The organism is Yinghuangia soli, from assembly GCF_021502675.1.
Taxonomy (GTDB): Bacteria; Actinomycetota; Actinomycetes; order Streptomycetales; family Streptomycetaceae; genus Yinghuangia; species Yinghuangia soli.
Genome location: NZ_JAKFHA010000006.1, coordinates 94722 through 152392 on the forward strand (window position 1 = coordinate 94722; position 57671 = coordinate 152392).

Annotated in this window: 41 protein-coding genes, 2 tRNA genes and 3 pseudogenes (1 of these 46 only partly in view); 17 read left to right on the top strand and 29 right to left on the bottom strand. The window is 72.4% G+C overall.

The features are described from left to right. Positions 1-73: 73 nt before the first annotated feature. The 3 genes from eno to LZ495_RS13515 all read right to left on the bottom strand — a co-directional run bounded on the left by eno (position 74) and on the right by LZ495_RS13515 (position 4888). A complete protein-coding gene (gene eno / locus LZ495_RS13505) occupies positions 74-1360 on the bottom strand; it encodes a phosphopyruvate hydratase (protein WP_235052400.1) in 1287 nt (428 codons plus the stop codon). 177 nt (positions 1361-1537) lie between these two features. After that, positions 1538-3187, bottom strand: a complete 1650-nt coding sequence (locus LZ495_RS13510; protein ID WP_235052401.1) for an amidohydrolase — start codon at positions 3185-3187, stop codon at positions 1538-1540. Between the two features lie 174 nt (positions 3188-3361). After that, positions 3362-4888: an APC family permease gene (locus tag LZ495_RS13515; RefSeq protein ID WP_235052402.1), complete on the bottom strand. Its 1527-nt coding sequence runs from the start codon at positions 4886-4888 to the stop codon at positions 3362-3364. Between the two features lie 346 nt (positions 4889-5234). Here LZ495_RS13515 and LZ495_RS13520 point away from each other — a divergent pair, with 346 nt between their 5' ends. Beyond that, complete coding sequence (locus tag LZ495_RS13520) at positions 5235-5978, top strand: TetR/AcrR family transcriptional regulator (protein WP_235052403.1); 744 nt, start codon at positions 5235-5237, stop codon at positions 5976-5978. Between the two features lie 9 nt (positions 5979-5987). On the opposite strand, the gene LZ495_RS13525 is transcribed toward LZ495_RS13520, so the two are convergent. The 4 genes from LZ495_RS13525 to LZ495_RS13545 all read right to left on the bottom strand — a co-directional run bounded on the left by LZ495_RS13525 (position 5988) and on the right by LZ495_RS13545 (position 13106). After that, on the bottom strand, positions 5988-6431 hold the full coding sequence (locus LZ495_RS13525; RefSeq protein WP_235052404.1) for a pyridoxamine 5'-phosphate oxidase family protein: 444 nt from the start codon (positions 6429-6431) through the stop codon (positions 5988-5990). Between the two features lie 261 nt (positions 6432-6692). Continuing rightward, a complete protein-coding gene (locus LZ495_RS13535) occupies positions 6693-8627 on the bottom strand; it encodes a hypothetical protein (protein WP_235052405.1) in 1935 nt (644 codons plus the stop codon). 73 nt (positions 8628-8700) lie between these two features. Then, on the bottom strand, positions 8701-10728 hold the full coding sequence (locus tag LZ495_RS13540) for a hypothetical protein (RefSeq protein ID WP_235052406.1): 2028 nt from the start codon (positions 10726-10728) through the stop codon (positions 8701-8703). A 164-nt stretch (positions 10729-10892) separates the two neighbouring features. Next, the gene (locus LZ495_RS13545; protein WP_235052407.1) at positions 10893-13106 is read right to left on the bottom strand and encodes a glycosyltransferase; all 2214 of its coding nucleotides are present in this window, start codon (positions 13104-13106) and stop codon (positions 10893-10895) included. 666 nt (positions 13107-13772) lie between these two features. On the opposite strand from LZ495_RS13545, the pseudogene LZ495_RS45270 reads away from it, so the two are divergent. After that, positions 13773-14093: pseudogene (locus LZ495_RS45270) on the top strand (glycosyltransferase family 2 protein); the annotation flags it as partial. 361 nt (positions 14094-14454) lie between these two features. On the opposite strand, the gene LZ495_RS13555 reads toward LZ495_RS45270, so the two are convergent. Next, positions 14455-15645, bottom strand: coding sequence for a glycosyltransferase family 4 protein (locus tag LZ495_RS13555; protein ID WP_235052408.1), 1191 nt, complete (start codon positions 15643-15645; stop codon positions 14455-14457). Positions 15646-15803: 158 nt separating this feature from the next. On the opposite strand from LZ495_RS13555, the gene LZ495_RS13560 reads away from it, so the two are divergent. Next, positions 15804-16739, top strand: coding sequence for an FkbM family methyltransferase (locus tag LZ495_RS13560; protein WP_235052409.1), 936 nt, complete (start codon positions 15804-15806; stop codon positions 16737-16739). On the opposite strand, the gene LZ495_RS13565 is transcribed toward LZ495_RS13560, so the two are convergent. The 10 genes from LZ495_RS13565 to rsmI form a co-directional block, all read right to left on the bottom strand. Continuing rightward, positions 16636-17556: a class I SAM-dependent methyltransferase gene (locus LZ495_RS13565; protein WP_235052410.1), complete on the bottom strand. Its 921-nt coding sequence runs from the start codon at positions 17554-17556 to the stop codon at positions 16636-16638. The two genes, LZ495_RS13560 and LZ495_RS13565, sit on opposite strands and share 104 nt — an antisense overlap. A 147-nt stretch (positions 17557-17703) precedes the next feature. Next, a complete protein-coding gene (locus LZ495_RS13570; protein WP_235052411.1) occupies positions 17704-19221 on the bottom strand; it encodes a polysaccharide biosynthesis protein in 1518 nt (505 codons plus the stop codon). A 301-nt stretch (positions 19222-19522) separates the two neighbouring features. Beyond that, positions 19523-21259: an ABC-F family ATP-binding cassette domain-containing protein gene (locus tag LZ495_RS13575; RefSeq protein ID WP_235052616.1), complete on the bottom strand. Its 1737-nt coding sequence runs from the start codon at positions 21257-21259 to the stop codon at positions 19523-19525. A gap of 92 nt (positions 21260-21351) precedes the next feature. Continuing rightward, complete coding sequence (locus LZ495_RS13580) at positions 21352-22272, bottom strand: 4-(cytidine 5'-diphospho)-2-C-methyl-D-erythritol kinase (RefSeq protein WP_235052412.1); 921 nt, start codon at positions 22270-22272, stop codon at positions 21352-21354. 177 nt (positions 22273-22449) lie between these two features. Continuing rightward, on the bottom strand, positions 22450-23316 hold the full coding sequence (rsmA, locus tag LZ495_RS13585) for a 16S rRNA (adenine(1518)-N(6)/adenine(1519)-N(6))-dimethyltransferase RsmA (protein ID WP_235052413.1): 867 nt from the start codon (positions 23314-23316) through the stop codon (positions 22450-22452). Beyond that, a complete protein-coding gene (locus tag LZ495_RS13590; RefSeq protein ID WP_235052414.1) occupies positions 23313-24458 on the bottom strand; it encodes a resuscitation-promoting factor in 1146 nt (381 codons plus the stop codon). The genes rsmA and LZ495_RS13590 overlap by 4 nt, the downstream gene beginning before the upstream one ends. Positions 24459-24656: 198 nt before the next feature. After that, positions 24657-25553 (bottom strand): TatD family hydrolase, encoded by an 897-nt coding sequence (locus LZ495_RS13595; RefSeq protein ID WP_235052415.1) that lies wholly within the window; start codon positions 25551-25553, stop codon positions 24657-24659. Between the two features lie 3 nt (positions 25554-25556). Then, on the bottom strand, positions 25557-27194 hold the full coding sequence (gene metG, locus LZ495_RS13600) for a methionine--tRNA ligase (RefSeq protein ID WP_235052416.1): 1638 nt from the start codon (positions 27192-27194) through the stop codon (positions 25557-25559). A gap of 79 nt (positions 27195-27273) precedes the next feature. Beyond that, the gene (locus LZ495_RS13605; protein WP_235052417.1) at positions 27274-27582 is read right to left on the bottom strand and encodes a hypothetical protein; all 309 of its coding nucleotides are present in this window, start codon (positions 27580-27582) and stop codon (positions 27274-27276) included. A gap of 260 nt (positions 27583-27842) precedes the next feature. Next, entirely contained in the window at positions 27843-28700 is an 858-nt protein-coding gene (gene rsmI / locus LZ495_RS13610) for a 16S rRNA (cytidine(1402)-2'-O)-methyltransferase (protein WP_235052418.1), read from the bottom strand. A gap of 58 nt (positions 28701-28758) precedes the next feature. On the opposite strand from rsmI, the gene LZ495_RS13615 reads away from it, so the two are divergent. Further along, complete coding sequence (locus LZ495_RS13615; RefSeq protein ID WP_235052419.1) at positions 28759-30507, top strand: dolichyl-phosphate-mannose--protein mannosyltransferase; 1749 nt, start codon at positions 28759-28761, stop codon at positions 30505-30507. Continuing rightward, positions 30489-31157 carry a TetR/AcrR family transcriptional regulator gene (locus tag LZ495_RS13620; protein WP_235052420.1) on the top strand — a complete coding sequence of 223 codons (669 nt, stop codon included), beginning with the start codon at positions 30489-30491 and terminating at the stop codon, positions 31155-31157. The genes LZ495_RS13615 and LZ495_RS13620 overlap by 19 nt, the downstream gene beginning before the upstream one ends. Before the next feature lie 169 nt (positions 31158-31326). Here LZ495_RS13620 and LZ495_RS13625 read toward each other — a convergent pair whose 3' ends face one another. Beyond that, positions 31327-32193, bottom strand: a complete 867-nt coding sequence (locus tag LZ495_RS13625; protein ID WP_235052421.1) for an SGNH/GDSL hydrolase family protein — start codon at positions 32191-32193, stop codon at positions 31327-31329. A gap of 242 nt (positions 32194-32435) precedes the next feature. Between LZ495_RS13625 and LZ495_RS13630 the strand changes: the two genes are divergently transcribed. Next, positions 32436-34283: a SpoIIE family protein phosphatase gene (locus LZ495_RS13630; protein WP_235052422.1), complete on the top strand. Its 1848-nt coding sequence runs from the start codon at positions 32436-32438 to the stop codon at positions 34281-34283. 104 nt (positions 34284-34387) lie between these two features. Here LZ495_RS13630 and LZ495_RS13635 read toward each other — a convergent pair. The 7 genes and pseudogenes from LZ495_RS13635 to galU form a co-directional block, all read right to left on the bottom strand. Continuing rightward, positions 34388-34461, bottom strand: a tRNA-Ala gene (locus LZ495_RS13635). 332 nt (positions 34462-34793) lie between these two features. Next, positions 34794-36218: a divisome protein SepX/GlpR gene (sepX, locus tag LZ495_RS13640; RefSeq protein ID WP_235052423.1), complete on the bottom strand. Its 1425-nt coding sequence runs from the start codon at positions 36216-36218 to the stop codon at positions 34794-34796. Between the two features lie 185 nt (positions 36219-36403). Further along, positions 36404-37006 carry a GNAT family N-acetyltransferase gene (locus LZ495_RS13645; RefSeq protein ID WP_235052424.1) on the bottom strand — a complete coding sequence of 201 codons (603 nt, stop codon included), beginning with the start codon at positions 37004-37006 and terminating at the stop codon, positions 36404-36406. Between the two features lie 194 nt (positions 37007-37200). Further along, a pseudogene (locus tag LZ495_RS13650) lies at positions 37201-37701 on the bottom strand (MogA/MoaB family molybdenum cofactor biosynthesis protein); the annotation flags it as partial. 119 nt (positions 37702-37820) lie between these two features. Then, positions 37821-38291 (bottom strand): annotated as a pseudogene (moaC, locus tag LZ495_RS13655) (cyclic pyranopterin monophosphate synthase MoaC); the annotation flags it as partial. A 73-nt stretch (positions 38292-38364) separates the two neighbouring features. Beyond that, positions 38365-39582: a molybdotransferase-like divisome protein Glp gene (gene glp, locus LZ495_RS13660; protein WP_235052425.1), complete on the bottom strand. Its 1218-nt coding sequence runs from the start codon at positions 39580-39582 to the stop codon at positions 38365-38367. After that, positions 39579-40505 carry a UTP--glucose-1-phosphate uridylyltransferase GalU gene (gene galU, locus LZ495_RS13665; RefSeq protein ID WP_235052426.1) on the bottom strand — a complete coding sequence of 309 codons (927 nt, stop codon included), beginning with the start codon at positions 40503-40505 and terminating at the stop codon, positions 39579-39581. Before galU ends, glp begins: the two co-directional genes overlap by 4 nt. Before the next feature lie 107 nt (positions 40506-40612). Here galU and LZ495_RS13670 point away from each other — a divergent pair, with 107 nt between their 5' ends. Then, positions 40613-41245 carry a 5-formyltetrahydrofolate cyclo-ligase gene (locus LZ495_RS13670; RefSeq protein ID WP_372498565.1) on the top strand — a complete coding sequence of 211 codons (633 nt, stop codon included), beginning with the start codon at positions 40613-40615 and terminating at the stop codon, positions 41243-41245. Between the two features lie 253 nt (positions 41246-41498). Here LZ495_RS13670 and LZ495_RS13675 read toward each other — a convergent pair whose 3' ends face one another. Beyond that, positions 41499-44567 (bottom strand): penicillin acylase family protein, encoded by a 3069-nt coding sequence (locus LZ495_RS13675; protein ID WP_235052427.1) that lies wholly within the window; start codon positions 44565-44567, stop codon positions 41499-41501. 228 nt (positions 44568-44795) lie between these two features. Here LZ495_RS13675 and LZ495_RS13680 point away from each other — a divergent pair, with 228 nt between their 5' ends. From LZ495_RS13680 to mscL, 6 genes are all read left to right on the top strand, one after another. After that, complete coding sequence (locus LZ495_RS13680) at positions 44796-46343, top strand: potassium/proton antiporter (protein ID WP_235052428.1); 1548 nt, start codon at positions 44796-44798, stop codon at positions 46341-46343. Between the two features lie 385 nt (positions 46344-46728). Next, positions 46729-47967: an MFS transporter gene (locus tag LZ495_RS13685; RefSeq protein ID WP_235052429.1), complete on the top strand. Its 1239-nt coding sequence runs from the start codon at positions 46729-46731 to the stop codon at positions 47965-47967. Positions 47968-48004: 37 nt separating this feature from the next. Next, the gene (locus LZ495_RS13690) at positions 48005-48334 is read left to right on the top strand and encodes an FmdB family zinc ribbon protein (protein ID WP_235052430.1); all 330 of its coding nucleotides are present in this window, start codon (positions 48005-48007) and stop codon (positions 48332-48334) included. A gap of 61 nt (positions 48335-48395) precedes the next feature. Further along, positions 48396-49205, top strand: a complete 810-nt coding sequence (locus tag LZ495_RS13695) for an S-methyl-5'-thioadenosine phosphorylase (protein WP_372498570.1) — start codon at positions 48396-48398, stop codon at positions 49203-49205. Positions 49206-50004: 799 nt separating this feature from the next. After that, entirely contained in the window at positions 50005-50742 is a 738-nt protein-coding gene (locus LZ495_RS13700) for an SAF domain-containing protein (protein WP_235052626.1), read from the top strand. Positions 50743-50895: 153 nt separating this feature from the next. Then, positions 50896-51381, top strand: a complete 486-nt coding sequence (mscL, locus tag LZ495_RS13705; protein WP_235052431.1) for a large conductance mechanosensitive channel protein MscL — start codon at positions 50896-50898, stop codon at positions 51379-51381. Positions 51382-51536: 155 nt separating this feature from the next. Here the strand turns inward: mscL and LZ495_RS13710 are convergent, their stop codons facing one another. After that, positions 51537-51758, bottom strand: coding sequence for a hypothetical protein (locus LZ495_RS13710; protein WP_235052627.1), 222 nt, complete (start codon positions 51756-51758; stop codon positions 51537-51539). A 163-nt stretch (positions 51759-51921) separates the two neighbouring features. Then, positions 51922-52896, bottom strand: coding sequence for a sigma-70 family RNA polymerase sigma factor (locus tag LZ495_RS13715; RefSeq protein WP_235052432.1), 975 nt, complete (start codon positions 52894-52896; stop codon positions 51922-51924). 210 nt (positions 52897-53106) lie between these two features. Here LZ495_RS13715 and LZ495_RS13720 point away from each other — a divergent pair. From LZ495_RS13720 to LZ495_RS13735, 4 genes are all read left to right on the top strand, one after another. Next, positions 53107-53179: transfer RNA gene (locus LZ495_RS13720), tRNA-Arg, on the top strand. Between the two features lie 306 nt (positions 53180-53485). Then, on the top strand, positions 53486-56104 hold the full coding sequence (locus LZ495_RS13725; protein ID WP_235052433.1) for a hypothetical protein: 2619 nt from the start codon (positions 53486-53488) through the stop codon (positions 56102-56104). A gap of 237 nt (positions 56105-56341) precedes the next feature. Further along, positions 56342-56653: a hypothetical protein gene (locus LZ495_RS13730; RefSeq protein ID WP_235052434.1), complete on the top strand. Its 312-nt coding sequence runs from the start codon at positions 56342-56344 to the stop codon at positions 56651-56653. Positions 56654-57062: 409 nt separating this feature from the next. Next, positions 57063-57671, top strand: the 5' portion of a protein-coding gene (locus LZ495_RS13735; RefSeq protein ID WP_372498571.1) for a phosphatase PAP2 family protein. 726 nt of this gene lie beyond the right edge of the window; the window shows 609 of its 1335 coding nt (coding positions 1-609); its start codon is at positions 57063-57065; its stop codon lies beyond the right edge, outside the window.

Consider the following 57671-nt stretch of genomic DNA (forward strand, 5'->3'; position numbering starts at 1 on the left):
CCGTCCCCGCCCCGGGCCGCGGGGGGGCGGGCGGGGGGGTGCCCCCCGCGGGGCCGGCCCGGCGGTCCGTCGGTCAGGCGCCGGGCTTGAAGCGCGGGAACGCGCCGCGGCCGGCGTAGACCGCCGCGTCGTCGAGGATCTCCTCGATACGCAGCAGCTGGTTGTACTTGGCCACGCGCTCCGAACGGGCCGGGGCACCGGTCTTGATCTGGCCGCAGTCGGTCGCGACGGCCAGGTCGGCGATCGTGGTGTCCTCGGTCTCGCCCGAACGGTGACTCATCATGCACCGGTAACCGTTGCGGTGCGCGAGCGACACGGCGTCGAGGGTCTCGGTGAGCGTGCCGATCTGGTTCACCTTCACCAGCAGCGCGTTGGCGGTGCCGGTGTCGATGCCGCGCTGCAGGCGCTCCGGGTTGGTGACGAACAGGTCGTCGCCGACCAGCTGGACCTTGTCGCCGAGGGCGTCGGTCAGCTGCTTCCAGCCGTCCCAGTCCTCTTCGTCCAGCGGGTCCTCGATGGAGACCAGCGGGTACGCGGCGACCAGCTCGGCGTAGTAGGCGGCCATCTCGGCGGACGTCTTCGCGACGCCCTCGAACGTGTAGGCGCCGTCCTTGTAGAGCTCGGTGGCGGCGACGTCGAGCGCCAGCGCGATGTCCGTGCCGGGCTCGTAGCCCGCCGCGCGGATCGCCTCGATGATGAGGTCGAGCGCGTCGCGGTTGCTGGGCAGGTCGGGGGCGAAGCCGCCCTCGTCGCCGATGCTGGTGGCCAGGCCGCGGGCCTTCAGGACGGCCTTGAGCTGGTGGTAGACCTCGGTGCCCCAGCGGACCGCCTCGGCGAACGACTCGGCGCCGATCGGGGCGATCATGAACTCCTGGATGTCGACGTTGGTGTCCGCGTGGGCGCCACCGTTCAGGATGTTCATCATCGGGACGGGCAGGACGTGCGCGTTCGGGCCGCCCAGGTAGCGGAACAGCGGCAGCTCGGCGGCCTCGGCCGCGGCGTGCGCGACGGCGAGCGATGTGCCCAGCATGGCGTTGGCGCCCAGGTTGGACTTGTCCGCGGTGGCGTCCAGGTCGATCATCGTCTGGTCGATGATGCGCTGCTCGTCGGCTTCGATGCCGACGATCTCGGTCTGGATCTGCTCGATGACCGCGAGCACGGCCTTCTGGACGCCCTTGCCGCCGTAGCGCGAGGCGTCGCCGTCGCGCAGCTCGATGGCCTCGAAGGCACCGGTGGAGGCCCCGGACGGGACCGCGGCGCGGCCCTGACTGCCGTCGTCGAGGACGACCTCGACCTCGACCGTGGGGTTGCCGCGGGAGTCGAGGATCTCGCGAGCGTGGACGACGTCGATGGACGGCAAAGCATCTCCTTGGTGTTTCCGGGCACGAGGGTCTGCCCGGCCGAGCCTAGTGCCTGCCCGGCCGGGGGCGGGCCGGGGCATGGCTCCGGCGGGCGGCGTCCCTCCTCCGGGCCGCCGCCCGCCGGTATCTGCGGGCCTGTCGGATCAGGCGTGTCCGACGGGTGCCTGGCGGACGTGTCAGGCGTTGCCGGCGGCGTACACGCGCTCGCCCTCGACGAAGGTGATCGCGGTGCCGGTCTCGTAAATGGCGTCGGACGGGCCGTCGAACGGGTTCCGGTCCAGGACCGTGAGGTCGGCCAGCTTGCCGACCTCGATGGAGCCGGTCTCGTCGAGGTGGTTCACGTACGCCGAACCTGCGGTGTACGCGGCGATCGCGGTGGCCAGGTCGAGGCGCTGCTCGGGCAGGAACACCGGGTAGTCCGAGCCCTCGCGGCCCGGCACGCGGCGGTTGACCGCGACGTGGATGCCGGCCATCGGGTCCGGGGTGGACACCGACCAGTCGCTGCCCGCGGCGAGGACCGCGCCGGCCTGCTGGAAGGACCGGAACGGGTACTGCCAGGAGGCGCGCTCCGCGCCGAGGAACGGGATGTTGAGCTCGTCCATCTGCTTCTCGTGCGCGGCCCACAGCGGCTGCATGTTGACCGCCACGTCCAGTTCGCGGAAGCGCGGGACGTCGACCGGGTTGACGATCTGCACGTGCGCGACGTGGTGGCGCAGGTCGTTGCGGCCGTTCGCGGCGCGGGCGGCGGCCACGGAGTCCAGGACCTCGGCGACCGCGCGGTCGCCGATGGCGTGGAAGTGCACCTGGAAGCCGTTCGCGTCGAGCAGCGTGATGTACTCGCGCAGCTTCTCGGGGTCGACCATCGACAGGCCCTTGTTGCCGGTCTGGCAGCCGCAGGCGTCCAGGTACGACTCGGCGATCCCGGCGGTGAAGTTCTCCGTGATGCCGTCCTGCATGAGCTTGACGGTGCCCGCGTTGAAGCGGCCCACGTTGCCGCGCGCGCGGCGGTCGAGGAGGAAGTCGAGCTGCTCGGCGCCCTGTTCGCGGTCCCACCAGAGCGCGCCGCGGACCCGGGCGGTCAGCAGGCCGCTTGCGGCCGCCTCGGTGTAGATGTCGAACTGGTCGTCCCAGCCGCCGAAGCCGCCCACGATGGCGTCCTGCCATGCGGTGATGCCGAGCGAGTGCAGGTACGCCTGGCCGTCCGCGAGGCCCTTGAGGTAGTCGTCCCGGGTCGGGGTCGGCGCGTGCTCGCCGACCAGGCCCATCGCGCCCTCGTGCAGCACGCCGCTGGGGGTGCCGTCCGGCTCGCGCTCGATGCGGCCGTCGGCCGGGTCCGGGGAGTTCTTGTCGAGGCCGGCGAGCTCCAGGGCGCGGGTGTTGACCCAGGCGCTGTGGCCGTCGCGGACCGGGAGGTAGACCGGGCGGTCCGGCACCACGGCGTCCAGCATCTGGCGGGTGGCCAGGCCGTTCGGGAACGCGTCGAACGACCAGCCGCCGCCCAGGATCCACTCGGTGTCCGGGTTCGCGGCGGCGTAGGCGGCGACGGTGGCGACCGACTCCTCCTGCGTCTCGGCCTCGGACAGGTCGCAGCGGCTCATGGTGAGGCCGGCGAACACCGGGTGCACGTGCGCGTCCTGGAAGCCGGGGACGAGCAGGCGGCCCTTGAGGTCGATGGTCTCGGTGCCGGGGCCCACGAGCTCGCGTACCTCGTCGTGGCCGACGGCGACGATGCGGCCGCCGCGGACCGCGACCGCGGAGGCCCAGCGGCGGGCCGGGTCCACGGTGAAGACGGGACCGTTGAAGAGGACGAGGTCGGCGTGCGTCATGGGTGTCGACGGCCTTTCTGCGGGTGCGGGTCGGTGGGCGACGGGCGCGGGCGGTGCGGGTGGAACGGTGCTGCGCGAGCAGCTTTGTCGCGGTGCTGCGGTGCTGCGGTGCTGCGGTGCTGCGGTGGAACGGCCGAAGGCCGGCCCGGTCGTGGAGACCGGGCCGGCTGCGGCTCAGACGGTGTGGTCGGGGTCGACCGACCGCGGAAGGGTGAAGTAGTCGGGCTTGCGCACGAAGTGGTTCCAGGCCGCGATCGGGATGCCCAGGATGATGATCGCCATCGGCACCACGACCAGGAAGCGGCCGTTGGTGGCGTCGAACGCGAGGTGGTCGCTGGCGGCCCAGTTCAGCTTGATCATGTAGCCGCCGAGTGCGATGAGCGCAATGCCGGACAGGCCGGGCAGGATCGCCATGGTCAGCATGTTGCGGACCGAGTCGCGCAGTTCGCGGCGGAAGAGCAGCACGCAGGCCAGGCCGACGACGCCGTACGAGAAGGACACCAGGATGCCGACCGCGTTCACGGTGGCCATGATGACGTCGCTCAGCTTGCCGAGCGCGACACCGACGACCGCGAGGACCAGGCTGATGCCGACCGTGACGTAGGTGCTGAACGCCGGGGTGCGGAACTTCGGGTGCAGCTTGGCCCAGCGCTCCGAGAGCACACCGTTGCGGCCCATCGCCATGGTGAGGCGGGCACCGCCGATGACGCTGGACTGGAGGCACGCGAGCGTGGAGAGCAGCATCGCGAGGTAGGCCACCAGCGCGCCCTGGCCGCCGAACATCTTGTCCGTCAGGTAAGGCAGGGCGTTCGCGCCGTACTCGGCGAACTCCTCGGGCGTCAGCGCGCGCTGGAACGCGGCACCGGCGAACACGAACATGGCGGCGGCGAGCGCGATGGAGATCAGGCCGGCCTTGCCCGCCACCTTGCGGTCGACGTTCTCCTCGGAGACGGCGAAGGCGGTCTCCCAGCCCCAGAAGGTGTACGCGGCCATCAGGACACCGCCGGCCATCACCGACGTGCTGTCGAAGCCGAACGGGTTGAACCAGGCGATGTCGAACGACGACTCGGCGCCGCCCTTGCCCAGGCCGAAGAAGGCCGCGATGCACACCGCAGTGACCACGATGACCGCGAAGCCGAACAGGATGCCCTGGACGCGGGCCGCGACCTGCACGCCGCGCACCGCCGTCCACGCGATCGCCGCGGTCCACACGATGCCGATGCCCGTGGCCCAGTCCATGGAGTTCAACGGGTCGACGTCCACGCCGAGTTCGGCGGCCACGCCGAGGGTGAACTGGCCGGCCAGCTGGGTGCCGTACGCGAGGAAAAGGATCGCGGTCGCGACGCCGATCCAGCCGAGCAGGAAGCCGAGCCACGGACCGAGCGCCCGGCGGACCCACATGTAGGTGGTGCCCGCGTTCGGGTCGCGCTCGGAGAGCCGGGCGTACCCGACCGCGATGCCCAGGATCGGCAGGCAGGCGATGAGGTAGGTGGCCGGGATCCCGGTGCCGACGATCGCGCCGATCATGCCCAGGCCCAGACCGATGCTGACGGTGGGGCTCATGTTGGCGAGCGCGAGCACGACGCCCTGGCGGACGCCGAGGGTCTTGGCAAGGCCGTCGGGCGACGCCGACGAGGCCGGCGACGAGGACGGGGGCGGCGGGGGCGGCGGCGGCTGCGTGACAGCGGTGTCAGCGGACATGGGGGTACTCCAGGGCAGGGCAGTGGTACTGGCGGAGCTGGGTAACGCCTCCTCGGGGGACGTCCGCGGACTTCGTCGGCCGCGGGTTACATCCCGGGGTGGTCTAGGCAGCGATAAGGAAACAACGGTGTCAACGAACAAGTCAATGGCGTTGACAAAAGTGTTTCCTGCGCCACCTGCGGTCCCATTCCCGCACTCGAGAAGGCAAGATGGGTCCCCGGCCGGCGGTACGCGCGGCCGCATTCGGGCGGGCGCCGAGCGAGAGCCGGGCGCGGCCGACTCTGCTTTATCGGATGACAAATATGTCTATTTCGGACATTTGCCAGCAGTCGAGAGGGAGTACGCGGTGGCCGGCACCGGGACAGGCACGGGGGTACGCGGGGCCCGCAGGCGGAACACCGCCGGCGGGCGGAGCGGCCTGACCCCCGAGCGCATCGTCGAAGGCTGCATCGCCCTGCTCGACGAGCACGGCCCGGACGCCCTGACGTTCCGCCGCATCGGCGGCCACCTGGGCGTGGACCCGACGGCGCTCTACCGGCACTTCCGGGACAAGGACGAGCTGGTGCTGGCGGTCGCGGACCGGCTGCACGGCCGCGTGCTGGACGACTTCGAGCCGTCCGACCACTGGCGCGCCACGCTGCAGGACATGCTCACCCGCAACCGCCTCGTGTACCTCGCGCACCCCGAGGCGGCGGTGCTCTCGGTCGCCCGCACCACGCGCCGCGCGGCGGAGATGGCCGGGGTCGAGATCATCCTCGGCGCCCTCGCCGAGGCGGGCTTCCCGCCGGACGAGGCGGTCAAGTACTACCGGGTGCTGGTGGACTTCGTGCTGTCGTGGTGCGGGTTGGAGGCGGCGTACCTCACGTTGTCCCAGGAGGCCCGGTCGGGCGACGAGAACGCCTGGAGCCGCGAGTACGCAGGGGCCCCGGCCGACCGGTACCCGCACATCGCGGCGGCGGCGCCGTTCCTGCCGACGGTGACGGAGGAGGGGAACTTCGCGCTGGCGCTGGAGCTGCTGCTCGACTCCGTCGAACTGCGGGCGCAGCGCTACGCGGCGACGATCGGCGAGCAGCGGGCCACAGCGGAGTAAGCGGCTCTGTCAGGCGAAGAAGCCCGGGCCGCCGGGGCCGCCGTCCAGTCCGAAAATGCGCCACCGCGTCGGCGTCACGACGCCGAGGCTGGTGCCTTCGCGGGACAGGGCGCGGTGCTGCGAGGTGAGGCCCTCGTCGCCGAGGATGTGCCGCATCGCGAACTCCCAGCGCTCCTGGGCCCAGGCGTCCTCGCGCAGTTCCACCTCGCCCCAGACGATGACGTGGGCGATGTCCCCGTCCTCGGCGATCGACAGGCAGACCTTGGGGTTCTTCTCGAGGTTGGCCTTCTTGGTGCGGCCGGTCAGGCTCAGGTAGAGGTGGTCGTCGTCGTACGCCAGCATCACCGGTGTGACGTGCGGCTCGCCGTTGGGCGTCACGGTGCCGGCGTGCACCCAGTGCTCGGGGTCCCCCAGCATCGAGTCGAGCGCGGCCTTGAGCTCCGGGTCGATCATCCGTTCCGCCTCTCGTGTGCCGTCCCGCAGTGACGCGGGTACGGTCCGACGGGTCTACGACGCGGCCACGTTACCCCGGCGCGTGACGCAGGACACAGGGCACCCCTGGTCGTGGGACCGCGGGTGATTGAATCCGGGGGTCGAGCCCTGGGGTGGTCGGGGCCGGGGGTGGTCGGGGCCCGGGGGGGTGACCTGCTTCGAGGGACGGCCGGTGCGGGGTGCCCGGGTCCGGGTGGCCTCGCCGAGTACGGGCCCGGGCCGTCATGGCGTTCGTTGCAGCCTGCGTCGCGGTTCGGGCCAGTCGTAGCCGAGTTCGCGGGCGCGTTCGGGCCGGCCACCCGAGACCACCGCGTACTGCTTGATGTCCTCGGCGGCCAGGCGGCGGAGGACCGCGGCGGCCTGGGCCTCGGGCGGGGTGCCGTCGTCTGCGAAGCACCACCGGAAGTAGAGCGCGTCGTCCCCGCTTTCCGGCTTGGCGCCGCGCCCGCCGGGCACGTGGCGAACCGTCAGGTCGACGGCGTCCGGGACGTCGTACACCGTGCGGCACCACGCAAGCCGGGCGTCCCAGCGGCCGAGCAATTCGGGGTGCGCGGTGAGGTGTTCGGTGAGCAGCTTGGCGACGTTGCGGGACGGCCAGGCCCACGAGCGGTCGGCTTCGGCACGGGCGACTTCGGCGTCGTAAGCGGCGGCGTCGAAGCGGAGGGGCGGATGCGGCGCCGGGACGGGCCCGTGGGTGATGCGGGCGTCGTCGGGGTTGCGCAACCGTTCCCAGACGACGGTGTCGCCGTCGCGGCGGATGGTGACGTACAAAGCCCCGCAGCAGCCTTCGGTACAGGAGGCCTCCGCAAGCTGCACTTCGCGCGGGTCGGCGGTCGCACGGAGTGCGCCGGTATCGAGGAGCGTCTCGGGGCTGTGCACGCGGCCGTCACCGAAGGCCTCCGCGACGAAAGGGCAGCCGTCGACCAAGATGCGGGTCTCGACCTCCTCGCGGGCTGCGGGGTCGGCCGCGACGACCTCGATCCGGAACGCGGCGGGGCCGGTCGCTGCGAGAGCGAAGGGCTGCCGTCCTGTACGCCTGATCCAGTCGGCACGGCGACGCTGCCCATGGTCGTCCCGGGCGGCGTTCGCGGGGGTGGACGCCCAGGCGGGTTCGGCCAAGAGCCGTTCCAGGGCGGCAAGCAGGGCCGCACGACGGCCGGGCGGCCAGGGCAGGAGCACCGCGGTTCCGCTACCGAGTTCGAGCGCGACCGAGAGCAGCATGGCGTGGTGGTCGAGAGTGGGAGCCAGGTGGCGGGCGCGCGCGACGACCAGTTCATAGAGCGCGGGGGCCTCGGCATACGCGGACAATCCGTCCTTCGGTGAGGAGCCGTGAGCCATGCGGACGAGCAGGCGTCCGGCTTGCGCCGTGGCCGCGGTGTCGGTGGCCGGAAGCCGGCCGAGGAGCCGGGGCAGGCGGCATGCCTCGGCGAACCAGCGCGCGGAGCTGTTCTGGAGAGCTCCGGGCAAGTCGTCTCCGAACGCGACCAGTTCCGCGAATGCCGCCGTCTCGTCCCGGTGCCAAAGGGCGGACACCAAGGAACGGAAGTCCGCGGCCCGCACATACGTCGTCAGTTGGAGAATCGCGGCCTCCCGGCGGTCGAGCCGTTCCAAGGCCCGGACGGCCGGCCGCCTGAACTCGCGGACCGAACCGAGTGCGGCCAAGGAAGGCACGTCCTCGCGTTCGCCGAACCGCTGGAGGAGCGCGATGCCGCTGTGGACGACGGAAACGGTCGTACCGATGCGGACCGCCTCACGAGCGAGGACGAGCGCAGCCGCCTCGTCGGCCCCTGCCACGAACAGGTCGGCGACAACGGAGCGAAGGACGTGGCCAGGTGCGGATCCGGCCTTCTCGATGCGGCTTTGCAGTTCCGTCACATCGCGCGGCAACGGATCGAAGACCGGCCGGAGCAACGCCCGCATTTCCTCGAACGACCGCTGCGGGGGCGGCGCCTCGGACGTCACTCCGGACGTCGGTGCGATCGTCGGCTCGGCAAGCTGGCCGGAGTCCTGCTCCAGGGACGGCCTCGGGAGAGCGAACCCACGCGCGGGCGGAATCCCGCCAGGGCATTCGTGCACCATGCGAAGCGCAAGGTCGAGGAGCGGGACGGGGACGGTCCCACGGTCGTCGAGCGCCTTGCGCTCGTCAGGGCCGGTCACCGGCTGGGGTGGATCTCGATTCCATGGGTCATGCGGCGATCCTGCCAGCGGGGAGGCCTCGGCCGCCAACGACTTATGTGCGGGCTACCCGGGGGCGCGTCCTCGTCAGTTTGGGGCGATGGGCCAGGATCCCGGCTGCGGTCATGGCGAGGGCTGTGAGGGCTGATGTCCAGAGGGCTGCGTCGGCTTTGGTTTGGGGGGTGTAGGTGGGGGTGAGGGTGGCCGTCCCGAGGGTGGGGGCCTGCAGAACCCAGGTGTTGGACCAGCCGTTCGGTGAGCGGGTGTGGGTGGCGGTCCAGGAGGTGGGGACGCCTTGGAGGTGCCAGCCAGGGGCGTAGGCCTCGGGGAGGGTGAGGGTGATGGCGGTGCCGGGAGGTGGGGTGACCATCAGGGGGCGGTCGGGGGTGAGGGTGGGCGATTCAGGCGTGGGGGGCAGGGCATAGAGGGTGGCTACGGGGGTGGCCAGCCGGCGGTGCAGCTCGGGGACGGTGGCGAGGCCGGCGGCCAGGGATTCGGGAGACGCCGTGAGCCAGCGTGGGGTTTGCGGGGTCGGGATCAGGTCGTGGCGGAGGATGACTTGGGTGATGCCGAGGTCGCGTAGTTGTGCTGCGGCGGCTTGGCCTTGGTGGGTCAGGAGTGACTTCTCCACGTTGGCGAGGGCGTCGCGAAGTGCGGGCGGGGCGTCGAAGTAGCCGCCGGGCATGCGTTGGTAGACCGGCCGGGTGATGAGCTGGCGCGGGATCGTGTCAGCGCCCGCGAATCCCCAGGTCGTGGTGGCCATGTAGAAGTTCTGGAGAGGGAGTTGGAGCACCTTGCCGGGGGCGGCGGAGTTGGCTTCGGCGGCGATGGTTCGCCAGGCATCTGGGATGGCTACGCGGGCGGTGGAGTCCGGGGCGCTGCCGGGGCGTTGGGCGGCGGAGACTTCGCCGGTCCATAGGGGGTGCGGGTAGGCGAGTGCCGCCGTGGCCGCGGTGGCGAGGGCGATGCGGGCGGGGGCCTTTGAGGTTGCTGCTCGTTGGATCGCTGCGGCGGCAAGGGTGGCGTAGCAGAGGGTCAGGACGACGCCGAGCTTCGCCATCGGCTCGCGGAGGAGCCACATCCCCGGGACGTGGTCGTACAGCCAGAGGTTGGCGGCGACGAGGGGTGGGTGGACGCCCTTGCAGAGGAAGGCGAGGAGCAGCGCCACTACGGCGATTGCCCGCATGGTGCGGCGGGTGGTGCGGGTGCCAGGTGGGTGTAGGGCTCCTAGTGCGGCGAGGGCAGGTAGTGCCCAGCGGAGGAGCGACCACGGGCGGGTGTCGAGGGCGGCGCCGTACGGGGTGTAGTCGACGTACGGGAATCCCTGGCCGGACAAGTCCCAGGCCCAGAAGGCGTTGAGGGACAAGACGTTGGGGACGGACGCGCGTACGTGGGTCCACGACCAGCTTCGTACGTCGGTGTCGGCGCTGAACTCCGCTCCCCCGCCGCCGTGCGCGGAGAGGTACTGGGGTACCAGCCACCAGGCGTGGAGCAGGAGGAGGAGCGGGGCGGCGAGAAGTGCGGTGCGGAGGGCGGGGCCGCGGAGGGTGACGGCGAGGAACGCGAGTGCGGCGGCGATGGTGATGAGGAGGGGCGGGTTCATCGCCAGGTAGGCGGCGGGGAGCGTCGCGAAGGCGAAGGTGAGGGGCGAAATGCGGTCGCCGCGGAGGAGGCGGAGGAGCAGCGCGGCGAGGACGGCCAGTTCGCCGGTGGCGAGCAAGGGCAGCGGGTTGGGGAGCATCGTGAGGGTGTAGACGTTCGCCACGGCGAAGAGGCCCGCGGCGGCTCCGGCTGCGGGGTGGCGGAACCAGACACGGACGAGGGCGGTCGCACCGAGCGCGGCGAGGGCGCAGATTGCCGCGTACCAGAGTGCTTGGGCCGCCCAGGGGCCGAGGCCGAGCGCAGCGCAGGTACGGAGGAGCAGGACGTCCCAGGCTTGGACGACCTGGGCTCCTGGGGCGCCGGCGCCGCTGATCTGGTGGTTCCAGAGGTTCCCTAACTCGGCGGCGAGGGCTTCGCGTTCGAAGGGGGCGACGTCTCCGTACGCGTAGGTGCGGCCGGGGCGTACCCAGGTGGCGACCATGAGGAGGGTCGCGAGGAGCGGGAGGCCGTACGCGAGGGTGCGGGTGCGGGCGAGGTGGGGGTCTCGGGGCCTGCGGGGGCTTGGCTTGGTGGGGGTGTGTGCCGGGCGGCGTGGGCTCGGAAGGTGCGGGCTTCGGAGGCGCGCGGGCTTGGGGGCAGTGCGCATTAGCGGGCACCCGCGTGCAGGGCCAGGTCCGGTGCCAGGTGCGTGAAGGCGCGGGGAATGTGGGCCGGGGCGGGGGCGGCCTGCGTACGGCGGGGCTTGGGGATGCCGAAGAGGCGTACGCGGAAGGCCAGTACGTCGCGGATCATGAGCGCGATGGCCGCGGTGGTCACGGTGCTGCCGACCCGGGGGCGAAACCGTACGGGGACTTCCATGACGCGGCGGGCGCCTTGGCGGTGCATGAGCGCGAGGAGTTCGAGGTCGATGACGAAGCGGTTCTCGCGGCTGTGCGGGAGTGCGGCGTCCAGGGCGTCGGCGCGGAAGATCTTGATGCCGGTCTGGGTGTCGGTCACCGGGAGGCGGAAAAGCGTGGCGGCCAGGCGGGCGAAGACACGGGACGTCAGGCCGCGGAGGGGGTCGTGGGCCGCGGCGGCGATCGAACAGGTGTGGCGTTTTGCCCCGACGACGGCATCCAGGTCGAACCCGCGTGCGGTTTCGTACATACCGGCGAGCAGGGCGGGGTCGAGATCGCCGTCGGCGTCGATGAAGCCGACGTAGCGGCCGTGCGCGTGTTCGAAGCCGGTGCGCAGCGCAGCGCCTTTGCCCTGGTTGTACGGGAGTTCGAGGGCGATGAGGCGGTCGGCGAGGTGCGGTGGCAGGGCGTCGGCGAGGAGGGCGGGGCTGCCGTCGTTACTGCCGTCCGATACGGCGATGACCTCGAAGGCCAGGTGCCGGGAGTCGAGTGCTTCGAGGGCCTCGGCGGTTTGGCGGACGGTGGCGGCGATGGCCGCGCCGGGGTTGAAGTACGGGATGACGATGCTTAGTTCGACGGTGCGCTGGGCGCGTACGGCGGTCTGCGTGGACGTGCGGGCCTTGGGGATGGCGTCGCGGGGCGAAGCAGGTTGGGCCGGGGGCGACGTGTTGCGGCGGGCGTCGAGAAGGCAGGCGGCGAGAGCGGTGGTCGCTGCCGCGGCGAGGGCGGCGGAGACGCCGAAGGCGGAGGTGGGGTGCAGCACGGCGGTGAGCGCGGCGAATACGGCCGGGCCCAGCCAGGTCGGCCAGGCGCGGTGCGGGCCGCGGGCGAGGAGCGCCTGGACGACGATGCCGAGCAGCGCGCAGGCGGTGATGGCGAGGCCTAACATGCCGCGCGTGTACGGCCCGACCACGTCTCCACCGCCGGCCGCCGCACGCAGGATGGGGCCGCCGAAGAGGACGAGGGCGGCGGTGGCGGCCAGGCCCACGGCGGTCGCGGCGGCGAGTCCGGCGGTCAGGGCGGCACGGGCGGTGACGCCGCTGCGGGATGCGAAGCGGCGGATCAGTACGGTGGCGGCGATCTGCGCGAGGAAGAGGACGCTCTTGGCGGCGAGCGCGGCAGTGGCATAGCGGCCGGCCTCGGCGACGGCGAGGAAGTGGCGAGCGGTGAGGACGTCGATGCCGAGGAGGGCCCACATACCGGCGACGGCGGCGGAACTGCGGAGGGCTTCGGGGGCGGTGAGGCGGAGGGGTGTACGGGTGGGGAGCGTCGCTCGGGTGGCGGGAGTACGGAGAGGGTCGGACGCGAGGGTGGCCGGTGTGCGAGGAGAGACGGACGCCTCGGTCGCGGGAGCGCGGGTGCGGACGGGCACGCGTGTTGCGCTCGCCGTCGCCGCCAGCAGGATCGTCACCTGCACGCAGTCCGCGATCAGCGTGGCTGCCATCGCGCCGGTGACGCCCTGGCCCGCCGCCGACAGCCATCCCCCGAGCACCACCCGGCATGACGCGCCTGTGACGACCGCCAAGGCGATGTGCCGCCCCCGGCCCGTGCCGTACAGGAACCCCCACGGAACGACGCACACCGTGGCAGGCAGCAAGTAGAGCGCCAGAAGCAGCCCAGGCCAGGCACTTCCTGTGCGGACGTAGGCGCCGAGCAAGGGCGACAACGCCGCGCACAGGACGGTCGCCGCGACGGCGCACCAGGCCGTGGTGCGGACGGCAGGCCAGGGGTCGAGCGCTTCGCCTCCCTCGCGGGCCCGTGCGACCTTGCCGGCGACGACGGTCTGCAAGGCGCTGATGGGGACGGTGAGGGCGGTCAGAACGCCGAGCAGGGCGCCGAGTTCGCCGTACCCGACGGGGCCGATCCCGCGGACCGCGACGAGGTGGAAGAGCAGGTTGCCGCAGTTGGCGGCGAGCAGGGCCGCCGCGAGGACGCCGCCCGGCGAACGGCCGAGACGACGCAACTGACGGAGGGCGCCGGACGCTGACCGTGGCGGACGGGGGCCAGGCACCGGGGCCGCGGCGGCGCGTGCCGCCGCGGCAACACCGCCGATCCGATCATCGGACCGGCGAAGCGCGCCCCCACTCCAGGGGTTTGGCAGGGGGCGGAGAGCACGTGCGCAGGCGCGTCCACAGGCCGCACGGGTTCGTCGGATGAGCTGCCTGGCGCGCGGGGAGGCGCCGGCGGCAGGTTGCGCCGCCGCAACAGCCGCCGAAGGAGCATCCGGCACAGCGTCGGCATGACCGCCCCCAAGGCGCCCCCCTGGCGCCACTTGAGCGGCGGGTTGCGGCGACTCGGTGGCGGCAGGTGATGGGGGGCTGTGTCCGGTATCGGCAGGGGTGTATGCGATGTCCCCTCCCCCGCTGCGCGGGTGCCCACCGAGCACGGGTCGTCCTTGTCAGCCGATCGGACAATTCGCCGGCGGCGGCCCCCGGTGCGCCGCGCTTCCCCGGCCCGACAACGATCAGATGCGGCCACTGGGCACGCGTTTCATTCCAAAGGGTGATTCGCGAGTGTCTGCCGTGACCTCGATTCGTTGCACCGTGGACAGAAGTGCACAGGAGGCGCAGGACGCGTGCACGCGGCCGGGCCCGGGCTCCGGGGGCGGCCCTCACGGAAGGCGGTAGTGGTGTCCGAGGTCTCGTTCGTCGTCCCCACCCGTAATTCGGGGCGCACGTTGGAGGCGTGTCTCAAGAGCCTGCGTGCGCAGACCGGGGCATCTGTCGAGGTGATCGTGGTCGACAACCGGTCGACGGACGCCACGCTGCGCATCGCCGCCCGCTGGGCGGACCAGGTCATCGCCCACGGGCCCGAGCGCAGTGCGCAGCGCAATGCCGGGTGGCGGGCGTCGCGGGCCCGGGTGGTGGCGTTCCTCGACAGCGACATGGTGCTGGACGCGGGCGCGGCGGCCGAGGCGGCCGCCGCGTTCTGCCAGGACCCGGGCCTGGGCGGCCTGGTGGTGCCGGAGTACGCGTTCGGGGCCGGATTCTTCGCGCGCTGCCGGGCGCACGAGAAGCGGCTCTACCAAGGGGACCCGGACACCGAGGGGGCGCGGTTCTTCCGCCGCGCCGCGGTGGAGCTGGCCGGCGGCTACGACGAGTCGCGGTACGCGGGCGAGGACTGGGAATTCTCCGACCGCATCGCCGCGGACGGCTGGACGATCGGCCGGCTGGAGTCCGCGGTCGGGCACGACGAGGGCCGGGTCTCGCTGGGCCGGGCGTTCGCGAAGAAGCGCTACTACGGCCGCAACTTCTACGACTACGCCACCCTCCCCCGCGAACGGCGCCGCCCCTTCATCCGGACCTCGCTGGTCAGTTCGCCGGTGCGGCTGGCGAAGGCTCCGGCGCTGACGGCGGGGCTGGTGCTGCTGAAGGCCGTCGAGGTCGGCGGGATGCTGTGCGGGATGGCCGAGGAGCGCCGGGCCCGCCGCAGCTGAGCACCGACGCGCACGCCTCCCACACCGCGTCCGCGACGTCGTCCCACGGCACCGCTCCCCCGCGCCAGCCCTCGGGCGACGGTGCCGCCGCCCAGGCCGGCAGGTGTTCGGCGAGGCCTGCGGCCAGCGCCTGCGGGTTCGGCGGGACGAGGATGCCGCCCGCGGCCGGGACGGAGTCGAGCAGCCCGGGATTGGCGTACGCGATGGCCGGGGTGCCCATCGCGGCCGCCTCGTCGACCACCAGCGCCCAGCCCTCCCGCACCGAGGTGCAGGCCAACACGTGGGCCCGGGCCATGAGTTCGTCGCGCACCTGACCGGGGACCCGGCCGTGGAAGTTGACGCCTTCCGGGGCGAGCTTGCGCAGCCGCGCGTAGTCGGGGCCGTCGCCGACCAGCCAGAGGCGGGCGGTCGGCATGCTCCGGCGCAGCAGCCGGAACGCGTCGAACAGCTGGTCGATCTGCTTGACCCGGGAGAGCCGGCCCACATGGATCACCGTGGGGCGGACCTCGCGGGGGACGTCCGGCCGCGGCCGCATCTCGATGCCCTCGGGGACCAGCGTGATGCGGCGCAGCCCGTAGGCGCGCAGCGAGCGGCGGCTGGACGGCGAGACGGTGAGGACCGGGACGTCGGCGAGCCGCGCGAGCCAGCGCGGTTCCAGCACGCTGCGGCCGAACCACGAGAGGGGCCAGGGGAATTCGTACGACCAGATCTCGCGGGCCACTTGGTGCACGAGGGCCACGACCGGCACCCCGCCGCTCCAGCTCGCGCAGTCGAACGGGCGCGTGTTGACCTCGTCGATCAGCAGGTCGAAGTGCTCGCCGCGGGCCCGGGCCGCGGCGTACCACACGCGGGCCGCGCGGTAGACGCCGTAGCGGCTGCCCGCCCGGATCAGCCGGATGCCGTCCGCGTCGGTCTCCTCCGCGGGCCGGCCGGGCGCCGCGCTGCCGAACCACGTGACGTCGTGGCCGCGGGCCGCCCAGCGGCGCAGCACTTCGCGGGTGTAGACCTCGGCCCCGCCGCCCTCCGGGTGGCCGGGCCCTTTCCAGTTGAACAGGCAGACGCGCACCGGCCACATGTACCAGCGCGGTGCCCGTGGTCGGCCGCGGCGCGTTCCGCGGCGACCGGATGTTCCCCTGATCGAGCGACGAAGTGACCACCTGCCGCCCTGATTCGTTGACCTCGCGTTCCCCCGTTTGTCCGTTGCGCGTTGTCCCAAGGAGTGCCGTGGACCAGTCGACCGACCCCAAAACCTCCGTCGCGTCCGCGGAAGGGGACTCCGCCGCGGCACGCGTGCCGGCCCAGGTCGCGTCGCGCGCGTCCCATGAACGCGTGCCGGAGACGCGCTACCGCCGCTACGCCACCAACCTGCAGTTGTGGCGGCGCAATCGCGACTGGTGGCGGTCGGAGCTCGGGGCCGGCATGAAGCTGCGCTACTACGCGGACATGACGGCGTCCTACGCCCGGTGCGCCCGCGGCCGCGACCGCGTGGTGCGCTACCTGGACCGCGACTTCGCATTCGACAACATCGCCACGCCGCTCAATCTGCAGACGTATCCGCGCGAGGTCGGCGGCGACGTGCTCGGCAACCTGCGCCCCGGCTTCCGGGTGCGCAGTGTGCTGGACGTGGGCGGCAACCTGGGCCAGTTCGCGGTCACGCTGCGGCACTTCGTGCCGGAGGCCGAAGTGGACGTGTTCGAGCCGAACGGGCTGATCCTGCCGCAGCTGGAGGCCAACACCGCGAGCCTGCAGGGCGTGCGGGTGTGGCCGTACGCGCTCTCCCCGCACCCGGTCGACGAGATGTACTTCGACCCGGGCCGCTCCGCGACCGGTTCGGTGCTCGCCGACCAGGTCGACGCGATCGGCACGCCGCGCCGTGTGGCGGTGCGCAGCGTGAGCGACCCGTCGACGGTGACCGGCAACCAGGAGTACGACCTCGTCAAGATCGACGTGGAGGGCTACGAACTCGAAGTCCTCAAGTGCCTGGGCGGCATGACGGTGCACTACCTGTACGTCGAGATGTCCGGGGTGCGCGGCGTCTACCCGCACTCCGAACTGCTCATGCTGGTACGCCGGCAGTTCGGGGACTTCCGGGTGGTGTTCCAGGGGCCGTGCGACCGGCGCTCGGTGAACCACCCGCTGCTGCTGGAATTCGCCGGCTGAGACGCACCGGCGTCCGCGCATGCGCCAGCAGGATCGCGGACGCCGACGGCACCCGGGTGAGCAGCCGGTCGAGCGGCCGCCCGGGGGCCGGCACGGCCTCGAACGCGGCACCGGTGATCCGGATGCGCCGGAACCCGCGGGCGGTGAGGAACTCCACGAGCGCGCGCCGGGTGAACAGCCGCAGGTGCCCGGCCACATCGGCGCCCGGCCGGCCGTAGATCCCGGACAGCGCGACCTCGGAGAACGCCGGCTGCACACCGGCCAGCAGCAGCATCCGGTTGAACCACGCGGCCAGGTTCGGGGTGGACAGGAACAGGTGCCCGCCCGGGCGCAGCACCCGGTACGCCTCGGCGACCGCGGCGTCCGGGTCCACCAGGTGCTCGACGATCTCGCTCATCACCACGATGTCCGCCGCACCGTCGTCGAACGGCAGCGGCCCGGCATCCAGCGCGGCCCGCACGGTCTGCACGCCGCGCGCCCGGGCCCGGGCCAGCGCGGTCTCGGACCAGTCCACCCCGATGACGCGGTGCTGCGGCCCGGACAGCAACCGGGCCATGCGGGCGGTCGCGTGGCCGTCCCCGCAGCCCAGGTCGAGCAGCGTGAGCGGCTTGACGGCATGCTCGACGACCGGCTTGAGCAGCGCGAGTTGGCGGCGGATGCGGTCCTGGCCGGAGCGGTACGGGGTGTCCTCGGCCTGGTAGAACGCCTGCAGCCGGGCGGCGGATGCGGCCTCGGGTGCGGCGGCTGCCGCAGGAGCTGCGGCAGGCGCGGCCGGGCGCGGGACCACCGGGGCAGGAGCGTCGGTCGACGTCGTCATGCCAAGAAGAACGACGGGCCGGACCGCCGAGTGACGGGAGAGCTCCGGCACTCGGCGGTTCGGCTTAGAGGCTGTCGGGCACCCGCGCCGCGGCGGGTGTCCGACAGCCCCTAAGCCAGGCGTCCGGCGGCGCCTGCGCGGGACTGCTCAGAAGTCGTCCGGGTAGGGCGCCGCGAGAGCCGCGGCGGCCGGTGCGGACGGTGCGGAGGCGTAGCCCGGCAGCAGCTCGGTGAGCAGCATGCGTACCGCCTCGTCGTCGTTGCCCGCCGCCGCACCGTACAGATCCGGCAGGCGGACCACCGCGCCGAGCGAATCCACCGGCGGCACCGTCGCGTACACGCGCGGATGCTCGGTCGGCAGGCGTTCCTCGACTTCGGAGAACAGCGCCTCGTGCAGTTTCTCGCCGGGCCGCAGGCCGGTGAAGCGGATCTCGACCTGCGGTTGGTTCACCTGCTCGACGAACTTGTGCACCAGGTCCACGATGCGCACCGGGTCGCCCATGTCGAGCACGAAGATCTCGCCGCCCTGGGCCATCCGGCCGGCCTCCAGGACCAGGCCGACCGCTTCCTCGATGGTCATGAAGAAGCGGGTGACCTCGGGGTGCGTGACGGTGACCGGGCCGCCGCCGCGCACCTGTTCGGCCAGCACGGTGAGCAGCGATCCGCGGCTGCCCAGCACGTTGCCGAACCGCACCCCGGCGAAGACGCCCGGGGCCTGCGTGTTGGCCTGCACGATGAGTTCGGCCAGCCGCTTGGTGGCGCCGAGCACCGAGACCGGGTCGGCAGCCTTGTCGGTGGAGATGAGGATGAACCGCTCCACCCCGATGTCCAGCGCGGCCCGCACCAGGTTCTCGGTGCCGAGCACGTTGGACTTCACCGCCTCGCACGGGTGCCGCTCCAGCAGCGGCAGGTGCTTGTGCGCGGCGGCGTGGAACACGACCTCGGGCTTGAGGTCGCGGAAGATCTGCTCGATGCGCGGCCGGTCGCGGATGTCCGCGATGACGAGCGTGTCGTCGTCCAGCAGCGCCTCGCCCCACACGTCCAACTGCAGCCGGTGCAGGTTCGACTCGTCGTGGTCCAGCATGTACATCTTGCTGGGCCCGAACCCGTACACCTGGCGGCACAGCTCGCTGCCGATCGAGCCGCCCGCGCCGGTGACCAGCACGCGGCGGCCGGCGATGACCTCGCGGACCGACGCCGAGACGACGTGCAGCTCCTGACGGCCGATCAGCCGGTTGACGTCGAGCGTGCGCATGTCGCTGCCCACCACGTCGCGGCGCAGCGCGACGAGGAAGGACGGCAGGTAGCGCACGCTGGCGCCGACCGCGGACGCGTCGGCCGCGACGGTGCGGAAATCCTCGGGTGCCAGCCCGGGGATCGCCAGCACGACGACCTCGACTCCGTGTTCCAGGCTGACCCCGACCAGTTCGCCGAGCCTGCCGAGTACCGGGAGGGTCTCCGGCAGACCCGGCTCCTCCCATGGCAGGCCGGCCACCCGGACCTGCTTCTTGTCCGGATCGTCGTCCAGGAAACCCACCGGGCACAACCCGAACTCGGGTGTGCGCAGCAGGTCGCGCGCGAGCGCGCTGCCTGCCGACCCGGCCCCCACGACCAAGGTCCGCAAACCCGCCCGCAGCGTGTCCGCCGACGTGGCATTCAACCCCATCAAGCCCCCCAAAGTCAGGGGCATCGTCACCGTCGGCGGATCGCTCCCGGTCACGTGCGGCATCGACGCTGCCGGACCCGCGGGCGAAAATCCCCATCCGCACCCACCGGCCCCAGGCGTCGCCCCGCGACTGCCCCTCCCGCCCCCACAACCCCGGCAGGCGCGGGAACGCCCACCGGTACCGCCGTTCAGACTACGGGTGTCATGCGGCGGGCGTTGGGCTTTGGTCCTATTTTTTCGGGGGGTACGGGATTACCCGGGGGATTGCTCCCGGACCGGGACCGTTCGCCGTGCGACCGGGCTACTCGCCGACCTCTTCGGCCAGCTCCAGCCAGCGCATCTCCAGGTCGTCGCGCTCCGCACCGACGGCCCGCAGCTCGGCGTCCAGCCCGGCCACCTTCTCGAAGTCGGTGGCGTGCTCGGCCATGCCGGCGTGCAGCTTCGCCTCGCGCTCGCCGAGCTTGGCCAACTGGCGTTCGATCTTCGTCAGTTCCTTCTTGGCAGCCCGGGTGTCGCCGGTCTTCTGCCGGACCGACGCGGCCGGTGCGGCGGCCTCCACGGCCGCGCGGCGCCGCTCCAGGTACTCCTCGACCCCGTTGGGCAGCATGCGCAGCGTGCGGTCGCCGAGCAGCGCCCAGGTCGTGTCGGTGGTGCGTTCGACGAAGTAGCGGTCGTGGCTCACCACGACGAGCGAACCCGGCCAGCCGTCGAGGAGGTCCTCGAGCTGGGTGAGCGTCTCGATGTCGAGGTCGTTGGTGGGCTCGTCCAGGAACAGCACGTTGGGCTCGTCCATGAGCAGGCGCAGCAGCTGCAGGCGGCGGCGCTCGCCGCCGGACAGGTCGCCGACCGGCGTCCACTGCTTCTCGCCGGTGAACCCGAACTGCTCGCACAGCTGGCCCGCGGTCAGTTCGCGGCCCTTGCCCAGGTCGACGCGCTCGCGCACGCGCTGCACGGCCTCCAGCACGCGCCACGTCGGGTCGAGTTCGGCGACCTCCTGCGACAGGTACGCCAGCCGCACGGTCTTGCCGACCACCACGACGCCGGCCGCCGGGGACTTCTCCTCGAACGCGGCGGCCGCCATGGTGCGCATCAGGGAGGTCTTGCCCGCGCCGTTCACGCCGACCAGGCCGATCCGGTCGCCCGGGCCGAGGTTCCAGGTCAGGTGCTCCAGAAGGGTCTTCGGACCGGCCTGGACGGTGACGTCCTTCAGCTCGAAGACGGTCTTGCCGAGCCGGGCGTTCGCGAACTTCATCAGCTCGCTGCGGTCGCGCGGCGGCGGCTCGTCGGCGATCAGCTCGTTGGCCGCGTCGATGCGGAACTTCGGCTTCGAGGTGCGGGCCGGGGCGCCGCGGCGCAGCCAGGCCAGCTCCTTGCGGATCAGGTTCTGCCGCTTGGTCTCCTCGGTCGCGGCGATCCGCTCGCGCTCGGCGCGGGCCAGGACGTACGCCGAGTAGCCGCCCTCGTAGTCGTGCACGCGGCCGGCCTGGACGTCCCAGGTGCGGGTGCAGACCTCGTCCAGGAACCAGCGGTCGTGGGTGACCACGATGAGTGCCGAGCGGCGCGCCTTGAGGTGCCCGGCGAGCCACGAAATGCCCTCGATGTCGAGGTGGTTGGTGGGCTCGTCCAGGATGATCAGGTCGTGCTCGCCGATCAGCAGCTTGGCCAGCGCGATGCGGCGGCGCTCACCGCCGGACAGCGGGCCGATGACGGTGTCCATGCCCTGCGGGAAGCCCGGCATCGACAGGCCGCCGAACAGCCCGGTCAGGACGTCGCGGATGCGCGCGTCGCCGGCCCAGTCGTGGTCGGGGCGGTCGCCGACGATCTCGTGCCGCACGGTGGCGGCCGGGTCGAGGTCGTCGGTCTGGCTCAGGAAACCCAGGCTCAGCCCGGTCATGTGGGTGACGCGCCCGGAGTCCGCGGACTCCCGCTGCGCCATCACCTTGATCAGCGTGGTCTTGCCGTCGCCGTTGCGGCCCACGACGCCGATGCGGTCCCCCTCGCCGACGCCGAGGGACACGGCGTCGAGCAGCGTACGCATGACGTACGCCTTGCTGACGGATTCGAGGTTGACCAGGTTCGCCACGGCACGACCTTCTTGAGGGCCTTCTCAGGAGCGGGGAGCACCCGATTCTAAGCGGGCGGCGCGACCGGTCGGATCTTCGTACCCGCGACCGGTCCGTGCGCGATGCGGGTGGTGCGGCAGGTGCCGGACTCCTCCAGGGCGCGGGCCACCAGCTTGGCCGCGTCCTCGTCGGCGGCGAGGAAGGCGCACGTGGGGCCGGAGCCGGAGACGAGGGCGCCGAGCGCGCCGGCCGCGGTGCCGGCCGCCAGGGTGTCGGCGAGGGACGGGCGCAGCGAGATCGCGGCGTCCTGCAGGTCGTTGCTCAGCGCGGCGCCGAGCGCGGGGGCGTCGCCGGCCCGCAGTGCGGCGATCAGCTCCTCGCGCGGCGCGGGCTCGGGCACCGGGACGCCGGCCTCGGCGCGCAGCCGGTCGCACTCGCCGTATACCGCGGGCGTGGACAGGCCGCCGTCGGCCAGCGCGAACACCCAGTGGAAGCGGCCCACGGACGGGACCGCGGCCAGGCGCTCGCCGCGGCCGGTGCCGATCGCGGTGCCGCCGAGGTCGCTGAACGGGACGTCGCTGCCCAGTTCCGCGCCGAGGCGGCGGAGCATCTCGCGCGGGGTGTTCCCGCGCCACAGGGTGTCGCAGGCCAGCAGCGTCGCGGCCGCGTCGGCGCTGCCGCCGGCCATGCCGCCCGCAACCGGGATGCCCTTGCGGATGTGGATGTGCACGGCCGGGTCCTGGCCCAGCCGGTCGGCGAGGAGTTCGACCGCGCGCGCCGCCAGGTTGCTGCGGTCCAGCGGCACCTCGCCGACGCCTTCACCCTCCAGGGTGATGGTGAGCTCGTCGGCCGGCGCGACCGTCACCTCGTCGAAGAGGGATACGGCGTGGAAGACGGACACCAACTCGTGAAAGCCGTCCGGTCGTACCGCCCCCACGGCGAGCTGGAGGTTCACCTTGGCGGGCACGGAGACGGTGACTGCGGACACGAGCGGGAGAACTCCTCGGTTTCGGCGCCGGGTTGCGACGATCGTACGGGGGGTGAGGAGGCCGTCACGCACGGGGCTCGGCGCGTGCGGTCCGGCGCGCGCCGGGCCGGCCGCGCCCCGGCGTACGCCCCGATCGGACCTGCCCGGACCTCAGCGCACCCCTCGGGGAGGACTGCCTCAGCCCCGCGGCCGGTTCTCCGCGATGCGCGCGAACTTGTCCACGTCCAGCGCCTCGCCGCGCGCCTTCGGGTCCACCCCGGCGGCCGTCAGGGCCTCTTCGGCCGCGGCCGGCGAGCCCGCCCAGCCGGCCAGGGCGGCGCGCAGCGTCTTGCGGCGCTGCGCGAAGGCGGCGTCCACCACCGCGAAGACCTCCTCGCGGCTCGCGGTGGTCGCGGGCGGCTCGCGGCGGACCAGCGAGACCAGGCCCGAGTCGACGTTCGGGGCGGGCCAGAAGACGTTGCGGCCGATCGCGCCGGCCCGCTTCACGTCCGCGTACCAGGCGGCCTTGACCGACGGGACGCCGTAGACCTTGCCGCCGGGCGTCGCGGCCAGCCGGTCGGCGACCTCGGACTGCACCATCACCAGGGTGCGTTCGATGCTCGGGAAGGTCTGCAGCATGTGCAGCAGCACCGGCACCGAGACGTTGTACGGCAGGTTCGCGACCAGCGCGGTCGGCGGCGGACCCGGCAGTTCGGCAACCGTCATCGCGTCCGCGTGCACGAGCGCGAAGCGGTCCGCCCGCTCCGGCATGCGCGCCTCGACGGTGGCCGGCAGGTGCCGGGCCAGCACGGGGTCGATCTCGACCGCGACGACGCGGTCCGCGGCCTCGAGCAGCGCCAGGGTCAGCGAGCCGAGCCCGGGGCCGATCTCCACCACGACGTCGTCCGGCCGCACTTCGGCGGTGCGCACGATGCGCCGCACGGTGTTGGCGTCGATGACGAAGTTCTGGCCGAGCTGCTTGGTGGGGCGCACACCCAGTGCCGCGGCCAGTTCGCGGATGTCCGCGGGACCGAGGAGACCGGGTCCCGCGGGACGATCACTCACGAGTACAGCTTACGGCCGCAAATGGGCCACGGGCTCGCGCCCCGCTTCACGAACAGCAGCTTCGCGCGGTACGTCTGCTCGTCCGCGGGCGCGGTGCTGGCCACGCCGGTGCCGCCCATCGACTGCCACGTGCGCGCATCGAACTGGTAGAGGCCGTGGTACGTCCCGGACGGGTCCACCGCGGTCGCCCGGCCGCCCGCCTCGCACTGCGCGAGTGCGCCCCAGTTGAGGCCGTCGGCGCCCTCCACCGAGGTGGGCAGCGGCTTGGTGCCGACCTTGACCTGCTGGGTGACCGGCGCCTTGACGATCTCCTCGGACACCTTGCGGGGGTCCTGCTTCACGCCGTCGACGGTCTCGTACGCCCAGGTGACCTTCCGGATGCCGGCCACGCCCTTGGTGGTGACCGACTCGGTGCCCTTGAAGGCGGTCGGGTCGTCGGTCTTCACCGTCTCGAACGGGATCCTCTCGTCCTTGACCAGGGTCGTCCCGGTCACGCGCAGCACCGACACCGTCATGCCCTCGGTGGGGTAGACGTCGGCGGGCGCGCTTATCCGGTCCTGCGGCCCTATGGCGATGTTCGCCTGCTGGAGCGCCTCGCCGAGGGTGGCGACGTTGGTGCGCAGCGGCACCTGCTTGCCGTCCACCAGGAAGGTGATGCCGCGTTCGGTGCGGACCGCGAGGTCCAGGCCCTGGCGGCCGATCGGCTGGCTGCGCGAGGCGGACAGGAACGCGCCGTCGGTACGCACGCCGAGCTGGTCCATCGCCTCGGACACCGAGCGGGCGGTCACCCACACCTGCTGCTCCCGGCCGTCCAGGGTCAGCGTGAGCAGGCGCCCGTAGCGGACCGCGATGCGGTCGCCGTCGTCCAGCTTGGTGTTCTTGCCGGGCGCCACGATGTCGTGCTCGCCGACCTTGATCTGCTGCCGGGACAGCACCTGCGAGACGCTGGACGCGAAGGTGTGGACGGTGCGTTCCTCGCCGTCTATCACCAGCGTGACCGTCTTGTCGTAGCGCATGAACGCCGTGGTCCCGCCCACCAGGACGGCCACCACCAGGAGTTGGGGCACCAGCGTGCGCACGGAGAACACGCGTCGCCGCGGCGCTCTGCCGCGCCTGCGGCCCCGCTCGGCGGAACGGCTCAAGGGTGGCTCCTCAAGGACGGCTCCTGTCACACCGGGCTTGCTCCGGGCCTGGTCCGGGCCTGGCGGCCCTCCCAAGCCCTCCTAAACCCTCGCCAGTCGACCGAGCATGGGACTGTAACAGGTTGCCCGAAGCCAACCGAGTGGCCGCCCACCCCGCACGGGTGACATCGCGGTGGCGCCCGCCGCGCCGGGCGGCGGTCAGGAGGTGCCGAACACGCGTTCCGCGTTGGCCGCGAGCGCGGTGCAGAGCTCGTCCTCGCCGACGCCCTTCACTTCCGCCATCGCGCGGACCGTCACCGGGATGAGGTACGGCGCGTTGGGCCGGCCGCGGTGCGGCACGGGGGTGAGGAAGGGGGCGTCGGTCTCGACGAGCAGCAGGTCCAGCGGGGCCACCGCCACCGCATCGCGCAGCTGCTGCGCGCTCGGGTAGGTCATGTTGCCCGCGAAGGACATCACGTAGCCGCGCTCGGCGCAGGTCTTGGCCATCTCGGCGTCGCCGGAGAAGCAGTGGAAGACGACCGTGTCCGGGGCGCCTTCCTCGAGCAGGATGCGCAGGACGTCGTCGTGCGCCTCCCGGTCGTGGATGACCAGGGCCTTGCCGTGCCGCTTGGCGATCGCGATGTGCCGGCGGAACGACTCCTGCTGCACTTCGGTGCCCTCGGGCCCGGTACGGAAGTAGTCCAGGCCGGTCTCGCCGACGCCGCGTACCTGCGGCAGCGCGGCGAGCGCGTCGATCTCGGCAAGTGCGGCGTCCAGCGCGGCCATGCCGCCGGGTTCGCGGCGCTGCCCGGACCAGCCGTCCGGGTCGCCCAGCACCAGGCGCGGGGCCTCGTTGGGGTGCAGGGCGACGGTGGCGTGCACGCGCGGGTTGTCGGCGGCGGCCTCGGCGGCCCACCGGGACGAGGGGACGTCGATGCCGATCTGCACGAGCGTCGAGACGCCGACCGCGGCGGCCGCGGCCAGCGCCTCGCCCACGTCGCCCTCCTGCAGGTCCAGGTGCGTGTGCGCATCCCAGACCGGCACCCGCAGCGACGGCGGAGCCGGGGGCGGAGTGGTGTCCTTCGGCCCGCCGTCGCGGCGCGTGCGCTTAGCCATGTGTCAGCTTTCCTTCTTCTCTTCCAGGCGCGGGAAGAGGATCTCGCCCTTGGTGACGGTCGCGCCCGCGGGCAACTGCCCCCACGTGCCGGCGTCCTGGACGCGCTGCGCGGCCAGGGCACCCAGGTGCGCCTCGGCGCCGAGCGACGCCCACAGCTTCTCCGCGGTGGCCGGCATGAACGCGTTGAACAGGACCGCGAGGGCGCGCAGCGAATCGGCCGCGGTGTACAGGATGGTCGCGAGGCGGGCCTGGCCCTCCGCGCTCTCGTCCTTGGCGACCTTCCACGGCTCCTGCTCGGTGAGGTAGCCGTTGACCAGCTTCACGTAGCCGAAGATGTCCTCCAGGCCGCCCTGGAAGTCCAGCTGCTCGATCTTCGCATCGGCCGACTTGACCGCCTCGGCGAGTGCGGTGTGCAGCACGGTCTCGGCATCGCCCGCGGCGGAGTCGGCCGGCAGCGTGCCGCCGAAGTACTTGCCGACCATGGCCGCGACGCGCGAGGCCAGGTTGCCGAAGTCGTTGGCCAGCTCCGACGTGTAGCGCGCGGTGAAGTCCTCCCACGAGAACGACCCGTCCTGGCCGAACGGGATCGCCCGCATGAAGTAGTAGCGGTACGCGTCGACGCCGAAGTGGTCGGTGAGCTGCTGCGGCGAGATGCCGGTCAGCTTCGACTTGCTCATCTTCTCGCCGCCGACCAGCAGCCAGCCGTGCGCGAACACCTTGCCGGGCAGCGGCAGGCCCGCGGCCATCAGCATCGCGGGCCAGATGACCGCGTGGAAGCGCAGGATGTCCTTGCCCACGAGGTGCACGTCGGCGGGGAAGGTCGCATCGAACTTCGCCTGGTCGGCGCCGTAGCCGACCGCGGTGGCGTAGTTGAGCAGCGCGTCGACCCACACGTACAGCACGTGCGCCTCGTCCCAGGGCAGCTTGATGCCCCAGTCGAAGGTCGAGCGCGAGATGGAGAGGTCCTGCAGGCCCTGCTGGACGAACTTCAGCACCTCGTTGCGCGCCGAGGCCGGCTGCACGAAGTCCGGGTTGGCCTCGTAGAACGCCAGCAGGCGCTCGGTGTACGCGGACATCCGGAAGAAGTAGTTGTCCTCGGACAGCATCTCCACGGGGCGGCCGTGGATCGGGCAGAGCTTCTCGCCCTCGTACTCGCCGGTGCCGTCGATCAGGTCGCCGGGGAGCTTGAACTCCTCGCAGCCGACGCAGTACGGGCCCTCGTAGGAGCCCTTGTAGATCTCGCCCTTGTCGTACAGGTCCTGCACGAACTCTTGGACGCGGTGGGTGTGCCGGTCCTCGGTCGTGCGGATGAAGTCGTCGTTGGCGATCTCGAGGTGCTGCCACAGCGGCTTCCACGCCGACTCGACGAGGCGGTCGGCCCATTCCTGCGGGGTGACCCCGTTGGCCTGGGCCGTGCGCATGACCTTCTGGCCGTGCTCGTCGGTACCGGTCAGGTACCACACCTTCTCGCCGCGCTGGCGGTGCCAGCGGGTGAGTACGTCGCCTGCCACGGTCGTGTAGGCGTGGCCGAGGTGCGGGGCGTCGTTCACGTAATAGATGGGGGTCGAGACGTAGTACGCCTTGCCCTCGCCGTGTCCGCCCGGGGTCGTGGAGAGATCAGTGGATCCAGTGGCCGCCATGCCGGAAATCCTACGGCCCGCCCGGGGTGGGTCGCCCCCGAGTATCGGCCCGGGCGGGCGCAGGGGCCGGCAGCCGAGGTCAGCGGCGGCTCAGCCGCTGGTACCAGTGGCGCGCCCGCGGCGCCGGCACGGCCGACGACCGGGCGGGCGGAGCGGCGACCGAGGCGACGCGCCCGGCCGGGAGGATCCGCAGGCGGGTCCCGTCGCAGTGCTCGCAACGCGGGCGCGAGAACGGAGAGGGCACCCGGTGCCCGTCCGCGTAGTAGTGGCAGACCTGGGCGCCGTGCAGGTCGGTGACGTGGTGGATCTCGTACGCGGTCTCCCAGCCCTGGCCGCAGCTGAGACAGACGAAGGCATAGGCCTCGTGCACGATCGTCGAGGTGTTCATGGCGACCTCCTCGCGCGGGCCTGCCGCCGACGGTTCGGCGGCTCCCCAAAGGGCCCCGGCCTCCAGGAAATGCCCGGCGTGCGGCCTGCCGTATCGGCGGTTACCGGCTCTTGACGACCTCACGTACGGAGGTTGGAAGAGTTGGGACGGCCATGGGCCGAACACTCCCATCGGGCTACCGCTCCGTTGCCCGCACTTGACGATCGCGGCACCCGCGCCCCACGTCTGCCGCAGCTCGGGGCGGGGCCGCGCCCGCGGCGTCAGGCCTTCTTCTTGGCGGCCACCACCGCGTCGAAGACGTCGCGCTTGGGCAGGCCGAGTTCGGCGGCGACCGCGGCGATGGCCTCCTTGCGGGGCTGCCCGGCGCCTTCGCGGCCGGCCACCAGGGCGGCCAGTTCGTCCGGGCCGATCTCGGCGGGATCCGCGGGGGGCGCCCCGGAGACGACCACGGTGATCTCGCCGCGCACGCCGTCCGCCGCCCAGCCGGCCAGCTCGGCGAGCGGCCCCCGCCGGACCTCCTCGTACGTCTTGGTCATCTCGCGGCACACGGCCGCGCGGCGGTCCGCGCCGAACGCCTCGGCCATCGCGGCCAGCGCCTCGGCGAGCCGGTGCGGGGCTTCGAAGAACACCATCGTGCGCGGCTCGGCAGCCAGTTCGCGCAGCCGTCCGGCCCGCTCCCCCGTCTTGCGCGGCAGGAACCCCTCGAAGCAGAACCGGTCCACCGGCAGGCCGGACAGCGCCAGTGCGGTCGGCACCGCGGACGGCCCCGGCACCGCGGTCACCCGCACCCCCTCGGCGACGGCCGCCTCGACCAGCCGGTAGCCCGGGTCGGAGACCGAGGGCATGCCCGCATCGGTGACCAGCAGCACGCGCGAACCGTCCAGCAGCGCGCGCACCAGTTCAGGGGTGCGGCCGGCCTCGTTGCCCTCGAAATAGGAGACCACCCGGCCCGGCACCTCGACGCCGAGCGCGTTGGCCAGGCGGCGCAGCCGGCGGGTGTCCTCTGCGGCGACGACGTCGGCGGCGGCCAGCTCGGCGGACAGCCGCGGGGGCGCGTCGGCGACCTCGCCGATCGGAGTACCGGCAAGCACGAGGACACCACTGGGTTCATGTTCCACGCGCCTATCCTCCCCCGTCGTGGACCCCGCACGGTCCCGCGGTCAATACGATGACCGCGTGACGAGCGACGTGGCGACCGACAGCCCCACCCGCAAGCGCCCACCGGACGAGGGCGAGAGCCAGGCGACTCCGCCGCCCGAGGCGGACGCCTGGTCGCGCACGCTCGCGCGGTTCTCCTTCCGTCCCCGGCCCCGCGTGTCGCTGCGCGAGCGGCTGGTGCCCGACTTCACCGACTCGACGCCGTACACCGGCGGCGGTTGGCTGCCCTGCATCCTGGTCACGCTGGTGGCCGGCTTCCTGCGCTTCTTCCGGCTGGGGCAGCCGGACGCGGTGATATTCGACGAGACGTACTACGCCAAGGACGGCTGGTCGCTCGTCAAGCTCGGCTACGAGGGCACCTGGCAGGACGTCGGCGACCTCAAGGCCAACGACGCGTTCGTGAACGGCGACTACAAGCCGTTCCTGAGCGAGTCGGGGTCGTACATCGTCCACCCGCCGATCGGGAAGTGGACGATCGGCCTGGGCGAATGGATGTTCGGGGTCAACCCGTTCGGCTGGCGCTTCATGGTCGCGCTGCTCGGCACACTGTCGGTGCTGATGCTGTGCCGGATCGGCCGCCGCCTGTTCCGCTCCACGCTGCTCGGCTGCATCGCGGGCCTGCTGCTCGCGCTGGACGGCCTGCACTTCGTGATGAGCCGCACCGCGCTGCTCGACCTCGTGCTGATGTTCTGGGTGCTGGCCGCCTTCGGAGCTCTGGTCGTCGACCGGGACGACACGCGCGCCACCGTCGCCCGGCGGCTGCGCGACGGGATCGACCCGCACCGGGCCTTGCGCATGGGCCTCGGGCTGCGGCCGTGGCGCATCGTCGCGGGCATCTGCATGGGCCTGGCGTGCGGCACCAAGTGGAGCGGCGTACCGGTCGTCCTGCTGTTCATCGCCCTCACGCTCTTCTGGGACGCCGGGACGCGGCGGGCCGCGGGCGCGGCCGGCTGGCGCGTCTACACCGCGGTGCTGCGCCGCGACCTGCCGTTCGCGTTCCTGTCGATCGTGGTCGTCGCGCTCATCGTCTACGTGTGGTCGTGGTCCGGGTGGCTGCTGACCGACGGCGGCTACCACCGGCAATGGGCGGACGGCCGCGAGGGGCTGTCGCCGGACACGTTCAAGTTCGGCCCGATCAAGATCAGCGGACTGCCGCAGTTCGACATGACGTGGGTGCCCGAGGCGTTCCGCAGCCTGTGGCACTACCACGGCGAAATGTGGAAGTTCCACAACGGCCTGGACGACCCGCACGTCTACCAGTCGAACCCCTGGAGCTGGATGGTCCTGGGCCGCCCGGTCTCGTACTACTTCGAGAACAAGACGTACGGGCAGGACGGCTGCGACGTCGACAAGTGCGCGCAGGAAGTCCTCGGCATCGGCACCCCGTTCCTGTGGTGGGCGGGCGTCATCGCGTTCTTCTACCTGCTGTTCTGGTGGGCCGCGCGGCGCGACTGGCGGGCCGGCGCGATCCTGTGCGGGCTGGCCGCCGGACTCGGGCCCTGGATGTTCAAGCAGGACCGCACGATCTTCCTGTTCTACGCGGTGGTGTTCGTGCCCTTCATCGCGCTCGCGGTGGCCATGATGATCGGCGCCATCCTCGGGCCACCGGGCTCCAGTGACCGGCGCCGGGCGTGGGGGGCGGCCGGGGCGGTCACGGTGGTCGTGCTCATCGCCTGGAACTTCCTGTACTTCTATCCGATCTTCACCGGCACCACGATCCCGCTCAGTGACTGGCAGGACAGGATGTGGTGGACGACGTGGATCTGACCCGGTCCAAGACGGGCCCGGCCGGGACCCGGGAGGGCGACATCCGGCGCCGGGCCATCGAGGCGACCCGCGCGCTGGCCGCCGAGGGCGGCTACGACAGCGTGCAGATGCGCGACGTCGTGCGCATGTCCGGGTTGTCGTCCGCGACGATCTACCGGCACTTCTCCTCGAAGGACCACCTGCTCGCCGCGACCCACCAGGACTGGATCGAGTCGCTGGAGCGCAGCCCCGCGGCCCGGCCGCGCGGCGCGGACGCGGCCGAGCGGGTCGGCGCCATCCTGGGCGACACCTGCAAGGCCATGGGCCGCAACCCGCGGCTCGCCGGGGCGCTCATCCACGCGCTCGGCTCGTCCGACCCGGGGGTGCGGGACTGCCACCGGGAGACCAACCGGATCATGCACGGCATGTTCCGCGAGGCGGTCGGCGACGAGGTGGCGGACGCCGACGAGTTCATCCGGCTGATCGGGGTGGCCTGGGAAGGCGCGCTGTTCAGCTGGGCGTTCGGGCGCATGTCGATGGACGACGTGGAACGCACCGTGCGGCGCAGTGCGCAACTGCTGATCGCGGGGGCGGCGGCGGAGCGCCCGGAGTCGAAACCGGAGTCGAAACCGGGATCGGAGCCGGAGCCGGAGTCGAAGCCGGAGGAGTGACGCGCGGCTGGTGCGCCGCAGAGCCGACGAAGCGGCGGCCGGTCCCCTGAGGGGACTCGGCCGCCGCTTCGCGTTTGCGTCCTCGGTTCGGTTCTTGGTTCGGTTCTTGGTTCCGATCCTGGTTCCGATCGCGGTTCCGTTCTCGGTTCCGTCCGCGTCGTGCGGGTGCCTAGAGCGGCATGAGGTCCGGGCGCTTGGGCTCCAGGCCGTCGCCGGACGACTGGCCGCGGAGCCGGCGGCCGATCCACGGCACCAGGTGCTCCCGGGCCCACTGCACGTGCTCGCGGCGCGCCGCGGCGGTGCTGAGCTGCTCGGCCTCCGGCGGCCATCCGGCCTCCGGGTCCTCGTCGGTGGGCAGCCCGAACGACCGTGCCGCGTTGAGCGCGACGCGCTCGTGCCCGCACGCGGACAGGTGCAGCCGGTCCTCGCTCCACGCGCGCCGGTCCTGCACGGCCTGCATGGCCCACAGGTCGACGACCGTGCAGCCGTACCGGCCGGCGATCACCCGCAGGTGCTCGTTGTAGGTGGCGACCTTGCCGCGCACCAGCTTGAGCAGGCCCAGTTCGCGGGTGTCGAAGCCGGTGAAGACGAGCACGTGCGCGCCGGCCGCGGTCAGGTCGGCCACCGCCTGCTCGTACTCGGCGGCCAGCTTGTCCGGGTCGCCGCCGGGGCGCAGGACGTCGTTGCCGCCCGCGCAGAAGCTCACCAGGTCGGGGTGCGCGGCGAGGGCGACCGGGAGCTGTTCCTCGATGATCTGGTGCAGCAGCTTGCCGCGGACCGCGAGGTTCGCGTAGCGCAGCCCGGGACGGGCCTCCGCCAGGCGTACCGCGAAACGGTCGGCCCACCCGATGAGGCTGCCGTCCGGGCCGGGGTCGCCGACGCCTTCGGTGAAGCTGTCGCCGATCGCCAGGTAGGAGTCGACGGTGTCCAGGCCGCGGGGCGCGGGGAAGTGCGGCGCAGGCCGGGCCGCCGGGGTCGGGACAGGGGTGGTGAGAGGGGACAGGGGCGCGTCGAGGTGTTTTGCTTCGTCGGCCATGTCACGCGATGTTGGCAGGTCGTGACCGGGCTACGCGACCGTAGTGAGCGGGCCGTCACGCGGGGTGCCGGGGCGGCTGCGGTGCGGTGCGGGAACAGGGCGGGAACAGGGCGGGAACAGAGCGGGAACGTAGCAGGACCGAAGCGGAACCGACCAAGATCGACAATGTGACCGGACGCGCACCAGGGTGGGTCAGACCAGGACAGGCCGGGGCTTTAACCTCGTACCACGGACGTCGGCGTATGGCCCTCGGGGACGCGGCCGGCGCCGGCCGCCCGCTGCACGTCCCTGAGCGCCTCTCCGCCGGCGCGTACGCCAGGATCTCCATGAACCGCGACACGTCCCGCCCGTCGTCCGTCCCGCCGCGGCAGCTGCCCTGGCGAAGCTCCGCACCGCATCTGCGGACCGTCGGCGACGCCGGCGGCGGGGGTGTGCTGGACCTCGGCCTGCTGCCCGACGAGCTCATGCGGGAAGTGGTCCGCGGGCATCCGGAGGCCGCGTTCGTGGTCTCCGACCAGGACGGCGGCACGCTGGTGCACGCGAACGCGCGGGCCGCCGAACTGTTCGGGCTGCCCGCGGACCTGCTGCCCGGGCTCGTCGCGGACCGGTTCGCGACCCCGTACGACCGCAACGGCGAGCCCGTCGACCCGGCGGACTCGCCGCTCGGCATCGCGCTGCGGCAGCGCATCCCGGCCCGCGCGTCGCTGCGCTACGCCGATGCCCAGGACCGCGCGCTGTGGCTCGACATCACGTGCCGGCCCCTCGACACCACGGTCGACGGCCACAACCTGGTGGTCTGCTACGCCGACGACATCACCGCGGCCAAGGGCGCCGAGCGCGCGGCGGCCGCGGCCAACCGCGAACTGTCCGCGCAGCTGGCCGACATCACCCGGCTGCACGAGCTCACCGAGGCGCTGGGCACGCGCGGGACCGTGGAGGAACTGCTCACCGAGGTCCTGCGGGCCGGCGGTCTGCTCACCGACGCCCGCATAGGCGTCGCGCGGCTCTACGACCCGGCGACCGGGACACTGCCGCTGGCCGCCACGATCGGCCTCGACGACGCCGCCCGCACCGCGCTGGCCGACTGGGGCGACACGCTGAACCACGGCGACACGCTCTACGGCGCGGACGGCTCGGCGGTCATCGAGGACATCGAGACCGACCCGCGCTGCACCCCGCAGTTCCGCGAGATCGCCCGCGCCATCGGCTTCCGCAGCGTCTACTGCGTGCGGCTGCCGACCGCGGACGGCGGCTGGCTGGGGAACCTGACCTGGGCCTTCCCGGACCTGAACCGGCCGACCCGGCGGCAGCGGCGGCTGACGTCCACGTACTGCCGCTTCGCGGGACAGCTGCTGGAGACGAACCAGCTCCACGAGCAGCAGCGCCGCATCGCCACCACACTGCAGCGCAGCCTGCTGCTCGAAGAGATCCCCGCGATCCCCGGGCTGGACATCGCCGCGCGCTTCTTCCCCGGCGCGTCCGGCATGGACACCGGCGGTGACTGGTACGACGTGATCCCGCTGCCGGACGGGCAGGTCGGCATCGCCATCGGCGACGTCATGGGCAAGGGCGTCCAGGCCGCCACGGTGATGGGCCAACTGCGCACCGCGCTGCGGTCCTTCGCGCTGCTGTACGGCGACCGCCCCACCGAGGTCCTGCGGCACCTCAACGCGCTGACGCTCAACATGGGCCTGACCGACATGGCGACGGTCGTCTACCTGGTCCTCGACCCGCGCCACGGGCGGGCCCGGCTGGCCAACGCGGGGCACTGCCCGCCGCTCCTGGTGGACCGGAGCGGACCGCGGTACCTCGACGGGGGCCACCACGTCCCGATCGGCGTGGTGCCCGACTGGTCCGCCCCGGAAGGCGAATTCGCGCTGGACCCGGGGGCGTTCCTGCTGCTGTACACCGACGGGCTGGTCGAGCGCCGCGGCGTCTCGATCCAGGCCGGTCTCGACCGGCTGCTGACGCTGGCCGTCGCCGCCCCGGCCGACCTGGACCACGCCTGCAACCACCTGGTGGACGCGTGCCTGCCGGACGGGAACGCCCAGGACGACGTCGCGCTGCTGACGGTCAAGCGCGCATTCTGACGCCGCGGCGCGGCCCCGCCTGCCCCGGGGCGCGCCGCACCCCGAAAACGCCGCACCCCGAGAACGCCGAAGGGCCCGTCCTCACGGACGGGCCCTTCGTTTTGTGGAGCTGTGGGGATTTGAACCCCAGACCCCCTCGATGCGAACGAGGTGCGCTACCAGACTGCGCCACAGCCCCAACGAGAAAGAACATTACCACCTCCGGGACCCCACTCGCGCACGGGTATCCGCCGGGGCCGGACCGCCCCCAAGGCGCGGCCGCGCGATCCTTCGGAGGGGCACCGCGCAGGTGGGAGCACCCGAGGGACCGGAGTGCGGCGCAGGAAGGGAGTTCGCGGCGGAGCGGCCGGGCGGATGCCGCGTCACACGAACGTGGCAGAACCGGATCCGCTGCTCCGCGGGCAGCGCCGCGGCACCTGGTCGCTTGCCTGCCGCGGGCCGCCCGCATGAGGAGCGAACCCCGGGGCGGGGGCCCGGGGGTTCGGTGGCGGGGGGGGGTCGACGGCCCGGCTACTCGTTGCCGGCGCGGGGCCAGTCCTGGGTGTAGAGGGGCGCGCTGGGGAGGTTGTACGGGGCTGCGGCCCGGCGCTGGTCTTCGGCGTACTGGTCGAAGAGCGGGGTCGGGGCCTCCGCGGCGCGGCGCGGTTCGGGGTCCTGGGGGTCGGCCTCGGGGCGTTCTGGCAGGGCGGGTTCGCCGCGCGGGACGACGGGGGCCGTCACGTAGGTGGGCAGCGGTACCGGGACGGGGTCCCAGGCGCCGCGGTCGCCCGCCTCGGCGTCGGACTGGAGGGCGGCGATCCACTCGGCGTGGTCGCGCGCCTCGGCCTCGCGGCGGCCGCCGGGCTTGGAGCGGGTGTCCTTGGCTTCGCGTGCCTCGCGCGGCTCGCGGCCTTCGCGGGCCTCGCGCGCTTCCGGGGCCGCGGCGCGCTCGGTGGGACGCGGCGTCCCGGTGCGCGGGTTGCCCGTGCGCGGGCCGGCGCTGCGCGGGGTGCCGTCGGCGGGCCTGCGCCGCGGGGCCTCGGAGGCCTGCGGTGCGGTGCGCCGGGCCTCGGGTTCGGCTCCGCGCGCAAGCCGCTGCGGTGCGGGCCGGCCCGCGGCCGGGGCCAGCTGGTTGCGCAAGTCCGTCTCGTAGCGGCGGCGTTCCTGGATGCGCAGGTAGGCGATGTAGCCCGTGAGCGCCAGGCCGGGCAGGACCGGAAGCCAGAACCAGGCCAGGCCCAGCAGCCCGGTGAGCACCGCGCCGCCGGTGAAGAGGAGGAAGAGCCCGACCACGACGCGGCGGCGCCGCGCGAGGAGCTTGGCGCGGCCGTCGGGGCGCTTGAGCGGCGCGGGCGCCTTGGCCGGGGCGGCCTGGTCCTTGCGGCGGCCGAAGAGGCCGCGTGCGGCAGGCTCGGGCGCCGGGGCGGCGGGCGGGATGCGGTCGGCGCGGACCGGCGCCGGTTCGGCGCCGCGCTCGGCGGCCGGCGTCCGCGGGGCGGGCCGGGAACGCTCGAAGGCCCCGTCGGCCGCTTCGGTGCGGCCCGCGTCGTCTGCGGGCGCGTGCACCTGGCGGGCGCGCGGGGCCTGGGCGGCCGGGGTCTCGCGCCGCCGGGCCGGGCTCTCGGCCGGTTCGTTCCCGGTCCGGCTCCCGCTCGCGGCGGGGGCCTTGTCGGCGCTGCCGGCGGCGGGTTCCGTCCGGGCCGCCTCGGGAGGCGGGTGCTCGTCCCGGGCCGGGAGGGCGATGGAGGAAGTCATGAGCCCGTCGTCGCCGTTGGCGATCATGCGGGCGTAGCGGCGCTCCAGGGCGCCGCGACGGGACAGGATCCGGATCGCGGTGGTGAACCGCTCGGTGTGACGGCCTTCGTTCAGCTCGTCCTGCCGGCGGAGCCACATGGGCACCAGATAGGCAGCCCAGGCCCCCACGATCGCTGCGTAGATCAGGCCGCTGCTGCTCACATTGCAACGCTAAGGCGCAGGGCGTCCGCAAAGAAGGAGGTGCGTCGGTGTGTCGCACGATCTTCTTTGATGCGTGTGTGACTACTGGGACAGAAGTGGCTCCTGTGTGTCCAGCGCAGTCATAGGAATACGCCGGGCAGCCCAACCGCGGGGCCGGACCCGGCCCATGACTCAGGACTCAGGACTCAGCCGCCGGCCAGTCCGCGGGATTCGCGGTACGCACGCCAGCGGGACAGCAGGCCTTCGGGGACTTCCTCGGAGTTGAGCGCGTAGACGAGGTGGTCCCGCCAGTCGCCGTCGATGTGCAGATAGCGCGGGCGCATGCCCTCTTCGCGGAAGCCCAGCTTGGCGACCACGCGGCGGCTCGGCATGTTCTCCGGGCGGATGCACACTTCCAGCCGGTGCAGGCCGATGCGGAAGAAGCAGTGGTCGGCGGCGAGCGCGACCGCGGTGGGCATCACGCCCCGGCCCGCGACCGACTCGTCGACCCAATAGCCGATGTGCGCGGAGCTCATCGAGCCCCACGTGATGCCGGCGACCGTCACCTGGCCGACCAAGCGTCCGTCGTACAGGATCACGAACGGCAACATGCGGCCGGCCGCCGCCTCGGCGCGCAGGTAGCGGGCCATCTGACGGAACGTCGGACGCCGGGCGGCCGGGGACCCGGGCGGCACGGTGGCTTCCCAGCGCCGCAGCCAGTCGCGGTTGCGGGCGTGCACCTCCTGCCACACGTCGGCGTCCCGGCCGCGGATCGGCCGAAGGGCGACCCGCCCTTCGGCCAACTCCACCGGCCAACCGCGGATCAGGGGGTGCCCCAGGGCGGAGAGGACTGGTACCCGCCGCCCCCGCCTCCGCCGAAGCCTCCCCCGCCGAAGCCGCCGCCCGGCTGCTGCTGGCCGTAGCCGCCGCCCGCGCCGCCGTAGCCGCCGGACTGCTGCCCGTAGCCCTGGCCGCCGAAGCCGCCCGCGGGGCCGCCGCCGAAGCCGCCGGCCCCGTGGTCGCCGCCCTGCAGCTGCTGCACGGCGTGCATCAGCACCTTGCTCAGGACCTCCATGCCGTCGCGCGCGCCGCCCGCGGAGCCGGGCAGGTTCACGATCAGGCTGCGGTAGACCCACTGCGCGTCCTGCACGACCGCGACGCCGGCGATGCCGCGCGACAGGACCGAGGTCGGCACCTTGTCGAAGCTGTGCTGCCGGATCGCCTCGGCGATGCCGGGGACCTCGAACGTGATGACCCGGCGCGTCATCTCCGGCGTCTGGTCCATCGGCGTGAGGCCGGTCCCGCCGGTGGTGATGATGACGTTCTGCTGCTGGGACACCGCGTCGCGCAGCGCCTGCGCGACCGGTTCGCCGTCCGGGACCACGATCGGCCCGCGCACCTGGAAGCCCAGCCGGGTCAGCTCCTGCTGGATGATGGGACCGCTCTCGTCCCCGTACGTGCCCTGCGCGGCCCGCGTCGACGCGGTGATCACCGTGGCTCGCATCAGTCTTGCCCTCCGTCCCCTCGGACCGGCGCGGTCGGGCTCTCCCCGGCCGCCGCACCGGTCGCGTCCCCGTCTGCGCCGGGGTCTGCGTCCGAGTCTGCACCCGGTTCGGCACCGCCGCGGGCCCAGTCTCCGGACACCCCGCCGGTCTTCTCCTCGACCCGGACGTCGGTGATGACCGCGCCCGGATCGACCGCCTTGATCATGTCGACCACGGTGAGCGCGGCCACCGACACCGCGGTGAGCGCCTCCATCTCCACGCCGGTGCGGTCCGCGGTGCGCACGGTCGCGGTGATGGCCACCGCGTCGTCCTCGACCGCGAGGTCGACCTTCACCCCGTGGATGGCGATCGGGTGGCACAGCGGCACCAGGTCGGGCGTGCGCTTGGCGGCCATGATGCCCGCGATGCGCGCGGTGGCCAGCGCATCGCCCTTGGGCACCCCTTCGCCGCGCAGCAGCTCGACCACGCGCGGTGCCACCAGCACCCGCCCGCTGGCCCGGCCGGTGCGCACCGAGACCTCCTTGGCCGTGACGTCGACCATGCGGGCCGCGCCCGATTCGTCGACGTGCGTCAAAGTCTCGCCGCGCACCCGTTCTCCCTCTCGTGCCCGTGGTCCCGTGAGGGCAACGTTACTGGTGCTCCCCCGGCAGCCGGGGCAAGCCTCACAGCAGCATGACGTCGACCGCGGACCCCTCGCCCACCTCGGTGACGTCCTCGGGCACCACGATCAGCGCATTCGCCAGGGCCAGGCTGCCGATCAGGTGCGAGCCGTGGCCGCCGACCGGCTCCACGACCGGGAGTTCCGCGGCGTCCGGCGCGGGCGTGTACTTCGCCCGGATGAACTGCCGCTTGCCGTCCGGCGAGCGGAACGCGCCCGTGCAGCGGGCCTGCACGACCTTGCGGGCGAGCGTCTCGGCGCCCTGCATGCGCAGCAGCGCGGGCCGGACGAAGACCTCGAAGGACACGAACGCGCTGACCGGGTTGCCGGGCAGCGTGAAGATGGGAGTGTCGTCCGGGCCGATGGTGCCGAAGCCCTGCGGCATGCCGGGCTGCATGGCGACCTTCTCGAACGCCACGGTACCCAGCTCGGAGAGCACTTCCTTGACCACGTCGTACGCGCCTGCGCTCACGCCGCCGGTGGTGACCACCACGTCGGCGCGGATGAGCTGGTCCTCGATGGTGTCGACGAGCGCCTTGGGGTCGTCGGCGACGTTGCCCACCCGGTACGCGATCGCGCCCGCCTCGCGGGCCGCCGCGGTGAGCATGTAGCTGTTCGAGTCGCGGATCTGGCCCGCGGTCAACGGCCGCCCGGGCTGCACGAGTTCGCTGCCGGTGGAGAGGATCACCACGCGCGGCTTGGGGCGGACCCGGATGCGGTCCCGGCCGATCGCGGCGAGCAGGCCCACCTGGGCCGCGCCCAGCTCGGTGCCGGCCGCCAGGACGCTCTGCCCGGCCGCGACGTCGTCGCCGCGCCGCCGGATGTACTGGCCCTCGTCCGGGGAGCGCGTGATGCGCACCGTCGGCATGCCGCCGTCGGTCCACTCGACCGGCACGATCGCCTCGGTGCCCGCCGGGATGGGCGCGCCGGTCATGATGCGCGCGCAGGTGCCGGGGTCGAGCGTCACGTCGGGGGCGGTGCCGGCCGGGATGTCGGCCACCACGTCCAGCACGACCGGGTAGCGCTCGCCCGCGTCGGCGACATCGGCGAGGCGGACCGCGTAGCCGTCCATCGACGAGTTGTCGAAGGGCGGGAGGTCGCCGGTGGCGGCGACCTCGTCGACGAGCAGGCTGCCGTGCGCGTCCAGGAGTTGCAGTTCCAGCGGCGACAGCGGCTGGACTCGTTCGAGGATTCCGGACAGGTGCTCCTCGACGCTCTTCATCCGCGCAACTCCTCGTTGACGTACGTCTTCAGCCAGGTCCGGAATTCCGGTCCCAGGTCCTCACGCTCGCAGGCGAGTCTGACGATAGTGCGCAGATAGTCGCCGCGGTCGCCCGTGTCGTACCGGCGCCCGCCGAACAGTACGCCGTGCACCGGGCCGCCGTTGTCGTCGTCGCGCAGGGCCAGTTCACGCAGCGCGTCGGTCAGCTGGATCTCTCCGCCGCGGCCGGGAGGGGTGGCCTCCAGGACCGGGAAGACCTCGGGGTCGAGCAGGTAGCGGCCGATGACCGCGTACGCGCTGGGCGCGCTGCCGGGCTCGGGCTTCTCCACCAGGTCGGTGACGCGCACGACGTCGCCCTCGCCGGTCGGCTTCACCGCCGCGCAGCCGTACAGGTGGATCTGCGACGGGTCGACCTCTATGAGCGCGATGACGCTGCCGCCGAGGTTCTCGCGGACCTCCAGCATGCGGGCCAGCAGGGGGTCGCGCGGGTCGATGAGGTCGTCGCCGAGCAGCACCGCGAAGGGCTCGTCGCCGACGTGCGGCTTGGCGCACAGGACGGCGTGGCCGAGGCCCTTGGGGTCGCCCTGCCGCACATAGTGCATGGTGGCCAGCTCGCTGGACTCGCGCACGCGGCGCAGGCGCTCCATGTCGCCCTTGGCGGACAGCGCCTCTTCCAACTCGTAGGCCCGGTCGAAATGGTCCTCGAGGGCGCGCTTGTTGCGGCCGGTGATCATGAGGACGTCGTTCAGACCGGCCGCGACGGCTTCCTCGACGACGTACTGGATGGCCGGCTTGTCGACGACCGGCAGCATCTCCTTGGGGGTCGCCTTGGTCGCCGGCAGGAACCTGGTACCCAACCCCGCGGCCGGCACCACAGCCTTGCTGATCCCCCGCTTGCCGCGGGGTGCAGTCGTCGAGTTCATGGTCGAAGACTCTAATCCGGACATCTGAGCAGTACATAAGAATGCCGGGTGAATGTCCGGAAGACATGGGGCGGGCGATGACCGGCCCGGGCTCTAGAGTCCAGGCCATGGCCGAGGAACACACCCCGCAGGACCCGGAGATGAACAGCGCGCCGGCCGAGGCCAAGCGCGCGCTGCGGGCCCGCCTGCTCGCCATCCGCAAATCCCTGGGTTCGGCCGAACGGGCGAACACGGCCGGCGCGCTGGCCGGCGCGCTGCGGGCGCTGCCGGAACTGGCGGCGGCCCGCACGGTCGCGGCGTACGTGCCGGTCGGGGCCGAGCCCGGGCCGCCCGATCTGGCCGAGGTGCTGGCCGGGCCGGGGCGCCGGGTCCTGCTGCCGGTGCTGATGGCGGACGACGACCTGGACTGGGCGGCGTACACCGGGCCGGACTCGCTGGTCGCGGCCGGGCGCGGGCTGCGCGAGCCGGCGGGGCCGCGGCTGGGGCCGGCCGCGGTGGGCGGTGCGGACCTCGTGGTGGTGCCGGGGCTGGCGGTGGACCGGCGCGGGCTGCGCATGGGGCGCGGAGGCGGGTCGTACGACCGGGCGCTCGCGCGGCTTGCGCCGGGCGCGTTCACCGTGGTGCTGCTCTACGACGGCGAACTGCTCGACGTGGTCCCGGCCGAGCCGCACGACCGGCCGGTGCGCGCGGCGCTCACTCCGGCACGGACGGTGCGTTTTCCGGTCGACGAGGCAAGTTAGGCGGACGCAGCTGAGGCTCGCGGTCACGCCGAACTCGTCGAGCCGCTTCAGTGGATGCGTGTGCTCACGCCAGAAAGGTGGGCCCTGGGGCCGCCCGCGGAGCCCCATCCGGCCGCCTCGGCTGGTTCGGCGAGTCGGGTGCACGCGGTGGGCCGGGTGCGCTCGGTAGGCCGAGTGGGTGAGGGGTAGGGCAGGCGCCTGTCCGGCTGGATGCCTGCCCTACCCCTTCCTCACGTCTCTTGCGTCTCTCGGGTCAGCGAGGTGAGCCGGTCGCCGTCGTCCGTCCGGTGGGTGCGCCGCTCGGGGGCGTACTGCCCGGCTGCGCGCCGGGCGTACCAGGCGCGTTCCCCGGGGGTGTGGTGCCCGGGGCGGGCGCGCCCCCGGGTGCTCCGGGCAGGCCTTCCGGTTCCAGGATCAGCGTGTGCTCGGCGGCCGCCTCGACGGCCGGGCGGGTGAACGCCCACACGAGTGTCCGGCCCTTGCGCCACAGGTCCGTCTGGTCGGTGTAGTTGTCGTGCCAGACGTGCCCGGACGCGCCCGTGAGGTTGATCCAGCGCGAGGCGTCCAGGTCGGACATGTCGACGACCATGCGCATCGACGGCACCGTGGTCACTTCGTACCCCTGCGCGGCGTTCCAGCCGGTCGCGTCGACCAGGCCCTCGCCGCCGCCGAGCTGGTACTCGCCGCGGTTCAGCATCCACTTCACGACACCGGGGCCTTCGGTGCCCAGCGTCTGGTTGCGGAGCTCCAGCGTGTGCAGCTTGCCCCAGCTCCAGTTGTCGATGTCCTTGCTCATCTTGGTGGTCAGCTCCTTGCGGGCCGACGTCATCGCCTTGAGCAGCAGGGCGTCGCGCGTGGTGATCTTGGCGGGGTCGTCCGAGATGTTCCACCAGGGGCTCTCGGCGTCCGGCAGCAGGTTGCGGACCACCTCGAACCAGCGGTCGCCGCCGTCCGGCAGCGCGGTGGAGTCGTCGCGGTCGCCGCATTCCGTGTCGCCCGAGGCCTTGTCCAGGTCGCAGTCGCTCTCGGCGCGCACCGACAGCGGCATCTTGTCGCCGAACGCGAGCAGGAGCAGCTGGCGCCATACGCCGTTGAAGTACGCGGCCGCCTTGGAGTCGGCCGGCTGCGTGAAGTCCCAGCCCTTGAGCAGGTTCTGCGCCTCGCGGACCCACGGGTCCTTGACCTGGACGGCGAGCAGGTAGGGCACCAGCGTCTCGGCGATCGGGTTGCGGTTGTCCATCTGCATGCGGGACATGGCCTGCGGGTCGATCTTGGGCTGCGCCTCGATCATGTCGATGATGCGCTGGCTGCGCGAGCCGTAGCCCCAGTCGGTGGTCAGGGAGTACGGGTAGGTCGGGGGCGTCACCGCGTTGTTGGCGGTGACGATGTAGCCCTCCGGCGGGTTGTAGCGGTACGGCAGCGAGTCGAACGGGATCATGCTGTCCCACTCGTACTTCGGGTCCCAGCCGTACGCCGGCCAGCGGCCGTCGCCGAAGCGCCGGATCGGGATGCGGCCCGGGGCCTGGTAGCCGATGTTGCCCTCGACGTCCGCGTACACGACGTTCTGGGACGGCACGTCGAAGCCGCGCAGGGCGTCCCGGAAGGTGTTCCAGTCGGTCGCCCGGTTGAGCTGGAAGAGCGACTCCATGGTGGTGCCGGCCTCCAGCGCGGTCCAGCGCAGGGCGACCGCGAAGCCGTCCTCGCGCTGCGGGCCGGGGTCCGGGATGGGCGCGTCCTTGCCGACCTGCTCCAGCTCGTCGGAGGCCTCGGACAGGATCGGGCCGTGCCGCGTGGAACGCACCGTGATGACGCGGTCCTTGCCGCCGGCCACCTTGATGACCTCTTGGCGGACCTCGTCGAATTCCTTGGGGGCACCGTCGTACAGGTAGCCCTCGCCGGTGGTCTTCTCCAGGTACAGGTCGGCCACGTCGGCGCCCAGGTTGGTCAGGCCCCACGAGATCTTCTGGTTGTGGCCGATGACCACGCCCGGCATGCCGGAGAAGGTGAAGCCGGAGACGTCGTAGGGGCATTCCGCGCTGACCGTACGGCAGTGCAGGCCCATCTGGTACCAGACCGACGGCAGCGACGCGGACAGGTGCGGGTCGTTGGCCATCAGCGGCTTGCCGGTCGTGGTGCGGCTGCCGGACACCACCCACGAGTTCGAGCCGACGCCCGCGCTGCGGTCGGTGAAGATCGGCGGGAGCGACTCGAGTGCCTGGGACAGCTCGGTGAGCGCCTTGGCCGCCGACTTGGACGGGACGGGGGCGGCGGCGTCCGGCTGGAACCGCTCGATCGAGGGGTCTTTCTGGTCCTTCACGATCGCTCCGGACGGCACGATCGGCTGATTGCGCTCATACGGGTAGGGCGGGTACAGCTCGTCGATCTGGTTGACCGTCAGCTTCTCCGAGAGCAGCGCGCGGTCGATCTCGTCCTGCAGGTTGGCGCGCAGGTCCCAGGCCATGGCCTTGAGCCAGGCGACCGAGTCGGCGGCGTCCCACGGGCCGGGCTTGTAGTCGTCGCGCACGAAGCCGAGCAGGGCGTACTCGAACGACATGTCCTCGACGTCGCGGCCCTTGATGTAGCTGTTCACCCCTGCGGCGTACGCCTCGACATAGGCGCGCGACTGCGGGGTCAGCTTGGCGACCTCCTGCTCGGCGATGCGCCGCCAGCCGAGCGTGCGCAGGAAGATGTCGTTGTCGACCTGGTCGGCGCCGAACATCTCGGAGAGCCGGCCGGAGGTCATGTGGCGGCGGACGTCCATCTCCCAGAAGCGGTCCTGGGCCTGGACGTAGCCCTGGGCGCGGAAGAGGTCTTCGGGGGTGTCCGCGTAGATCTGCGGGATGCCGTTCTTGTCGCGCAGGACCTCGACGCGGCCGGACAGTCCGGGCACCTTGATGGCGCCGTCCAGTTCGGGGAACGAGCGGCGGCTGAGGTCGTAGCCGTACCAGCCGAGGGCGCCGAGGACGACGGCGAGCAGCAGGACGAACGCGATGGCGGCGTTGCGCAGGCGGCGGATCTTGCGCTTGGGGCGCGGTGCCGCGGACTTGGCGGGGCGCTCCTCGACGTGGCGGACGCCCGGAGGGAGCGCGGCGGCGGGCTCGGCGCCTTCGGCAGGCGCGGCGGCCTGGGCAGCCTGAGCGGCCTCGGCCGACGCAGGCGCGGCGGACGCAGGCGCGGTCGGTCCGGACGCAGACGCGGGTGCGGCGGGCGCGGCTCCGGATCCGGGCGCAGGTTCTCTCGCGGGGGCGCTGCCTGGAACGTCCGGGAGTTCCGGTACGGACGACTCGGGCTGCTCCGGGCCGGGCGTGTTCGAGGCGGGCATCAAGATCCTTCACGATCGGTGCGGCAAGGGACACCTTAGAGCGGCGCGGCTCACGTCCACCGCCGCCCCGGTGCCCGCTGCGTCCCCCGCATGGCGCAGCACGGTTCGCGCGAGGGACATCACGGGTATAAGGGGGCCCTCGGTTGCGATCCTTACCTTTGGTAAAATATTCGCCAGGCAAAGGTAATGGTCCGTCAGGAGCCGTTGCCGGCAAGAAAACCCGAATAGTTGACGACGCGTCCGATCGTCGCAGGTGGCCGGACCGACGACCCCGTGGAGGTGCCGTCCGTGTCCGTGGACGAGTTGAACAACGTTCTCGCCCTCGGTGCACTCGTCCTGCTGGTCGCCGTCGTCGCCGTACGCCTCGCGACGCGGACCGGGATGCCGAGCCTCCTCATCTACCTCGGCATCGGCGTCCTGATCGGCGGCGACGTCCTGGGCCTGTCGTTCGACAACGCCGAACTGACCCAGACGCTCAGCTATGCAGCCCTCGTGCTGATCCTCACCGAGGGCGGGATCAGCACCAACTGGCAGTCCATCAGACCGACCGTGCCGGCCGCCGCGGTGCTGTCCACGGTCGGGGTCGGCGTCAGCGTCGGCGTCACCGCGGTGGCCGCCAAATTCGTGCTCGACGTCGACTGGTCCACCGCGATCCTCATGGGCGCGATCGTGTCCTCGACGGACGCCGCCGCGGTCTTCTCGGTGCTGCGCACCCTGCCTCTGCCAAAGCGCCTCACCGGCCTGCTGGAAGCCGAATCCGGCTTCAACGACGCGCCCGTCGTCATCCTGGTGGTCACGTTCGCGCACGCCGGCTCGCACCCCTGGTACCAGGTCACCGGCGAGATCATCCTCGAACTCGCGATCGGCGCGGCCATCGGTCTGGCGGTCGGGAAGATCGGCGCGTGGGGCCTGCGGCATATTGCGCTGCCCGCGTCCGGCCTCTACCCGATCGCCGTCATCGCCTTGTGCGTACTCGCCTATGCGACCGGCGCTCTTGCGCACGGCAGCGGCTTCCTCGCGTGCTACTTGGCCGCACTGGTCCTCGGGAACGCCGACCTGCCGCACCGCGCGGCCACCCGCGGCTTCGCCGAAGGCGTCGGCTGGATCGCCCAGATCGGCCTGTTCGTCCTGCTCGGCCTGCTGGTCAACCCGCACGAACTGGGCGGCGCGATCGTCCCGGCGCTGGTCATCGGGACGGTCCTGCTGCTGCTCGCCCGCCCGCTGTCGGTGGTCGTGTCGACGACGCCGTTCCGGGTGCCGTGGCGCGAGCAGGTCATCTTGTCGTGGGCCGGCCTGCGCGGTGCGGTGCCGATCGTGCTCGCGACGATCCCGATCGTGGAAGGCGTCGCGGACGCCGACCGGCTGTTCAACATCACCTTCGTGCTGGTCGTGGTCTTCACCATCGTGCAGGGGCCGACACTGCCCTGGATCGCCGCCAAGGTCGGCTTCGGCGGCAAGCCGCAGTCCGAGGACCTGGGCGTGGAGTCCGCGCCTTTGGACCGGCTGCGCGGACATCTGCTCTCGGTGCATGTACCGGCCGGGTCGCGCATACACGGTGTGGAGATCGGCGAGCTGCGGCTGCCGCGCGGCGCCGCGGTCACGCTGGTCGTGCGCGGCGACGAGAGCTTCGTACCGGGGCCGACGACGGTGCTGCAGCGCGCGGACGAGTTGCTCGTGGTCACCACCGAGGACGTCCGGGACGCCACCGAGCGGCGGCTGCGCGCGGTCAGCCGGGGCGGCAAGCTCGCGGGGTGGTTCGGCGAGCACGGCAACTGAGCGGCGGTCCGGCGGTCCGTTCGTACGGCCGGTACGCCCGTCGTGCGGGGGCGGGAATGCGCGAGGCGTTCGCCCCGTTCATCTCAACGTTGTACGATTTATGGGTAAATCACTTCAGGACCCACTGATCGGCCTGGTCATCTGATCGCCGATCGACCGACTCTGCCTGATGCAGAGCTGGCGTGGCCGTACGGCGGCCGTCCCCTTCGAGGCCTGGTTCTCGCAGGCCGGGGGCGGTAACTACCCCGGTCGACGCGTTGAGGACAGCTCTCGGCGCACGCCGGGGAATCGACCCCGTGCGCTACCAGGCGGCAGGAAGCAGCACAGCCGTGCCGTTCAGCCGGCGTATTTCGCGCGCCGACCGGCCCTTCGGGGGGCGGGGCGCATGATCTCCACCTACACCACGCTGCTGCGGACCCCGTCCGCGTGGCGCTTTCTCACTCCCGGCCTCGTCGCGCGCCTGCCGTACGCGATGCTCGGCCTCGGAATCGTCCTGCTCATCAAGGACACCACCGGCTCGTACGGCATGGCCGGCGCGGTCTCGGCCGCCGCGGCCGTCGCACTGGCCATCGTCGGGCCGCAGACCGGGCGCCTGGCGGACAAGTACGGCCAGGCCGCCGTACTCGTCCCGGGCGCACTGGTGCACGGCGCCGCGGTCGCCGCGCTGATCGTGTGCGCCAAGACCGGCGCGCCGACCTGGACGTTCTTCGCGACTGCGGTCGCGGCCGGTGCGTCCGTACCGCAGATCGGCTCGATGGTCCGGGCCCGCTGGGTCGCGAAGCTGGAAGGGCAGCCGCTGCTGCCGACCGCATTCGCGTTCGAGTCGGTCACCGACGAGTTCACCTTCGTGGTCGGCCCTGTCGTGGCGACCTTCCTGGCCACCGGCATCGACCCGGCCTTCGGGCTGGGGGTCGAGGCCGTGCTGACCGTGGCCGGCTCGCTGGCCTTCGCGGCGCAGCGCTCCACGGCCCCCGCACGGCGCCCGGCGGACGGTACGCCGCACGCCTCCGCGATCCGGGTCGCGGGAGTAAAGGTGCTCGTCGGAGCGTTCGTGTGCATCGGAGCGGTCTTCGGGAGCATCCAGGTCTCGATCACCGCTTTCGCGGAGGAATCCGGACGCGCGGGCCTGGCCGGCGCGCTGTACGCGGTGTTCGCGGGCGGCAGCCTGATCGCGGGGGCGGTCTATGGTGCGATGGCCTGGCGTACCGGCGCCCAGCGCCGGCTGGTCGTGGCCTTCGCGGCCCTGGCACTCGGCACCGCGCCGCTGTGGGCAGTGCCGAACATCATGGTCATGGTCCCGGTCGCACTGATCTGCGGTCTGGCCCTGGCCCCGACCATCATCACCGGCTACACGCTGGTGGAGGGCCTGGTGCCGGCCGCGGCGAAGACCGAGGCGTTCACCTGGCTGACCGGCGCGATCGGCCTCGGACTGGCCTTCGGATCGACCTTCGCGGGCATCGCGACGGACGAATTCGGTGCGAGCCCGGCGTTCGTGCTGACCTTTGCCGCGGCGGCGATCGGGCTGCTCGTGGTGGCCGCCGGAAGGCGCTCCCTGGTGCCCGCGAAGCGGGCCGTGGTGGACGTAACTCCGGTGGATGCTGCACCATTGGCACTCGGCAGGTGAGAGTGCCAGCACCTGTCTTGCGAAGGAGGACCTGACCGTGCCGACGTACCAGTACCAGTGCACCGCTTGTGGCGAGGGCCTTGAGGCCGTCCAGAAGTTCACGGACGACGCGCTCACCGAGTGCCCCGCCTGCCAGGGGCGGCTGCGCAAGGTGTTCTCGGCCGTGGGCGTGGTGTTCAAGGGCTCCGGCTTCTACCGGACCGACAGCCGCGGATCGTCCGGCTCGTCGACCGTGCCGGCGTCGTCCGCGACCACCGCCACGACGCCGTCGACCTCGTCCTCCTCGGACAGCGGGTCGTCGAGCTCGTCGTCCTCGTCGTCGAGCTCGTCGTCGACGACGTCCTCGTCGGCCTCCAGCGCCTCCTGACGGCCGGGGTACGGACGTGACAAGCACCACTGCCCCCGCGGCGGGACCGGCCGGCCAGGGCGTGCTGCCCGAGGGCGTGGCCCCGGCCGAGATCGGCGTGATCGGCGGCTCCGGCTTCTACGCGTTCCTCGAGGACGTCACCGAGGTCCGCATCGACACGCCCTATGGCGCACCGAGCGACTCGCTGTTCTTCGGCGAGATCGCCGGCCGGCGGGTCGCGTTCCTGCCGCGCCACGGGCGCGACCACGCCATCCCGCCGCACCGCATCAACTACCGGGCCAACCTGTGGGCGCTGCGCGCCGCCGGGGTGACCCAGATCGTGGCGCCGTGCGCGGTGGGCGGGCTGCAGGCCGAGCTCGGCCCGGGCACCCTCGTGGTGCCGGACCAGCTGGTGGACCGCACCTCGGGCCGGGTGCAGACGTACTTCGACGGCGTGCCGGCCCCGGTCGTGCACACCTCGTTCGCGGACCCGTACTGCCCGGCCGGCCGCTCGGTCGCCATCGCCACGGCGCGCGGCGCCGACTGGCAGCCGGTGGACGGCGGCACCCTGGTCGTCATCGAGGGCCCGCGCTTCTCGACCCGCGCCGAGTCGCGCTGGTACGGCGCGCAGGGCTGGTCGATCGTCGGCATGACCGGCCACCCCGAAGCCGTCCTGGCCCGCGAGCTGGGCCTCTGCTTCACCGCCATCGCCCTGGTCACCGACCTGGACGCGGGCGTCGAGCAGGGCGAGGGCGTGACGCACGCCGAGGTGCTCGAGGTCTTCGCCAAGAACGTCGGCCGCCTCCGCACCCTGCTCTTCGACGTGGTCGCCGCCATGCCGGCCGAGCGCACCTGCGCCTGCGGCGCGGACGACGTGCCGCGGCCGGAGTAGCCCAGCCCGCCTCCGCAAGACTCTTGGCCTGCTTGCGGGCCACCCCGTCAGCCCCGTCAGCCGAACCCCGGCCGCCGGGGCTGACGCATGCCCGGCCGCGGGCTGTGCGCCGATATACCGGCCGACTGCGCCTGCGCCTGCGCCTGCCGACGGCGTACCTCGGCGAGGCAGCCCCTTCCCGTCTCCCGCAGGGCCCCGGACCGCCACAGGCCTACGGCAGCCCGGAGACCGGTGTACCGGCTACGCGCGGCTCGGCACACGCCCCACCTGGGGTCTGGCATTTTGGGGCCTCTGCCGAGGGCGGTATCGCCGATCGGGGCGGTCGGCGGTCCGCCCTCAGTGGGCGGAACCTGGCCGCTCCACGCCTCACCCATGCCCGCACCCACGCGCGCCGCAGCGGCTCGCGCATAGCACCCCGCGCTCCCCTCCCACGGCGTTGTCCACAGCCTGTGGGTTTTCCACAACGCCACGCCTCGCGGCGAAAGCCCCGGCTCCGGATGCCTCATCGTCGACGTACGACGCGATCCCGCCTCGCCCGTCGACCACTCCCCCGGGAGCCGCCGTGTTCCGTTCAAGCCCACCCCCGCACACCCCCACCCCCAACTCCCCCCCCACCTCCTCTCCCTCCTCCTTCGCCGCGGCCGTCCGCACCGCGGCCGACCACCGCTCCGGCAGCCGGGCCCGCACCGGTACCGGCCCCCGGGCGGCCCGACCACCCCGTGCCTCGCGGTCCGCGCCCGGCGTCCGGCAGCAGCGGCCGGCCGGCCCGACCCCTCGTCAGAGGCTGCGCGCCTGCCAGATGTTCCTCGTGCGGCGCCGCCGGCCCCTGGCGGCCCTGTCCGCCGCCCTCGCGGTCGCCGCCGCCTTGCTGGTGCTCCGACCCCCCACACCGCCGACCGTGCCGATCCTGGTGGCGGCGCGCGATCTCGACCCCGGTGCCGTGCCGGGCAGCCGCGACGTCCGCACCGTGCGCTTCGTGCCCGCCACGGTGCCCGACCACGCCCTCCGCCGCCTCTCCGACGCCCAAGGACGGCCGCTCGCCGCCGCGGTACGCCGCGGAGAGCCGATCACCGACGTCCGCCTCGTCGGCCCGCAGCTCCGCGGCTCGCCGGGCGACGTCGCTCTCCCGGTGCGCTTCGCCGACGCGGACGCCGCCCGGCTGCTGCGCCCCGGCGACCGCGTCGACGTCCTGGCCGGCCCCGCCCCCGACCCCGCACTCACTCTCGGCCTCGGCCCCGGATCGCCCGGCCCACCCGGCCCACCCGGTCCACCCGAGTCCCCCATCGCCCCCGGTTTCCCTGGCTCCGCCGGCCCACCCGAGCCCCCAAAACCAGCCATACCGCACGCCCGCGTCGTCGCCCCCGACACCGCCGTGCTGGCCCGCCCTGAGGGGACTCCCGACAAGCCCGGCGGACTGCTTATCCTCTCCGTCACGCCCGAAGCAGCTGCGGCGATCGCCGGTGCCGCAGCGGCAGCACCGCTCACCTTCGCCATCCGCGGCGTGCCGCGTGATTCATTTGCGACAGGAAGCCAGTGACGCCAGAATTCTTCGAGTTGTTCCAGATGAGCACATAAAGACCATTTGCTCGCATAGTCCGCTTGGGCGAACGTCAGACGCGCGCAGGCCCGCCCGCACGGCCCTCCCGCGGCTCGACACAGCACGTCCCGACCCGAAGGAGGGGGTCCACCTATGGGTGGCTTCAAGAAGTTCCTGATGCGCGGCAACGTCATCGACCTGGCCGTCGCCGTGGTGATCGGCGCCGCGTTCACCGCCGTGGTCAACTCGTTCGTCAAGGGCATCATCAACCCGCTCGTGGGCGCGATCGGCACGAAGTCGCTCGACGAATACAAGACCTGCCTCAAGGGCCCCTGCTCCGCCGACGAAGCGGGAGAGGTCACCGACGGCGTCTACATCATGTGGGGCTCGGTTCTCGGCTCGCTGCTGACGTTCGTCATCACCGCAGCGGTCGTCTACTTCATCTTCGTGCTGCCGATCAACCACCTGATGGAGCGCCGCGCGCGGGCCCTGGGCCAGGCGAAGAAGGAGAAGCTCACCGACAACGAGCTGCTCACCGAGATCCGCGACCTGCTCGCCACCCAGCGCTCCGCCGACGGCAACGGCGGCAATGGCAACGGCTCCACCGGCCCCGCCCCGCAGCGCCCCTCAGGCAGCTGACCTGCAGCCAAGGCGCTGGTCGGGGCGACAGCCCACACGGCACGACCCCCGACCGCGCCGCCCTGCCACTGCGTCACCCATCACTGCGGCGGCACCCCGGCACCCGGCACCCGGCACCTACGACCCGACCCCCGCAGTGACGCCCCCGCCCCCGCTCACAAGTGATGCGGCGGCTTCTCGTCCAAGAACCGGCGCAGATCCGCCTCGGACGAGTCCGCGTACCCCGAATCCCCCGAACCGCGCTCGTCACCCCAGCCGGCGTCCCGCTCGTCCGCGGTCACGTCCGGCAGCAGGTCGCGCCCGTCCAGCCCGAACGGATCCCGCCGCACCGCGGCCTTCCGCGGCTCGGCCGCCTCCTCGCCCGCACGCTCCGCCACGACTCCTCCTCCGACCGCGTCATCCCGTCCCCTCCAGCCTAGGTCGTGCCCCCGCACCGCCTCCGTCCCCCTGACATGCCGCGACCCCGGGAGGCCGTGGTGCCGGTCCCGGGGTCGGGGGCTGGAAAATCCGTCTTCTCTTGTTCTTCCGCTGGTTCCTCTGCTAGGCCGCAAGACCCTGCTCCGTGGCCAGCACCCGCAGCTCGACAAGCGCCTGCTTCTCGATCTGCCGGATGCGCTCACGCGTCAGCCCGAGCTGCTTGCCGACCTCGGTCAGCGTGTGCTGCTTCCCGTCGAGCATCCCGTAGCGGGCCCGCATGATGGTCGCGGTGCGCCCGTCCAACCGCCCGACCAGGTCGGCGATCTGGGTGCGCTCCATCGCCGCCAGCGCGACGTCCTCGGGCGTCACCGGGTCGGTCTCCTGGACCAGTTCGCCCAGCTCCGTCTCGCCGTCGTCGCCCACCGGACTGTCCAGGCTGATCGGGTCGCGGGCCCAGCCCAGCACGTCGGCAACCCGCTCCGGCGTCGAACCGAGCACCTCCGCGATCTCCGGGAAGTCCGGCTCGTGCCCGTGGTCGCGGGCGAACTCCCGCTGCACACGCCGGATCTTGCCGAGCTCCTCGACCAGGTGCACCGGCAGCCGCACGGTCCGCGCCTGATCGGCCATGGCCCGCGTGATCGCCTGACGGATCCACCACGTCGCGTACGTCGAGAACTTGAAGCCCTTCACGTAGTCGAACTTCTCGACGGCGCGCACCAGTCCGACATTGCCCTCCTGGACCAGATCCAGGAACGGCATGCCGCTACGCGGGTATCGGCGCGCCACCGACACCACCAGGCGCAGGTTCGCCCGGATGAACTCGTCCTTCGCCCGGTGCCCGTCCTCGATCAGCGCCCGCAGCTCGTCCTCGCTCGCCCCCTCGGGCAACGCGCCCTCGGCAAGCAGTTGTTCGGCGTACAGCCCGGCCTCGATGGACTGCGACAACTCCACTTCGCGGGCAGCATCGAGCAGCTTGGTCCGGCTGATCTCGTCGAGGTACACACCGACCGTGTCGCGCTCCGCATCCGCGGCCTTCCGCGTACGCGAGGCGGCGACCCGATCGGCTCCCTGGCGGGCAACGCCCCGTGTCGTCGGCATGCTGAGACCCTCGCTTTCGTTAGCGTTCGTCGTAATTGCCCAACAAGCGAAGGTCCTGTGGTATTCCGTCCGCAGGTGTACGCTCGAAAGGTTGGCCGCCGGCCACCCGAAACCTCGGCGCGTCCGCTGCCGCCAACCCGGTAAGCTGACGACCGACCGCCCGCACGGCGATCACTGACCGGGTAACGGCCGAGCGCCCCCCGGTGTTCCGCCTCAGTAGCTCAGGGGATAGAGCACCGCTCTCCTAAAGCGGGTGTCGCAGGTTCGAATCCTGCCTGGGGCACAACACCCGACCAGCACGAAAAGGGCCTCTGACCTGGGAAGTCTCCCAAGGCAGGGGCCCTTCGCACGAGTGATTCAATCGCCCCCAATAGCTCTGGCTGCCGGCAATCACCCCCACTCACGCCGCGCTTTCCCACGAATTCCCCACGAAATTCGCGCGGCGCCGCCTCGTCTTGCGGCAGGTCGGGGCCGGCAGGGTACCTACCTGCGTAGAGCGGGAGATGATCCGGGGACGGTCGGGGCAGGGGCAGCCGTGCCGCCCGTGGCTGTGGTGTGCGGCACCTGAGGGGACGGCAGGGAGGCCGCGGTGGATGCGTCCGAGAGCCACGCCGGGGTGATTGCGGCCGTGTCGCTGTGCGATGCGGCGTGGGTTCCCGGGATCGCCGGGCGGCTGCGTGTTCCGCTGTTGCGTGCCCTGCAGGCGGCCGAGCATGTTCCGCCGGCGCTTGTCGATCAGGTGCTCGCGAGCGGCGACGTCGAAGCGCAGGAGGCGCTCGCGCAGCGTGCGTCGGCCGTGGTCACGCCGGAGCTTGCCGTCGGCCTTGCGTCTTTGGGCCGACCGGAGTTGGCCGTGCGCCTCTATCTGGCGGAGTACCCCTTCGGGTTCCATGACGGCGAGTACGACCGCCGCAGCGGAGAGCCCCCGCTCGACGTCCACGCGCGGGCCGCTGCCCGGGCCTTCGCGGCCCGCAGCCGGGTTCCCCTCGCGCTCCGCGTACGGTCTGCTGTCCTGGCGGCCGCGGACCCGGGCGATCCGCGCTGGCGAGAGCCGGGCGGTCTCGTCCCGCGCGTGTCGGAAAGCCCTGCCGACGCCCGCATCATCCCCGCTCTCCGCGGGCCCTTCCCCGAGTTGATCGCGCACGCGCTGAAGTGCCTGGCCGAAGACCTGCCGCAGCCCGTGCTTCTCGACTCCCTGCGCCGTCTGCTCGAGACGGGCGGCGAGGACGAGTTCGACGGATTCGTCAGGTCCGCCGAACAGCGCGGCCGCGGCGGCCTCGGGCATCTGGCCGGCCGGTGGCGCGAGGCCGCCCTGGCGGCGCCTGTAGTCGACGACGACACGTTCAGCGCGCACATGCTCCTGCTGGGCCTGCGCCACCTCGACGTGCGCCCGCACCGGACGGAGCAGTACGACGACGACTCCGACGAGTACTGGAACCGCGACTACGCGAGCCACGCGCACTCGGCCTTCGCATCGGCGCCGGACGCGCTGCCGATCGACCTGATCCTGGGCGAGCACGCTCGCCGGCCGTTCACGGGCGGAGCGTTGGCGGCGCTGACCCGGCATACGGACTGTCCGGCGGACTTGTCGGCCGAGGCATATCGGGCAGAGCCTTACCGCGTGCTCGCCGCTGCACCGCGCGTCCCGCTCGACTGGATCGTGGGCTACAAGGCGGCAGGTTCCTGGGACCACGTATGGCAGCGCGTCCTGTCGTCCGGCCTCGCGGAGGGGCGGTACGACATCGCCGAGGTGCTGGCCTCGGTGGCGCCGGCGACCGGCGTCTTTCCTGCGCTGCCGTTGGCGGTCCCCGAAGTACGCGCCGCTGTTCGGGGCCTGGCCGCACAGCTGGGTCCGGACACCGCGGCATGGACCGCGGTTCTGGAAGGAACGGCCTGTTGCCGCGGCACCCCGGCGGAGATGGTCGACCCAGCGACCGCCGGGAAGGTCCCCGACCCGCGGGGCCGGATCATGTTCGGGCACGACGAGAGCCGGGCGAACCCCGCCGAGGCTGCCTTCCGGATCCTGTTCCTGTGCGCCGCACCCGACCTGCAAGCGGCCCTCGTCCCATGGCTGCCGCCGCGTGCGCTGCAACTGCTGTGCATGCCCGGCGGAGCGCAAGGCGCGCTGCGCGCGGCGGTCTTCGCCGCGCACGGCCGGACCGCGGCCCTGGCGTCGGCCACGGTCGGGGTCGACTGGCCGTCCGAGGAGATCGCGGCGCTCTTGGACCGCGACGACCCGGGGATCAACAGCCGGCTGTACGCCCGGGCACCGCTCACCCGCGAACAGCGCGTACGCATCACCTCCGGCACCGACAGGCACGGGCGGCCTCGTGCGGTCACCGTCCTCGAAGCGGTCGCGTCGTGGGACGACGCTCCGCCGCGCGACGAACTACCGGACCGGCTCTGGGCCGCCCGGCAGTCCGGGCATCCGCTGATCCTGCGGCACCTGGCCCGGCATCGGGACCCGCCGTACGCAGGGACCGGGCTGGAGATGCTGGTCCGGCTGTGGGAACACGGCGGGCCGCAGGACGTAGCGGAAGTGATCGAGGCTTCCGGCCGGCCGCCTCGCCGCCACGGTCAAGTCCGGGACGGCACCTGGTGGCCGGAGGAGGCCGCCCGGCGCGCATTGCGCACCGAACCGTCCGCCGGACTCGGCGCCGAACCGCACCCGGGACTCGCCCAGTTGCGCGCCGAGGCGGCCCTCGCGTCGCGCCCCGAGAGGTTGATCGCCGAGATACGTGCACGAGGGGCCGACGCGCTCACCTCGGACCTGCCATGGACCGAAATCGTGCGGGCGCAGGCCGAGCGGCCGTTCGACGAGCACCACATCCGCGGTCTCCTCGAAGCCCCGGGCTGCCCACGTGAGTTCCATCGCGCGGTGCTGTCCCGCAGCGCCGCCCGGACCGGCTTCGTCGGCGAGTGGGCCGAGCTCGGCCTGGCCGCCGGCACGATCACCGTGCTCGACGTGGCCGAGGCTTGCACCCCGGCATCGGTCGCCGTCGACGCCATCGCGCACCACGTAGGCCGCACTCTCCAGCCGGTACGCGACCCCGCCCTACGACAGCTCATCCGCAGGGTCCGCGGGCAGCTCGCCGACACCGACACGTGGGTGGTCGCCGCGCTCCTCCTCCCCGACTTCCCCGGCACCCTGTGCGAACTGCTGAACGCCGCCGAGGCCGCGGCCGGTCCCGTCCATCCGGGCCGATAGACCGCGAGGCCGGCGGCAGCCGCTGCCGTCGTGCCGAGCACGCCCCGATCCGGCGGCCGGCACCGCGCGGGGACGAGCGGCCGCGCGCCCTGCGTCGGCACTCCTCTCCGTTCTCCCATCACCCGCGTCACCCGCGCTAGTGACATGCCCGTGTTTGTCCGGGCGTGTTCGGCCGTGGTGCACCGAGGCCGCTTTATGGTGAGTCGGTCCGGGAGCCGACCTCGCCAGGGAGCTGTGATGCGTACGGAACGCCGGTGGACCCAGGTTGTGTCGACGGTGTTGGCGGCGGGTGCGCTGGCGGCGTTCGGCACTGTCGCGGGGGCAGGGACGGCGTCGGCCGAGCCGTACGACTGCAGTGCGGACTCCCGACGCGACGTGGCGGCGGCGTACTGCAACAACGGCACCGGCCAATACCGCGTCGTGGCCACGTGCCGGGGTGTGTCGGGCCTCCAGTACGGGCCCAACCAGCGGCCCGGGACCGCCAGCGTCGTGCGGTGCCCGAATGGGGCCCAGGTGAGTTCGTCGAGCTGGGAGATCACCGAGTGGTGATCCGCAGCGCGTAGGCATCCGTGGGAGACCGCAGGGTCTCCCACGGATTTTTTGTGGCACGGGCTCCCTCGGAGCAGGGCCGGTCGAGCCGGACGACATATCCGCATGGCTCGCGGATACCAGGGACGCCCGCGGCGGGTTCATGCCGAGTCCGGGCCGAGTGCCGCGGCAGGCGCGGAGCAGCGGGACAATGAGGGCGTCGGCGCGCGAGGCGGCGGCCTCTTTTGTGTCTGTGCCCGGGGTGGGGACGGAGGGCGGAGGGGTCGGGCGGCTCGGGATAGCATGATCCGACTTACGACGATCGCCCTGCACCGTCCGTCACTCGGAAGACCACCTTGAGCACGACGGGTGATCGCTTCCGAGGACTCACGACACATCGGCCAGGTAATTGAAGACCAACACGGGGCGGATTCCGTCGCCCAGAAGCCAGGACGCCGGGGTCGCCCCGCGGCGCCGGAAGCAGGTTGTCCTGTGGACGGCCGTGGGTGTGGTCGCTCTCGCGTTCCTCACGGCGATGGAGATCGCCGCACGCCACTACGGCAATCCGGGGCCGCTCACCACGCATGCGCGCGAGCTGGTCTTCACGCCCGATTCGGGGCCGCAGCTGTACGCCGGGCTCGCGCTGATGATGGTGGTCCTCACCTGGCGCCAGAGGTTCCTGGCACTGGGCGCGGCGGCCGGGATCGACGTCGTGTTCGCGCTGGTGCGGTGGGGCGCGGATGCCGACCAGAAGTTCGGCAACGGGGCGCTGTGGGTGCTCTGGGGCTGCGCGCTGTTCGCGCTGGTGAAGCTCCGCGGGCGGGATCGCGTGCTGCTGCTGCAGGGCGTCGGGCTCGGCCTGCTGCTGGTGCTGGGCAACCAGACCGGCGACACGTGGCTGACCATCACGTCGGAGACGCGTCCCGAGGTGCTCGACCCGTACGTGGTGACCGCCGACCACGCGCTCGGCGACCCGTCGTGGCTGATGGGACGCGCGGTCGAGGCGACCGACCCCGTCAGCTCGCATCTGCTGGCCGCC

What these genes read in the sequence shown, in the direction of transcription:
- LZ495_RS13525 (WP_235052404.1), bottom strand. Translation starts at nt 6,431, where the DNA reads ATGATCGACCCGGAGCTCAAGGCCGCGCTCGACTCGATGCTGGGGGAC.
- LZ495_RS13595 (WP_235052415.1), bottom strand. Translation starts at nt 25,553, where the DNA reads ATGGCTAAGCGCACGCGCCGCGACGGCGGGCCGAAGGACACCACTCCG.
- mscL (WP_235052431.1), top strand. Translation starts at nt 50,896, where the DNA reads ATGGGTGGCTTCAAGAAGTTCCTGATGCGCGGCAACGTCATCGACCTG.
- galU (WP_235052426.1), bottom strand. Translation starts at nt 40,505, where the DNA reads ATGAACTCGACGACTGCACCCCGCGGCAAGCGGGGGATCAGCAAGGCT.
- LZ495_RS13540 (WP_235052406.1), bottom strand. Translation starts at nt 10,728, where the DNA reads ATGGTCGCCACCTGGGTACGCCCCGGCCGCACCTACGCGTACGGAGAC.
- LZ495_RS13515 (WP_235052402.1), bottom strand. Translation starts at nt 4,888, where the DNA reads ATGTCCGCTGACACCGCTGTCACGCAGCCGCCGCCGCCCCCGCCGCCC.
- LZ495_RS13625 (WP_235052421.1), bottom strand. Translation starts at nt 32,193, where the DNA reads ATGGCCGACGAAGCAAAACACCTCGACGCGCCCCTGTCCCCTCTCACC.
- LZ495_RS13730 (WP_235052434.1), top strand. Translation starts at nt 56,342, where the DNA reads ATGCGTACGGAACGCCGGTGGACCCAGGTTGTGTCGACGGTGTTGGCG.
- LZ495_RS13630 (WP_235052422.1), top strand. Translation starts at nt 32,436, where the DNA reads ATGGCCCTCGGGGACGCGGCCGGCGCCGGCCGCCCGCTGCACGTCCCT.
- glp (WP_235052425.1), bottom strand. Translation starts at nt 39,582, where the DNA reads ATGAAGAGCGTCGAGGAGCACCTGTCCGGAATCCTCGAACGAGTCCAG.
- LZ495_RS13675 (WP_235052427.1), bottom strand. Translation starts at nt 44,567, where the DNA reads ATGCCCGCCTCGAACACGCCCGGCCCGGAGCAGCCCGAGTCGTCCGTA.
- LZ495_RS13565 (WP_235052410.1), bottom strand. Translation starts at nt 17,556, where the DNA reads ATGACGACGTCGACCGACGCTCCTGCCCCGGTGGTCCCGCGCCCGGCC.
- LZ495_RS13700 (WP_235052626.1), top strand. Translation starts at nt 50,005, where the DNA reads ATGTTCCTCGTGCGGCGCCGCCGGCCCCTGGCGGCCCTGTCCGCCGCC.
- LZ495_RS13570 (WP_235052411.1), bottom strand. Translation starts at nt 19,221, where the DNA reads ATGGGGTTGAATGCCACGTCGGCGGACACGCTGCGGGCGGGTTTGCGG.
- LZ495_RS13605 (WP_235052417.1), bottom strand. Translation starts at nt 27,582, where the DNA reads ATGAACACCTCGACGATCGTGCACGAGGCCTATGCCTTCGTCTGTCTC.
- metG (WP_235052416.1), bottom strand. Translation starts at nt 27,194, where the DNA reads ATGGCGGCCACTGGATCCACTGATCTCTCCACGACCCCGGGCGGACAC.
- LZ495_RS13670 (WP_372498565.1), top strand. Translation starts at nt 40,613, where the DNA reads ATGGCCGAGGAACACACCCCGCAGGACCCGGAGATGAACAGCGCGCCG.
- LZ495_RS13715 (WP_235052432.1), bottom strand. Translation starts at nt 52,896, where the DNA reads ATGCCGACGACACGGGGCGTTGCCCGCCAGGGAGCCGATCGGGTCGCC.
- LZ495_RS13685 (WP_235052429.1), top strand. Translation starts at nt 46,729, where the DNA reads ATGATCTCCACCTACACCACGCTGCTGCGGACCCCGTCCGCGTGGCGC.
- LZ495_RS13510 (WP_235052401.1), bottom strand. Translation starts at nt 3,187, where the DNA reads ATGACGCACGCCGACCTCGTCCTCTTCAACGGTCCCGTCTTCACCGTG.
- LZ495_RS13575 (WP_235052616.1), bottom strand. Translation starts at nt 21,259, where the DNA reads ATGCGTACGCTGCTCGACGCCGTGTCCCTCGGCGTCGGCGAGGGGGAC.